A 45,852-nucleotide genomic window follows, 5' to 3' on the forward strand; every position below is an offset into this window, starting at 1 on the left:
ACTGCAAAAGAGAAAGAAAGAATTGCCTATCCGAATCCTTTTGCTGATGTTCTTTATCTTGAAAAACCTGAAAATGTGAAAAAAGCAGTAATTACGGATGCTTCAGGAGTAGTGGTACAAACTGTTGAAAATCCTTCTTCATCCCTATTCCTTGGAGGAATAAAATCCGGAATGTATATTCTGACTTTAACCATGAAAGACGGTTCTGTAAAAAGTATGAAAACCATGAAAAAATAAATAACCATTGGTAACGAAAATCGCGGGCAGAAATAAATTTCTGCCCGCAATTTGTTTTTAATATTGTAAGTAAAGATTATGCTTCTGCGATCTCTCCGTTTACAAATACTTCATATCCTATTTCTACATTCGGTTCCAGTGTTTTGGAAACCGAACAGTATTTTTCGAAAGACAACTGGGCTGCTTTCTGCGCTTTTTTAGGATCAATATTCCCTTCCAGAAGAAACTTAACTTTTATCGATTTGAAAGGTTTTGCATCATCTACAGGAATTCTTTCGCCTTCTACTTCTGCTTTAAAATCTGTGATTTCCTGTCTCTGTTTTTTCAGAATAGAAACAACATCTATTCCGCTGCATCCCGCAACTGCCATCAGAACACTTTCCATCGGAGAAACGCCTTTCGCTCCGGGCTGTGTTGTATTATCTAAAAGAATTGAATTTCCCTGAGAATTGGTACATTCAAATAAAAAATCGTCGTTGATTCGGTTAAGTGATATTTTCATTTTTAAATTTATTTTTTAGATGTGGTAACCCCGATCATAACTCCGAAGTTTCCGTCTTCCTGAGTCCATTTCTGTTCGGGGCAATAGGTTCTGCCATCGAGATACAAAGCTTTTGTACAGCCTGATTCTTTAAATACGGAAGCAAAATTATAAAAATTAACCTCTGTTTTAGACATTATAAAAACGATATTTCCATTTTTTAGGATTCCGACTCCGTTTCTGATGTTGAGGTTCTTTGAATCTTTTTTAAATATTGGATTTATTTCCCCATCAATCAGCAATATGGGTCCGGATTGTGTTGCGTATTTTATTTCAGAATTATTTCTGAAAGCTTTTGTTTCAACAATTTCAGCTTCATTATTCTTTGTGAGGTAAAATATTCCGTTAGGATTAAGATAAAAATTTCCTTTGCCGGATAAAGTATCTGTTTTATTCAGGATTTTAAAATTTTCAATATACAATCCTTTGGGAAAGTTATTGGGTTCAAACATTCCGCCATTCATGGCAAATATTAATTCTTTATTTTCCTGCTCTGTTTTATTCTTTAAATGAGCAATGCTTTTAAGAATTGTTCCGTTATCATCTTTCCAGTAAAAAGCGACATTTTGTATTTTAGGATTTACTTTAAAAATGACAAAATCTTCATCATGTTCCACCTTTTTATCACAGGATAAAAAACAGCAGAGACATAAAATGAACAATGCAATTTTTCCCATTTATAAATTTGCTTAAATCATTTGTGAATTTTGGGGTTCATTTTGAAATGAAATCCCTGTTTAAAAATTACAAAATCCCTCTCGCTTTAATTTCCAGATATTTATTGATGACATCAATATTCAGATTTTCCGGTAAAGTATAGACTGTGTAAATTCCATATTTGCGGAGTTCCTGAATGATCAGTTTCTTTTCAAACTCAAATTTTTCGGCGATGATTTCGTCATATACTTCCTGCATACTTTCAGGATTTTTATGAATCAACGTCTGCAATTCTGAATTTTTGAAGAAAACCACAACCAGTAAATGGTTTTTAGCGATTCCGCGAAGGTATTTTAACTGACGGTTTAAGCCATCCAACGTTTCAAAATTCGTAAAAAGTAAAATCAAACTTCTCTGGTTCAGCGAATATTTAACATCCTGATACAACCTGTTGAAATCACTTTCAAAGAAATCTGTTTTGATGTTGTAAAGGGCTTCCGAAATTTTTCTCAGTTGTCCCGATTTATTTTCTGCCGCAATTTTATTTTCTGTTTTTTTCGAAAAAGTCATCATTCCGGCGCGGTCGCCTTTTTTCAGAATAATATGCGATAAAGCCATCGTTGCATTAATGGAATAATCCAAAAGACTCAGTCCTTTGAAAGGCATCTTCATCGTTCGTCCTTTATCAATCAGCATAAAAATACGCTGTGATTTTTCGTCCTGAAACTGATTGACCATCAATCGGTTTGTTTTGGACGTCGCTTTCCAGTTGATTGTTCTGATGTCATCTCCCGGAACATATTCTTTAATCTGCTCAAACTCCATCGTATGTCCCAGTTTTCGGATTTTCTTGATTCCGCCCAACAGAAATTCACTCTGCAAAGCCATCAGTTCATATTTTCTCAAATGAATAAATGACGGATAAGCCGGTAAATTCGCATCTTTCTGAAAATTAAACCGTTTTGCTACAAAACCTAAAGGTGAAGAAACATACACATTTAAACTGCCGAAATTATACTCTCCTCTTTCCTTTGGCTCTAAAATGTATTGAAAAAATGTATTTCTTCCCGGTTCAATCTGTTTTTCGATTAAAAAATCTCTCTTCTGAAACTGAAACGGAATTTCGTCAATTACTTTCACATTAATTTTGAAAGCATAGTTGTTTTTAATATCAACTTTTACGGGATTTTCATCACCATTGGATAATTTTTCGGGCAATATTCTCTGTGCAGAAATCCCTTCTTTCCTGTTGAAAACAAAAAGATAATCTACCATTGCTGCCAAAAAAATCAGAAGCAAAACGATGTGCGCTACCCACATGAGTAACGGAAAGAAAAAAGCGAGAACATAGAGAATCCCCACTCCGATGAGCGTGAAGAAAAAGCGTGTATTGAGGTATAAGTTTTTCATTTTGCAGATTGCAGGTTGCAGATCTTAGGTTACAGTTTAGTAACCCTACATTTTAATATTATTTCAAAGAGTTAATGAGCCCATTCAGCATTTTAGAAATTTCAATAATATCATCATTTAATTTTAAATAATTTTCTTCACTTAAAAAATGAAGATTTCTGGAAATAATCAATTGAGTTTCAACTTCAGCACAACTTCCTCTCGAAATTTTCAGAAATTGCAGATAATCCGGTTTGCTTCTTCTGGAGTTTCCTTCTGCAATATTAGACGGAATAGAAACTGAAGCTCTTCTGATCTGAGATTTTAATCCAAATGTCTCCTCTTTTGGAAAAGCATCGGTTGTTCGGTAGATTTCAGTTACAAAATCAATGGCTTTCTGCCAAACCAGAAGCTCTTTAAAATTAGCCATATATAAAATTTAACGTTGAATTAAAAACTACAATCTGCAACCTTCTACCTATAACCTACCTCGGAATCTCTATTCCTTCTAAAATCTGTCTGATGATTTCATCCGCGGTAAGGCCTTCCATTTCTCTTTCCGGCGATACAATAACTCTGTGTCTCAGAACGGCATAACTGGCTTCTTTAATGTCTTCCGGCGTTACAAAATCTCTTCCTCTTAAAGCCGCAAATGCTTTTGATGCGGTTAACAAAGCCAGACTCGCTCTCGGAGAAGCTCCCAAATACAGGAACTGGTTTTCTCTGGTGTTGATAATAATTTTAGCAATGTACTCCATCAACTGAGATTCAACGATGATTTCTTTTACCAGATGCTGATAATTTTTCAGTTGCTGTGCAGTAATCACTTTGTTAACAACCTCCGTTTTATCTTCCTGCTTGCTTTCGTGCTGGTTTCTGATGATGGCAATTTCCTGCTCCAGATTCGGATAACCCACATTTATTTTAAACAGAAAACGGTCAAGCTGGGCTTCCGGAAGTCTGTATGTTCCTTCATGCTCAATCGGGTTCTGGGTTGCCACCACAAGGAAAGGTTCTTCCATCGGATAGCGGGTTCCGTCCATTGTGATCTGCCTTTCTTCCATCACTTCAAACAAAGCTGCCTGAGTTTTTGCCGGAGATCGGTTGATCTCGTCAATCAGGATGAAATTAGAAAAGATAGGTCCTTTTTTAAATTCAAATTCAGAATTTTTTACGCTGAAAACAGAGGTTCCCAAAATATCGGAAGGCATGAGATCAGGCGTAAACTGAATTCTGCTGAATCCTACATCGATGGTTTTTGCCAGTAATTTTGCCGTGATGGTTTTGGCAACTCCCGGAACACCTTCAATAAGAACGTGACCGTTCGAAAGAAGTGCCGCCAAAAGATGCTCCACCATGTTTTCCTGACCGACGATTACTTTTGCAATTTCGGCTTTTACTTTTTCAAGACTTGTACGAAGTTCAATCATATCAATTCTCGACTGAAACTGATCTTCTTTTTTATCTAAGCTGATAGAAAATTCGTTTTCTATATTTGGGTTTTCAAAGTTTTCCATATCCTATAATTTATCAATAGAACAGTGCATCCAATTACCAAGTACCTTGAGAATTACAGCACTGTTATATTTTCAGATTGTTACATTTTTTTAAATAATTTCATCCAAAATTTTATTCATTCTCACAAGATCTTCCTTCATTACGTGCGCATAAGGATCCTGCCCTTTTTTAATCAGTCCAATGGCTTCATCAATTATTTCCATTGGTTTTCCTGTTTTCAGATGGAGTTTTTTTGCAAATTCTTCATCCAGTTTCTGGGTATCGATAAGGAGATCCATTCTTACTTTGTTCAGGAAGTACTGGGCTTTTTTCGACATCATATCATGGAAATCGCCTTCCTGAAGATAAAGATTTCCGATACTTTTCACAAAATCTACCGAGTTATTTTTCAGCGGTTCCACAATCGGGACAATACGCTGTTTTCTTTTGGCATTAAAGAAAATAAACAAAGCCAGACCGCCCAGAAGAACCCACCAAGCATATTTCAAAGCAGGGTTTGAGAGGATAAACCTCAGCAGAAACTGGGAAGATTTCGAATTGCTTTCCAGAAACCACAAGGTTTCTTTATCATCCAGATAAGAAAAAACGTCCTGTGCATATTTTACATTGCCGGGTTTCAGAAGATAGTAATTGGTAATAAAAAGCGGTTCGCAATGGACGTAAAAGTAACCTTCCCCGAATTTTATTTTAACAAAGTTTGCCTGATCGTCATTATTTTTTTCTACCGTTTTTCCTAAGACTTCAGAACCCGGTTTAATGAAAGTAAAACCTCTTCCCGATGGAAATTTATCCAGTTTAATGAAATCGTTCTGGTATTTCGTGTCGGTAAGTTTTAAAACATTTTCGTCCCGAAAAGAAATCATAGAATCATAATAACCGATGCTGTCGGAAATTTCTTTCGGCATTTCGCTGATAATCAACATCGCGTTGGAACCTTTGGAAACTTCTTCCAGAATTTTATTCCACGATTCTGTATCTACTTCATGCTCGATGACAAGGATATTATGACTGCCTTTTTCTTTATTCTGGGTATAATAATCGTAAGGAGTCTGATCTATTTTTTTAACTTTATTCTTAAAAAGATCTTTGATCTCGTTATTAAAAACATACAATCCGAACGGTGATTTCTGGTAAGTCTTGAAATTTTTCCTCCAATCCGTACTTTCTGTTTTGTTGACTTCAAACAACGCCAGAATAATCATCACCACGACGAAGATTACAGCATATATTTTGAAAGTTTTGTTCATGATAACAATTAATTACGGTTTAAAGGATTGATATTGGTTTTTAAATTTCAGGTAGTTTTCTTCATCAATAGAGAATTCTCCGTACCAGACATAATCGAAAATATAGGCAAGATCGTAAAAACTTTCTTTTAAGTGCGGTGCTTTCAGCTCTGCCGCATAATCTTTGTTGGTTTTTTCCGGATTCCAGACGATGAGTTTCTTATCACTTAATTTTTTTAAGACAAATAAAAACTGATAACGGACTGCCGAACGGAAATCGCCCGATTTTTCAAATTTCAGGATACTTTCCGGGAAATTAATTTCGTGAATATTTTCATGAAGCTCTTCTTCGCGGATATCCACTTTCCGGTTTTTCTTTCCGAAGAATGAAATTCCGCCGTTCCCGATGAGATATTTAATGATGAAATACAGCAGGAAACCGACAAGAACAATCACAAAAAGACGCACTAAAATCCCTGCGAAATTTCCGGATTTTGTAAATACGGTTTCCCCGAAAATACTGTCTAACAATTCTGCAATCTTCTTCATCAGCTTCTGCCCGAAAGACATTCTGGGTTTTACCGTAGTATAATCGAAATCTTTGTCTTTGTATCTTGAAGGGATGTTGTCTTTAAATTTTTTAGGATAAACAGTGTTTTCCGTTACCGGATTTTTATACAATACAGAATCTGCACGGTACATATTCCTGTAATGTCCCGTTTCTATCGAGTCCAGAAAAACTGCTTCTTCAGGAGGCAGATCGTCCTGCTGCTGAGAAAAAACAGTTCCGAAGCTGAAAAAAAGCAGTAAAAGAAGAAGCCTATTCATTATTTCCTATTGTTTCTATTTCTGCCAGTTCCATTTTCTGATGAAGATCGGTGCGGCTGTCGTAATACATCAATCCTGAATTTACATACAGAACATTCATTAATATGGTTGAAACCAACGTTGAAAGTCCGTAGATAAAGAATATAACAATCCCGAAATTTCCGGAGAAAGGATTCTGTTCAAAATTCCCATCCGGAGCGGTTGTTGAAAGTTTAAGAATGTATAAAACCATCGGAACTCCGGATAAAAATCCGCTTACAATATAAAAAAGCAGTCCCAAAATAATGGTTGCGCCCCAATATTTCCAGTAGGGAGATTTTTCTCTTCCGTTCGGATAAGAAAACTGAGATCTTACGGCATAACTTAGGCTTTCGAAAAAACCTTTATTTCCGTTAAAATAATCGTAGCAGAGAAAGGTAATGATGCTGAATAAATTCGGAAGGATAAAAAGCAGCAGAAAAATTCCAATGAAAAAAAACACCAGAAGATAAGAGAATCCGAAAATAGCCGTTGCAACCGGCATTACCAAAAAGGTAAGTCCGAAATAGGCAATGAAAACTTTTTTAGAATTCACTTTAAAATCACTGATGATATCGTCTGCTTTTATTTCTTTCTGTCCTTCCGCAGCTCTTTTCATATAAAATACAGGAAAAAGCAGATTAACCGTCATTAAAGCTGTGGAAAGCACAAAAAGTACAATTCCCGCGATGATAATCAGTCCTAAATTATCCTGAAAATACTGTTCAAAATAATAACTCTGTCCGCTCATATTCGATCCGAAAATGGCTCCGAAGAATTCTCTGAATCCTACCACCATCACAACAACGGTTAAAATAAGCAGCAAGCCGTTCAGCAGAATAAAATTTTTAAAATAATTCTTACCGTATAATTTGAAAAAAGCAAAAGTATCGCTGATGAAACTTCCGAAATCTCTTTTTTTATAAAACTGCATCCTGAATCTGGTTATTAATTTTTTTGCTGACAACAGACGGGTAAATACAGTAATAAAACCCGATGATTGCCAAAGACCCGAAAATAATAATTAAATTTAAAATTAAAGGCATTTTCAGGGCGTGTCTTGTTACATATCCTTCAATAATTCCTGCACAGATGGTGAAAGGAACGGTACTCAGGAATATTTTGAATGAATCTTTAAATCCGCTTTTGAAAGAATTAAATCTTGACAGTGTTTTCGGAAATAAAATAGAGGCTCCCAGAATAAGACCGCACATGGCTTCCACTACCATTGCAAAGATTTCAAAAACTCCGTGAAGCCAGATTCCTCTTGCGCTGTCCTTCAGTGCGCCGTAATCGTAAAAGAAATACTGGAAAGAACCGAGCATCACGCTGTTGTTCAGCAATGCCCACAAAGTTCCTACTCCGCCTGCAATTCCGTAGATGTACAGTCTTGCACCTACTTTTATATTGTTGAAAATAATCCCGATCGTACTTCCCCATGTAGAACCGCTCTGGTAAACTCCTACCGCATTTCCTGCCTTAATGTTTTCAATCGTCTGGTTCACATATTCTTCACCCAGAATAACTTTGGCGAAATCTTTATCGTAAATTCCGGAAAGCAGACCGATTAAGGTAAATAATGTAAAGAACAGAAAAGCATATCCCAAATATCTTCTGTACTGGTACACCAGCAAAGGAACTTCGGTTTTGAAAAAATGCAGAAACCTGTTTTCTTCTACCCTTTTGGTTTTATAAATTTTCTGGAAGATCTGTGCAGACAAATGGTTAAGATAAACCGTGGTATTACTTTTCGGGTAATACGTCTGTGCAAAAGAAAGGTCGTTAACGAGGTTGATGTACAGCGAAGAGAGATCATCAGGATTTTTTTTAATTTTCCCCTGAATAACCTGTTCTATTCCCAACCATTTTTCTTTATTTTGTTTAATGAAATAAACTTCTCTCATAATTGTAAGGCTAAAATAATAAAAATAATGTCTCAAATCGCGATAAATACTTCACAAAATGTAAATATTAATTTCAACATTGCGGGTGTTGGAGAAAGACTTCTTGCTTATATTATCGATCTTCTTATTCAAATTGCGTACACCATCGCTATTCTGTATCTTTTTTTCAATATTCTGAATCTGGGATATGTGATGGACGGGCTGGATCAGTGGTCGATTATTGCTATTTACAGCATTCTTCTTTTCCCGACTGCGATTTATCCGCTTGTTCTGGAAAGCCTGATGGAAGGGCAGACTCCGGGAAAGAAAGTCATGAAAATCCGTGTGGTTAAAATCGACGGTTATCAGGCGGGATTCGGAGATTATATGATTCGCTGGGTTTTCAGGATCATTGATATTTCTATTATCGGTCTTATCTCTGCCATTGTTTCCAAAAACAACCAGCGTTTGGGAGATATTGCATCGGGAACCGCCGTTATTTCCTTAAAAAACAACATCAATATTTCGCATACGATTCTGGAAAACATTAAAGAAGATTATGTTCCAACTTTTCCGCAGGTCATTGCTTTAAGCGATAATGATATGAGAATCATTAAAGATAATTATCTGAAAGCTTTACGAGTGGACGACCGACAAATCATCAGCAAACTTTCCGATAAAATTAAAGGAATTCTGAAGCTGGAAGTAGATCCTACCAAAATGACTGAAAGGCAGTTCATCGGGGTTGTTATTAAGGATTACAATTATTATACTGGGAAAGACAGTTAGAAAGGCGAATTTAAAATATTTTAAAACCACTCTTCTTATAAAAACTCCCGCAGATTTTAAAGATTTAGCAGATGATACTCCGTCGCAGACGGATGATGAAGCACGCTTCTTAGCAGATGAAATCTGCCCTCACTTTGCTCCCTAATATATTCTTTCTCAAAACAAAAACTTTGCGTTTATATAATCCGGAGCAAAGGTTGTCATGCAGAAAGCATCTTTAGGATTATATTTAATAGATTTCTCCTTCGTCGAAATGACAGAACAATGTATAAAAGCTCCCGCAGATTTTACGGATTTTGCAGATGATTCTTAAAAAAATATCAAATGCTTATACAAACATTTTTTTATTGATTTGATTTAAAACTGCAATCTAAACGCAAAGGAAAAGTTTTCACCTCATTAAAGAGAAGCAAAGATACTCCGTCGCAGACGGATGATAAAGCGCGCTTCTTAGAAGATGAAATCTGCCTTCAGTTTGCTGCCTAAATATATTCATTCTCAAAACAAAAACTTTGCGTTTAGATAATCTTGAGCAAATTTTGTCATGCTGAAAGCATCTTTAGGATTATATTTAATAGATTTCTCCTGCGTCGAAATGACAGACCTGTGTATAAAGCTCCCGCAGATTTGGCGGATTTTGCAGATGATTCTGTAAAAAACATCAAATGCTTATACAAACATTTTTTATTGATTTGATTTAAAACTGCAATCTAAACGCAAAGAAAAAGTTTTCACCTCATTAAAGAAAAGCAAAGATACTCCGTCGCAGACGGATGATGAAGCGCGCTTCTTAGCAGATGAAATCTGCCTTCACTTTGCTGCCTAAATGTATTCATTATCAAAACAAAAACTTTGCGTTTAGATAATCCTGAGCAAAGTTTGTCATGCTGAAAGCATCTCTACAATTATATTTAATAGATTTCTCCTTCGTCGAAATGACAGAGCTGTTTATGAAAGCTCCCGCAGATCTGGCGGATTTAGCAGATGATTCTGAAAAATTTGTCAAATGCTTTTTATTGATTTGATTTAAAAACTGCAATCTAAACGCAAAGAAAAAAGTTTTCACCTCATTAAAGAGAAGCAAAGATACTCCGTCGCAGACGGATGATGAAGCGCGCTTCTTAGCAGATGAAATCTGCCTTCACTTTGCTGCCTAAATATATTCATTCTTAAAACAAAAACTTTGCGTTTAGATAATCTGGAGCAAAGTTTGTATTGCTGAAAAGCATCTTTAGGATTATATTTGATAGATTTCTCCTTCGTCGAAATGACATAATATTCAAACTATATCATTCTAAAACTACGTGTATAAAAGAACTGAGCAACCATCGCCAAAATCAACAGGACAAAATGCAATACTCTAATTTTGAGTTTATATCTACGGATGATGCAAAGAAAAATAATGTTGATAACGGATGTAAAAAGGATCGCCACATCATGCATATTTTTCACTTCTGAAATATCAATATCTAAAGCGCAACGCCTTACCGTTCCAAAATTGAACCTGCAAAAGTGAGTGAAAAAAGACAACATACACGAGAGGTATAAAATGATAACGTATTCTGAAAAATCTTTTACAAACTGGCTTCTTTCTTTACCAATCAGCGCAAAACCTAAATTTATAAACGACAAAAGCAACAGGATGTTATGGTAAAAAGAATATCATAATGCCCAAAATTCAGAAGATGGTACACCACGAAATACTGAATAGAAATATACAGCGCTCCCACCGTTACAGGAAGCCAAAAGAAATGATAAGCGAAATAATTTAAATTTGATCTTTCCGGCATTTTAGTTTTTAAAGGTATTTTTTGAACGTTTGTGTTTTTTAGCTAACTTGTCAAAAGTAAAAATTAGAAATCAACAAAAAGACTTTTCTTTTTGCGATTTTATTGCGATTTTTCGCAAAAAAATTATCTTTACACTAAACTTTACAGAAATGGAAAAAACAAAACTCATCGAAGCCCGCAAAAGAAGAAACATCAGCCAGGAAAGAATGGCAGACATCCTTTCTATGGATGTTTCCAACTACAACCGAAGAGAGAAAGGAACGGCAAAAATTTCTTTATCGGAATGGCAGAAAATCGCTGAAGTATTGGACGTTCCAATTGAAGACATTTTTGAAAATGAAGAAAGTTTAGTTTTTATATTTAATGATAATTCTACAGGTAACGGAAATGGTATTGGAAATACCAATAATTACAACATTCCGCTTTCTTTGTGGGAATCTCAGAAAAAATACATCGATAAACTGGAAGCAGAAATTGAAGCACTAAAAGCAGAAATCGCAAAATACAAATAACCTTTCGCGGTGCAGTTTTTGTATTTTATACTTCATAAAAGTTTAAGTTATGAGATTTGAAAATAATAAATCGGGAAATGGCGGAGTAATTACTCTAAATAATGAAGTAAAAGAAATCGGAAGATTAACGTACACTATTTTCCCCGAAGACAGCAAATTCATTATTTCCTTCGTTTTGGTTCACCCAGAATTTGAAGGTCGCGGAATGGGAAAATATCTGGTGGAAGAAGCCATAAAGTTTGCCCGCGAAAACAACTGGAAAGTTTACCCGCATTGTTCTTACGCGCGATCTGTGATGATGAGAATGAAGGACGTGGAAGATATTTTTTTACAGCGTTAACACTTCGTTCACCAAGATTTCTTCAATATCATCGGGATAATCTACTTTCAGATGCTGATCGGAATTTACCCAATTCTGTATTTCTTCAAGCTTCAAAACTTTAGAATTCGGAATTCCCATCTTGTCTAAAGCGCAGGCGTTGCATTCCTGTTCATATTGATTATGAATAGGGATTACGAACAGTTTTTTATCCATAAAAAGTGCTTCTGCGGGACTTTCGAAACCTGCATTGCAGAGAATACCATCGCAGTTTTCAAAGGCTTTTAAATACTGAATTTCATCAATTGGAAAAATTTCAACATTATTTTCCTTAAACTGCAATTTGGAATATTTAGAAAAAACTTTCCATTCTACCGGAATCTGCTTTAAAACTTTAATGATATTTTCATCCGAAAAACTCGGAAGATACACCAGATAAAAACCTTTTTTGTCGGGATTCAGATTTCGGATTTTCCTTCTGATGACCGGTTTTTTTATCTGAGGATGATAATTTTCGAAGTGGAAACCAATTCTTCTTTCGCTCGGAACATAATATTTCAGCACCATTTCGCCGAAAAAATCTTTTTTATCCGGTTTCGGCGTTTCTTTAAACAACATGGAAGCCTGATGACTGAGTTCTATCATCGGATGTTTTCTAAATTTACAAGCCCATCCCGTTAAAGGTTCATAATCGTTGATGACTAAATCGTACTGAGAAAGCTCGATTTCGCGGATCGCTTTGAATGCTTCTAAAAAACTATTGTCTGTAAACGTTTTCCGATAGGATAAACCGCCTGTTTTATCGTAAAGAAGGGAAACGCCTTTGTGTTTAAAATTAATATCAAAATCTGCCTTTAACTGCGACTGATGTCCGCTGATAAGTGTATCGACAGAAGCATATTTTTTCAGGATCGGAACGATTTCCTGCGCACGTGCGACGTGTCCGTTTCCGGTTCCCTGAAAGGCGTATAAAATTCTCATTGGCTGAAGTTGGTTACTATTTTTAAAAGTTCATCACTATCGATTTCCTGAATTTCCTCTGCGGTATCATCTTTTAAAGAATCTTTATGTTCGTCATAATAAAAAATCTTCCACTCGTTATTATTATACTCCAGTGCGGAAAGATTTTCGATCCAGTCGCCGGAATTAAGATACGTGCAGGAACCTTTTTTATTAATCACCTCCCGAATCTGCGGCTGATGAATGTGTCCGCAAACTACGTAATCGTAATGATTGTCGATGGCAAGTTCGGAAGCAGTCAGCTCAAAATCCCCGATGTATTTTACCGCTTTCTTCACATTGTTTTTAATTTTTTTTGAAAATGAATATTTTTCTTTTCCCATTTTCTCCAAAAACCAATTCACAACATTATTAATCACAATTAATAAATCGTAGCCTTTTCCTCCGAGTTTTGCAATCCATTTCGAATGCTGAACGGAAGCATCAAACACATCTCCGTGAAAGATCCATGTTTTTTTATTGTCTATGTCTAAACAGATTTTATTACAGACTTTAAGTTTACCCAGTTGGAAGTCGGTAAACTTCCGGAACATCTCGTCATGATTTCCGGTAATGTAGAAAACATCTGTGTTTTTTGTGGCAAAGGACAATATCTTTTTGATGACCTTTAAATGGGGTTTAGGGAAGTAAGACTTTTTGAATTGCCAGATATCGATAATATCTCCGTTCAAAACTAAAGTTTTAGGCTGAATAGAATTAAGATATCGCAGTAATTCTTTAGCCTTACATCCGTAAGTTCCCAGATGAACATCCGATATAACAACTAATTCGACGTTTCTTTTCATAGTTTTATGCAAAGAAACTACTTGAAAGTTAACTGTATATGAATGTTATATTATTTTTTTCACTTATCCTTAATTTATCATAATGCTTAATTTTAACGCAAAGTTCGCAAAAGTTTTTAAATATTAACCGCTTTTAAGCTCACAAAGGCGTTTCACTCAGCAAAGAACCCAAAGTTTTTTATTGATGATAAATTCCGGACAACTACTATTTTTTAGAGAGTTTCCATCAACTCTTCTGTAATTTCCATATTATGATATACGTTTTGCACGTCATCATCGTCCTCGAAACGCTCAAGCATTTTCATATTTGCCTTGAACTGCTCTTCGTTTACTTCTTTTGTATTGTTCGGAATTCTCTGAAGTTCTGCGCTTTTTGCTTCAATTCCCAGTTCGTCTAATTTGTGAGATAAAGAACCGAAATCTTCGAAAGCTGTTGTAATCATTACTTCTTCTTCGTCTTTTTCTACGTCTTCTGCTCCGCCGTCAATCATTTCCATTTCAAAATCGTCCCAATCCATTTTAATCTGAGTTAAATCGATCGTGAAAATCCCTTTTCTGTCGAAGATGAAAGCTAACTCGCCATTTTTACCAAGGTTTCCATCAAACTTATTGAAAATAGCTCTTACATTGGCAACAGTTCTTGTTGTATTGTTTGTCGTACATTCTACGAAAAAAGCAACACCACCTTGTCCGTAACCTTCGTAAGTAATTTCTTCATAGTTTTCTGCATCTGCACCACTTGCCTTTTTAATCGCTCTTTCTACGTTATCTTTTGGCATGTTTGCTCCTTTAGCATTCTGTATGCATCTTCTTAGTGCAGGATTAGATTCCGGATCTGCACCTCCTGCTTTTACTGCCAATGCAATATCTTTACCTATTTTAGAAAAAGTCTTAGCCATCTTGTCCCATCTGGCCATTTTAGATGCTTTTCTATATTCAAACGCTCTTCCCATTTTATATTTTTAATTTTCAACAAAATTACTCAAAAGTGAACGAAAAAAAAATACCCCCAGAGAACTGGAGGTATTTATATTTAGAAAAATTTAATTATTTTCTTTTTTTAGCTGGAGCTTTTTTCTTAGCTGGAGCTTTTTTCTTAACTACTTTTACCGGAGTTGGATCTTCGTAGTCTCTTTTCTTAAGAGATTCCCACTGAGCAGCATCTTCGATAGCAGTTACAACTACTTTTCTGTCTACTTGTCTTTCAGCATCAGAAGCAGTAGCAGGTACAGTAGCTTTAGCTTTACCTACACCGATTGATTTAAGAGCATTAGCATCTACACCTCTTGCATCTAAAGCAGCAACTACAGCAGCAGCTCTTTCTCTAGATAATTTTAAGTTGTAAGCTTCAGATCCCTTAGCATCAGTTCTACCTTCTAATAGATAGTTACCACCGTCTTTTTTGATTAGATCAGCAGCAGAATCAAGAGCACCTTTAGACTCAGCCTTGATAGTAGCTTTATTGAAGTCAAAGAATACACTTCCGAATTGTTTTTCTAATTCAATAGCAGTTTGCTTTTTAGGCTTAGGACATCCGTTGTATTCTGGAAGACCTGGAACAGTAGGACAAGCATCATCTTTATCTAAGATTCCGTCTCCGTCTGTATCTGGCCAAGGACAACCATTGTTTTCAGCAGGACCTGCAACTGTAGGACAAGCATCATCTTTGTCGATTACACCGTCACCATCAGTATCTGGCCAAGGGCATCCGTTGTTTTCAACCGGACCAGCCACATCTGGACATTGATCGTCTTTATCTGGAACTCCATCACCATCAGTATCAGGACATCCTTGGAATTCTGGTAAACCTGGTGTATCTGGACATAAATCGTCTTTATCCAAGATACCATCTTTATCTCTATCTCTGTTACCAAATCTAAAGTTCAAAGAAGCTGAAGCTTGCCAGAAATTAGCAACGTTAGATTTGTCTCCCGGAGTTGATACGTAATCTCCCTGAACACCTAAACCGAAGTTTTTAGTTAACCAAAAGTTAACACCTGCACCAGTAGCAACTGTAAAGAAGTTAGCTTTACCGTTTTCGTTACCGTTGTCACCATTTGTAACATATTCTCCGTTAGCATCCGTTCTAGGGAAAGTAAGAGAAGTATAATCATGTCTCAAATAGTTAGCACCAACTCTTAAATATGGATCAAACCAAGATTCTTCGTCCCAAAGAAGACCTGCAGCCTTCGCCTGGAAACCTAAACCTGTCATCAACATAAACTCTTTACCCATGTTGAATCTTTTGTTTTCAACATTACCTACAGTTGTCTGCCAGTCGATTACCAAACCTTTACCGATGTTCCTAGCTACAGTAAGTTTTGATAATGGCGGAGTAATAGAGAAGTTGTTCATATTGAACATTGTCTTCGTCAAATTATTAGCAGAGAACGTATTACTGAAATTGGTTCTCTGTGCCAAATGGTTTTCCGCGTGAGCACCAACCCCGATTAACCACGGATTGTTGGTAGTCTGAGCGAACACAGTAGAAGCAACAGTAAGTGCCAATGCTGAAATTCCTAATTTTAGATTTTTCATAGAATTAAATGATTAAATAATTGATAATGCAAAATAAATATAATTTTTCTTTATATACAAAGTTTTTCAGATGATTTTTAACTTTTCTTTAATATTCTGTCGAGGTTTCGTTTATTTTCTCTATCTTTTATGCTCTCCCTTTTATCGAAGAGTTTTTTCCCTCTACCCAGCGCTATGAGAACCTTTGCTTTTCCCCGGTCATTGATATATAATTTAAGAGGTATAACGGTGTTCCCTGCATCCTTTAACTTTTTTCCTAATTTCTGTAACTCTTTTTTGTGCAAGAGCAATTTCCGTTCCCTTTTTGTTTTATGATTGTAAAAAGTTCCTAATTTGTACTCGTCAATCATCATATTAATGATGTACAATTCCCCATCAATAAACTGACAGAACGATTCTGCGATGGATGCTTTTGAAGAACGCAAAGATTTTATTTCCGTACCTGTTAAAACCATTCCCGCTTCGTATTCTTCCAGAATTTCATATTCAAATCTGGCTCTTCGGTTTAATATATTGACTGTTTTTTCAATCTTCATTTTAAAATCCTTTTGTATTTGTAAGATGTAAAAATTTAATAAGGTTGCAGAAGAATTTATATTTTTTATGATATTTATTTTCTGCGTTTTATTAATTTAATGAATGAAATATATAAAAAATACCCCACATTTAAAAACCTGACTATTACAATATTGCGAAATACCCAAATTCTTTTCGTATTTTTGCGCCAAATTTACAAAACTATATGTTAACAGTATCTAACTTATCTTTACAATTCGGGAAAAGAGTTCTTTTTGACGAGGTAAACATTATGTTTACGAAAGGAAACTGCTACGGAATTATCGGAGCAAATGGTGCAGGAAAGTCTACATTCCTTAAAATATTAACAGGAAAGCAGGACCCGACAACAGGACACGTATCTTTGGAACCTGGAAAAAGAATGTCTGTTCTGGAGCAGGATCACTTTGCTTATGATCAATTTACTGTGCTTGAAGCGGTTTTGAGAGGTAACAAGAAATTATTCGAGATAAAAGAAGAGATGGACGCGCTTTATGCGAAAGAAGACTTCTCTGATGAAGACGGAATTAAAGCCGGAGAATTAGGCGTCATCTACGACGAAATGGGAGGATGGACTGCAGAATCTGATGCACAGACCATGCTTTCCAACGTAGGTATTAAAGATGATATGCATTGGCAAATGATGAGCGAACTTGAGAACAAAGACAAAGTAAAGGTTCTTTTGGCTCAGGCGCTTTTCGGAAATCCGGATGTACTTATTCTGGATGAGCCTACGAACGACCTTGATATCGATACGATCTCTTGGCTGGAAGATTTCTTAGCAGATTATGAAAACACCGTAATCGTTGTATCTCACGACCGTCACTTCTTAGACACGGTTTGTACGCACATCGGTGACTTGGATTATGCTAAACTTAACCTTTACACAGGTAACTACTCTTTCTGGTATCAGGCTTCTCAGTTAGCAACGAGACAAAGAGCTCAGGCGAACAAAAAAGCGGAGGAAAAGAAGAAAGAACTTCAGGACTTCATTGCAAGATTCAGCTCAAACGTTGCGAAAGCGAAACAGGCAACCGCAAGAAAGAAAATGATCGATAAATTAAACATTGATGATATTAAACCGTCTTCAAGAAGATACCCTGCCATTATTTTCGAAATGGAAAGAGAAGCGGGAGATCAGATTTTGGATGTAAAAGGTCTTGAAAAAACAAAAGACGGAGAATTATTGTTCTCAAACATCGATTTAAATCTTAAAAAAGGAGATAAAGTTGCTGTTTTGTCTAAAAATTCATTGGCAATCACAGAATTTTTCGAAATTTTAGCAGGAAACGTAGAAGCAGACAAAGGAACTGTTGCTTGGGGAGTTACTACAAACCAGTCTCATATGCCTTTAGACAATACCAATTTCTTTCAGGAAGATTTAAGTTTGGTTGATTGGCTAAGACAATTTACGAAAAATGATGAAGAGCGTCATGAAGAATTCGTAAGAGGATTTTTAGGAAGAATGCTTTTCTCCGGAGATGAAGCTTTAAAATCCTGTAAAGTACTTTCAGGAGGTGAAAAAATGAGATGTATGTTCAGTAGAATGATGCTTCAGAAAGCCAACGTTCTTTTACTGGATGAACCTACAAACCACTTAGACCTTGAAAGTATCACGACATTGAATAACTCACTGTCTAACTTCAAAGGAAATATTCTATTGGCTTCTCATGACCACGAAATGCTTTCCACAGTCTGTAACCGAATCATCGAGCTGACCCCAACTGGAATTATCGATAGAGAAATGACTTACGATGAATATCTTGCTGATAAGAAAGTAAAAGAATTAAGAGAGAAAATGTATTCTTAAAATATTTAAAAACCGTTCAACTGCTGAACGGTTTTTTTTAACACTTCCCCTTCAACAATAAACTTTTCTTTTAAATTATAATTCCCTATTTTTGTGAAATGAGTCAAAAATGGATTTACAAGCCCGAACCCGATGAGGAAATTGTGGATGGATTAAGTTCGTCTCTTGGTTTTGGAACTTTTGAATCTAAACTCCTCGTTCTCAGAGGAATTGACAATTATCAAAAGGCAAGAGAATTTTTTAAACCCAACCTTAACGACATTCACAGTCCGTTTTTAATGGCAGATATGCAAAAAGCTGTAGAGCGGATTGCCACTGCAATTGAGAATGGAGAAAAAATATTGGTGTACGGAGATTATGACGTGGACGGAACAACTGCCGTTGCACTGATGTATCTGTACCTCAGCAAAATTGTTCAGAAAAAATATTTAGATTACTATATTCCCGACAGAAATTCTGAAGGGTACGGAATTTCTACCGAAGGAATCGACTTTGCCAAAGAAAACGGCTTTTCTCTGATTATCGCTTTAGACTGCGGAATCAAAGCACTGGATATGATCAGCTATGCCAAAAGTCTGGATATCGATTTTATCATCTGCGATCACCATTTACCCGGAGAAGAAATTCCTGACGCCGTTGCCGTTCTGGATCCGAAAAGAAGTGACTGCCGCTATCCTTTCAAAGAACTTTCAGGATGCGGAGTAGGTTTTAAACTTTGTCAGGGTCTCAACACCATTTATAAACTTCCTGAAGCTGAACTGTTTGAATTAACAGATCTTCTCGCGATTTCCATTGCTGCAGATATCGTTTCGATGACAGGCGAAAACAGGGTTTTGGCTAAAATGGGACTGAAAACTCTTCGAAAAACGAGAAATTTAGGATTAAGATTATTAATTCCCGAAGACAAACTTTCTCATTTTGAAATTTCAAATATTGTGTTTGAAATTGCGCCTAAAATTAACGCTGCCGGAAGAATTTCTCACGGAAAAGCAGCCGTTGAGCTTATGGTTTCGGATAACCTGAAACACGCCCATCAGATTGTGAGTGACATCATGAATCTTAATGATGAAAGGCGTGAACTGGATATGAACTCTACTCTTTCTGCTTTGAATCAGGTTATTGAATCTCAGCAGGAAACAAAATATACCACCATCGTTTATCATCCGGAATGGAATAAAGGAGTAATAGGAATTGTAGCTTCAAGATTAATTGAAACCTACTACAAACCTACCCTTGTTTTCACCGATGGAAATAACGGGGAAATGGTGGCTTCGGCGAGATCCGTTTCGGATTTTGATGTTCACGAAGCACTGGATATGTGTTCGGAATATTTTTTAAAATTCGGAGGACATCATGCCGCTGCAGGACTTTCTATGGAGAAAGAAAAATTTGCCGCTTTTAAAGAAAAATTTGAACGAGTTGTCTCTGAAAAAATCAAAGAACATCAGAAAGAGCCATCCATTACGATTGACTCGGAAATTCAGATTGATGAAATTAACAGAGAATTTATCAATTTCCACAGAAAACTGGCTCCTTTCGGACCTCACAATATGAAACCGATTCTTACCTTAACGAATCAGAAAATTTCGGGGTATATTAAAACAATGGGGAAAGATAATAATCATCTTAAATTTTACATTAAGCAGGAGTCCACCGGAAGAAATATAGAATGTGTAGGCTTCAAATTAGGTCAGTTTGCCGATGATTTCAGAAATAAATATTTTGATCTTGCCTTTACACTGGAAGAAAATCACTGGAAAGGCAATGTAACGCATTATCTGAATATTAAAGATGTTCAATTCAGGGATTAGAAGTTTTTTATGAAAAAAATTGGTTTATTTTTCGGTTCGTTTAACCCGATTCATATTGGTCATTTAATTTTAGCCAATTACATCCTGGAAAATTCCGATATGGATGAACTTTGGTTTGTAGTAAGTCCGCAAAATCCTTTCAAAGAAAAGAAATCTTTGTTAAAAGATCATAACCGACTGGATATGGTGCAGCTTGCGGTAAAAAATTATCCGAGAATGCGTGCTTCAAATGTGGAGTTTTCGCTTCCACAGCCAAGTTACACGATTGATACGCTGACTTATCTTCATGAGAAATATCCCGACTATTCTTTTAGTTTAATCATGGGAGAAGATAATCTGGAAAGCCTTCATAAATGGAAGAATGCTGAAACTTTAATTAAGAATCATCACATCATTGTTTATCCGAGAGTTTTTGAAGGTGAAAAGAAAGACTCCGAATATCTTCAGCACGAAAATATTTCTCTAATCAACGCGCCGGTTATTGAGCTTTCCGCAACAGAAATCCGTAACATGATTAAAAGCGGAAAAAATGTAAGACCGATGCTTCCTCCCGAAGTTTTTGATTATTTGGATGGAAGCAGTTTTTATAAGTAATTTAGCATTGATAAGCCGATGCAGGAAGATGGAAGCTGGAGGTTTCTTATTAGTCCTGAATTAATGATATGTAAAATTTATGAATTTCTTAGAAAAATTATTTTTAAAATATCCTCAGGAAAAAGTCATCAGATGGTTTAAAAATATCTGTCTTGCAGAAGCCGTTTCGTGGTTTTTTCTTTTCACGGCAATGATCTGGATCCGCACCAATCCCGATGAAATTCTTCCTATTGTTTACATCAGTACCATCGGAAGCATTCACGGTTTCTTTTTTTCTCTTTATCTGATCTTTTTACCCGCGATAAGGAAAATTTACGTGTGGGATGATGAAGACAGCGTTTTTGCTTTAATTGCCGCCTTCTTCCCGTTTGCCACGATCTGGATCGATAAAAAATTGGCCCGTTTAGACAGAGAATAAATTCAATAGAAAGAACCATTTCGGTTCTTTTTTCTTTTTATTACACCATGACATTTCAGAAATTTTATCCCGAAATGTAATACAATCATGCTCAAAATTGTCTTATTGACAGCAAAGGAACAAAAACAAAAAATTTAATCTTAAATTTTATTTACTGAAAACCAATAAGTTAAATTTAATTTAAAAACTTTTTAAGTACTTTGTATTGCAAGATACTTAATTTATTATATATCTTTGCAATGTTAAATAATAACAAATACAAGCTATTAAAAACTCTCTAAAATTATAAAACATGAAAACGCCCATTCTTATCGCAGCTATATTCTTCAGTGGATTATCTTTCGCTCAGCAAACTAAAAAGGATACTGTAAAAACAAAAAGTATAGAAGGAGTTACTTTAACCAAGCTGGTTTTCAAAAAACAAAGCGACCGTTTTGTATATGATGTTGCTGCATCTCCCATTGCAAAAGGAAATACGACGTTCGATATTCTGAAGCAGACTCCCCTTTTGTCTACAACAGATGATAAAACGTTAAAGATTGCAGGAAAGAACAATGCGCTGATCTACATTAACGGCAGAAAAAGCAATATGGATGCAGAATCTCTGGTTCAGTTTCTGAAAAATACACCCGCAGAAAATATCCAGAAAATTGAAGTGATTACAGTTCCGGGAAGTGAATATCAGGTAGAATCTTCCGATGGGATCATCAATATCGTGCTGAAGAAAAAAATGAGCGACGGAACCAGCGGAAACATGAGAATGTCTAATACCCAGAGTAAATACAATGCAAGCAACGCCAGTTTCTCTGTCAATTACAGAAAAGACAAACTGGGAATTAATGCGAATCTTAGTGGTGGCGAAAATATCAATCCGCAAGCATATGTTCTTAGAAACCGATCTGAAAATGTACAGAATGAATCTGTAGGGAATATTGATGATCCGAACAAAAATTTAGGAGGATATCTGAATATTGATTATCAGTTGAATGACAAAAGTAATCTGGCTTTATCATGGAATACATGGGCGAACAAAAGCTACAATTCTACGATCGATCTGATGAACACGATTACAAAATATGATACTAACGGCAATATACTTTCAACCGCTTATACTAAAACCAAAAATAAAGAGGACGCAAGAAGCTATAACAATTCTGTAAATTTAAACTATGAAGTAAAGCTTGATTCTTTAGGAAGCAAACTGAATGTGAATGCAGCATATCTTAATTATAAAAGATTTCAGTACACGAATAACAACACGCTGATTCAGGATGCGGCAGGAAATTTCACCCAAAACAGCAGCAAAATAATTCAGGACCTTCCGCAGGTTATCAATAATTTTTCCGGGACGGTGGATTATATTCAAAAATTTAAAAACGATTTTACGTTCTCTGCCGGAGGAAATTACAATAAAACAAAAACTGACAACGACACCAAAAACTATTCATATCCATACGATCTTTCCGGTAACCAGTTAGCTTCTCAAAATGATTTTAACCATTTTATTTACAATGAAAATATTTATGGTCTGTATGTAACTTTTGAAAAGAAGTTTTCGGATAAGTTCTCAGGAAAAATCGGAGCCAGATACGAAATCACGAATAGCTTAGGAACCGCAGATAGTTGGAAAAACAATGTAGAAACCAATCAACAGATCGAAAGAAATTATAATAATCTTTTACCTTATTTAAGTTTCAATTATGCCATTAATGATAAGAACAATATTTCCTATTCCTTTTCAAGCAGAATGAGAAGACCCAGCTTTTGGGAACTGAACCCTGTAAAAAATCTTATTACGGAAGATAATTATACTCAAAATAATCCTTTCGTAAAGGCGTCTTCCACTTACAATCAGGAGTTAACGTATATGTACAAAAATTCTTATTTCCTGATTTTGAATCATACCTATGAAAAAGACCAGATCACGCAGGTTCCGTTGCAGAGAAGCTATATCGATCCGAAAACCAATCAGAAAAGAGTTCAGTTGGCGTACATCAGAACCAATTTCGGAGACAAGCAGGAAATGTCTGCGATGCTGGGAATTCAGAAATCTTTATTCAAGCAATATCTTACATTAAACTTCAATGCGGGGGTACAGTATAACATCAACAACGGAACATTAGATACAGATCCTACAACAGGACAGGTTTTTGATACTTATGTAAACAACAGAAAATCTGCAAGTATGTTGATTACCAGTAACAATACCATCCGTTTAGACAAAAAGAAAACATGGTTCTTAGGCGTAAATTTCTTCTATGTGGATAAACAGCAGATAGAACTTGGTATGCTGAAAAACTTAGCAAGTTTAGATCTGAACATTAAGAAAAACTGGAACGACTGGACGTTTGCGGTGAATCTGAATGATGTTTTAAGAACCAATGTCGTGGAAATTGAAGATTTACAGGCTTCCGGAAACTATAACTACATTAGAAACGACCAGTACAGAAGAAGCATTAATGTAAGCATTACTTACAATTTCGGAAACCAGAAAGTGAAAAAGGTAAGAAACATCGAAAGTGCTTCAGACGAAATTAAAAACAGAACAAGATAACAATCATTTCTTCATATAAATCATTTTTTGTGGTAAACTCGCTGAGAAATCGGCGAGTTTTTTTATTTTTAATTAAAATTCAATGATGAAGAGTCGTTTAATTGTTTTAACAGGTTTATTTCTTCTTACACTTTTAGGCTGTAAACAAAACACCATTGATTTCGGAAATGGAAAAGCTTTTACCATAGAAAAAAATGTTTCCTACGGAAAATACAAGGAACAGAAAATGGACGTTTATATTCCTAAGGCTTCTTTAAAAGATAAAGACGTTTTCGTCGTTATTCACGGTGGCGGTTGGCGTGGCGGAAGGAGATCTCAGCTTACGGATTTCACTTATGATCTGATGAAAAAATTTCCTGAACATATTTTTATCAATCTGGATTATAGGCTTGCTTCATCCAAGCATTTTGCTCTTCCGAATCAAACAGATGATATTGCCAGTGTCATGAATGGTTTAGAAAAAAACTTAAAAATTCATCCCAAATATATTCTTCTCGGAAACAGCGCGGGCGGACATTTAGCAATGTTGTATGCTTATAAATTTGATCCGGACAGAAAGGTAAAAGCGGTTATCAATATCGTCGGTCCCACTGATCTGAACGATTCAGGATTTAAAAATTATGAAGATTATGCTTTCGTAGAAAAACATTTGATTGATCCTAAAATCGTTGACAGCAAAACAACGCTAATGGACTTTGGAAGTCCGGTTCACTGGATTACTCCAACTTCCGCTCCTACCCTTTCTTATTACGGAATTAATGACCATGTGGTTCCACTGTCTCAAAAGAAAACGCTGGACTCGGTTCTATCAGAAAATAAAGTGTATCATGAATCTTATGAATTTACCGGAGATCATCTCGGCTGGGATCAGTCTTCCAATGCAGATTTTCTGGTCAATAAAATTGAGGGATTTATGAAGAATATAAATCCTTAAAATTCTTTAGATGTACAGAATAGTATTTTTTCTTTTAATAACAGCTCAGTTATATAAATCTCAAAATAAACGTTTTGTTTACGAATACAGTTTCGCAGAAGATTCCACACAGCTTGACATCAAGAAACGAGAATTTCTGAATCTTGATATTCATAAAAACAGTTCCCGATTTTATTCTTCCGATATTCCCGAACAGGACTCTTTAGTAAGAATTAAAGAGAAACCGAAAGATAAATTTCCTTATCAGGGAATTCAGTATTTAGACGTTATTGTAAAAAATTATCCAGATTTTAATATGACATTGTATACAAGCTGTCAGAATTATTATCAGGTAAAGATGCAGAAAAAACCTAAATGGAAAATCTTTCCTGAAAAAGAAAAGATTTTAAATTTTTTAGCTCAAAAAGCAACAACTACATTATATAACAGAAAATGGACAGTTTGGTTTACAACTGATATTCCCATTCAGGACGGTCCTTATTTGCTCCATGGCTTACCTGGGTTAATTGTAAAAGCAGAAGACGAGAAGAAAGGAATTTCATTTCAGCTCGTAGAGATAAGATCACTTCGAAATTCAGATCCGGAAGAACTTCCATATTATTTCAGACATAAGCTTATTTTAGTAACAGAAAATTCTTTCAAAACTATTTTAAAAAATTATTTCGAAAATCCTTCTCCGCAGCGGAACAATGATAACAATGATCTGAAACAAATCTTTTTTGACGGTAACGGAAAAGAAATATCAGATTCCGAATTTTATAGAATGGTGGAAAGAAACAATAAAAAAGCTTTAGAGAAAAGGAATAATCTTTTAAGGTGGGATATTATAAAAAATTAATATTCTCTCTATTACTAAAAAAATAAACGCTCTGAAAATTCAAAGCGTTTATTAATATTTTATTCAGACTTAAAAATCTCCGATCTTTCTGAAACTCCATTCGCATTGAAAGCTTCGATCTGGAAATAATATGCATCCGTTCTGTCGGCTCCGGTGAAGAAATATTCGTTTTTTCCGTACACCATAATGCTTCCGTACAATTTTTCAGGAGATTTTCCCCAATAAATAACATATCCGTCTGCATCGGAATTCTGCTGCCATTTCATCCAGATGCTTCTTCTTTCGCCGTATTTCTTGGGATCTGATCTCAACGGAACAAAATTCTGAACTTTTGGAGGAACTGCTCCTGCGCCTTTTCCAAATACCCTGAATCCGCTTAATGCAAATTTTCCGGTGGGCATTTTAAGATTTTCCATTTTCAGAAATCTCGCTTTTGTAGGTTTTTCCAATTCTACATAATCATGAGGAACATCTTTAGTGTTTTTGCTTTTATCCACAATCACATTCCATTTTTTACCGTCATCGGAACCATAAATTTTATACTGATGCATTTTGCCAAGCGTTTTCCCCATAAACTCAACATCCTGATCGGCATAATTGATCTGAATCGCATTAATGGTAGAAACCTCTCCTAAATCCGTCTGAAACCACTCTCCGGAATTTCCTGTTTTGGCACTCCAGTACGTTTTAATATCTTCATCCACCGCATAATTGGAATTATAACCACCTAAAGTGGATGAAACCTGAACCGGCTTATTATAATTCAGCAGCATCCATCCTGCAAAAAGTCCTTTAGAGAAATCTTTTCCCTGTGCGTATTGCGGAAGATACGTTGGATAATCTCCATAAGCCGTGTTGCAATACATTACATCATCTTTATCAAATCCGGCAGGCCAGATTCCCAAACGTCTTTCAAAATTATTTTTTGTTGAAATAAAAATGGTAGAAATGTGCCACCAGTTTTTGTAATTGTCTTCAAACGTTGCACCGTGTCCTGCTCCTCTCGCAAAACCTCCCGGTTTGTAAGAAAACGGATTATGCTGTTGATATTCAAAACCTTCCAAAGGCTTATTACTCACATACACTCCGTCCGAATATCCGCTAAACTCCGTTGCAGGAGCTCCATATTGCAAATAATATTTTCCGTTATGCTTCGTCATCCACGCTCCTTCTACGAATGGCTGTAAGAAAACATTGTCATTATATTCCCCGAATCTTTCCCAACCATGATCTTCCGGTTTTAGCCTGATGATCGGCTTTACAAAACCTTCGGACTGAAGGGTATTTACTTTTACTTCGGTTCCCAACAATGGCCATTCATTGCTTGATCCCCAATACAAGTACAGCTTGTTTTTATCTTCATCGTAATGAAATGCAGGATCCCAAGCTCCGACTTTTAAAGTATCAACGGCAATTTTCCAGTCATCTTTGGTGGGATTGGTACTTTTCCAAATCGGGAAATCCTGTTCCCACGTAGATCCGAAAACGTATAACGTATCTTTCATTGCCCAAACTGCAGGAGCGTTCAGATCGTGGGTATATTTATTGTCTCTTAAAAATTTTCGGTGGACAAACTTCCAGTCGAGCATATCGTCGCTGTACCAGTATCCTTCCTGATTGGTGGAAAAAAGAAAGAGCTTGTTTTTAAAATTAACAATCACCGGATCGGCTGTTGCACGGTGTTTTCCCTGTTTTGAAAAAACTTCGAACGGAGTATACCCGTAATCGATATTAATCGGGTTACAAAATGTCTTCTGCTGAGCATTTAAACTGAAAAATCCCAACAAAAGCATGAATGAAAGGAGGCACTTCTGCATTTTCATATTTTTAACTTTGAAGACAAAATTAGTTAACTTTTTTCGGTTTTCTCCAAATAAAGCCGTCCAATAAGTAATGCGTAAGCTGAGGAACGACTAATAAAGGAACCAAAAACTGAAACCAATTTACTGAAACGTTCAGATTTAATGAAAAATGTTCGTTCCAAACCAAAATTTCCCATAAAAACTCCTCGAAAAATGCAAAAGCAAGAATAACGAGAATAAACAAAAATATCCCGAAAGCAGATTTGAATAAAGAAAGACGGTTTAGATTGTGATCCTCTTTTTGTTGAATTTCTCTGATGTAAATTAAAGCAATGTAAGGAATTCCGTGCGAAATCACATTCAGGAAAGTGAAAACCAAATCGTTGTTGAAATAAACAATTCCGAAATACCACGAAAGATAAGTCCCTGAAATTAAGGCAATTTTCGGAATATTAAATTGTCTGGTTTTGAAAATTTTATACACCGTTTTTACGATCCAAATCATTAAAATCCCGAAATATAAAATCTTAATGACTGGAATATAATCCGGAAGATTCTGAAACCAATTGAATTCATTTTGTACAAACCACGTAAAAGCTCTTGGTGTTTTAAACCAATACAACATCGGAAAAATTGTGGCAGAATACACCGCAATTTCATCAATTCTTTTACTCCAGTTATTAGGTTCAAATCTAGCATAAATTCTCATGAAACCATATTGCTGCCTGATAAAATGAAAAACAGCAATCAAAGCCAACACCGACCAAAAGGTAAGACTTCCGAACTGGTATAAAATCAGCCCTAAAATCCAGCTCAATGCAGGAATTCCGTAATATAAAAGTTTTCTTTTGCTGACTTCTTCTTTAACGAAATACGTTTTAAATAACGTTGAATAAACGTGCGCAACATCTACGAAAACTATGAGAAAAAGCCATGTGTAAAAGGAATAATGATTTTCCAGTCCCTGAATCTGTTTCTGAAATAAGAAAACAATCAGCAAAATAATGAAAGGCGGCGACAGGATAAACCAGCCGTCTGTTTTTGCGTTATGGATCCAGGGTTGTTTCATTTTTATTTTTGGGAAACCTAACAGATTTTAAAAACCTGTTAGGTTTGAATTCTTATTTTAATATTAATCAAATTGTTGCATCTCTTTCGCGGTTCTCCATCCCTGATAAAAAGCTTCCTCGAAAATTGAAATTCCTGAAAGATCAGAATGGGCAAAGAAAACTTTTCCGTCAACCGGCTGTTTTGCCATTTCGGAATTTCCAAAAATCTGGTTCGGAACCGGCGCAATCATCGCATGACCGATTTTTTGAAACTGCATTTCGAGGATAAAATCTTCGATCATAGGATGGGCTTTTTTTAAATCTTCCAAAACAAGGTTTTTCAACTGATCTTCTTTCAGACCGTATAATTTTTTTCTTGCTTTTTTACAGTCATTGGTGGAAAAACTTCTGTAGTAGGTAATCACTTTTTCACCCATAATCTGGTTTACATTCTGATGCTGATCGTAAATATAGCCTAAACCATCAGAACCGTAGATTACGTTATCCCAAGCCAATTCTTCATCTCCTCCGAAATCGTTTTGTAAAGTAATCGTTGTTAAAAGCCACGGAACATAGTTAAAATGTTCAGCCCTTTTATTGTTGAAAATTCTTTCGTTGACGAATTGCGGAGTCGCGAACAGAACTTTTTCAGCCATGATCTTTTTTGTCTTTTTCTGAATATTGTCGAAACTTAAAACCTCAACATCGTTATCATTGATCTTCACATCAAAAACCAGATGATTCTGTAAAGATTTTTCTTCTGTATATTTTGAAAAATGTTTTGCCAAACGAGCATTTCCTTCCGGCCATGTGAAAACCTGATCTTTGTATTTTTTGCTCCAGTTATTTTTTCTTCCGGCGAAATAATGAATTCCAGCCCAAGCTGAAACATAATTGATTCCCAAACCGTAATCATCGCGACAGGAATAATCCAACAGCCAGAGTAATTCTTCAGATGTAAAATTTTCTTGTTTCAGCCAGTCTCTGAAAATAATTTTCTCTAGTTGTAAAACCTCATCTTCCCGGGTGGAATCGTGAACCGGAATGGCAAACCAATATTTTCCTTCCGCATCTTTTTTATGCTGAAAGTGATCCATCATTTTAAAAAAACGGTCGAATTCCGCTTTTGCTTCTGAGGAAATTCCGTTTTGCGGAACGATATCATTTTGCCATGAATTTTTGAAAAACAACCGTTCCTGTTGCGGGAAAGTCATCTGATATTCATCTAAAATCGGATCACCGTTTTCATCGTCTCCCTGATACATTTTGCAATCTTTCAGAAATTGGATGATTTCAGTATTTTCTTTATTCGGCAATGGCAAATAGTGTGCTCCTAAAGGAAATTTTGAAAATTTGTTCTGTCCGTTGGAAGAGTTTCCGCCTAAATGGTTTTCCATTTCGAGCAACAGATAATTGTTTTCCTGATCCTGACTGAAAAATCTACACGCCGAAAGTCCTGAAATTCCTCCGCCGACAACGAGGTATTTTGTGCGAATTTCTTCCGTAGGTTGAGGAAAATCTTTTGCCCAGAGTTTGTGCCCTAAAATATGATTGGTTCCGGTGATTTTTAGCAATAATGATTTGCCTTTTTTACTGCAATAGTGTAAAAAAGGAATCATGAGACTGCCTAAAAACAGGGTTTTAAGGAAATCTTTACGTGAAAATTGAGTGGGCTGAGTTGGCAAGATTTAATGGTTATTTTGAGATGCTTTCATAGTTGTCATCGGGATTCTGAAAATTGTTGATAACTCTGTGGATTCTCAACATATCATCCTGATAATCATAAATAATGTAGTTGTGTTTCGTTACCAAATATTTCATAAACCCTGTATCTCTATATTTTTCAAAGTATACATTTTTTGAAAGTAGCATTTGGATAGCCTGATCATATTTATCCAAAAAATTTTCTAAAACCAGAACGCCCCATTGATCAAAAAGATAATCCTGAAGATTTTCAAAATCTTTCTTGGAAAGATCACTATATTCTACCCTCATTCTTACGCTGTTCTAATCTTGCACGAGCCTGCTTCATTAATTCCTGGTGAGATATTGTTCTTCCCATTCTGAAATCTTCTTCGGATCTTTTCAACGATTCTAAAATCTCTTCATGGGTTTCGTTTCTATAAACCGGTTCCATTACTTTGGCAATAGAAAGCAGTTCTTCGGAAGTAAATCTTTTTTCTTTCATTTTTTTGAAAAAGGTGGGTTTTTTAATTCCTGTTTTTTCAATAATGTAAGAAATTTTAAATGGTGAATCTTTCAGAATCTGATCGATGTTGTTCTGGATTTCTATATATTTCTCAATTTCAGCTATCATATTTTTATAATTTAAGTATCAATTTATGATACAAATATAATAAATAATTGACACTTTTCTATTGAACTTTACCCCATTCTTCATCAAAATATCTTACTAAAATCTGGTTATCCAATCGATTGACTTCAATATCTTTGGTTTTCATATCTTTCGTAAAGTAAGAAAGCTGTGAGAAATTGTAATCATAAAATTTCAGATTCGGAATTTTACGGTAAATTTTATTGTTGATCGGTTCAAAAGAAGCCATTGAAAATCCCCATTCTCCGAATGATGGAACATACGTATGATACGCGGAAGTAAACGGAAAAATCTGATTAATTGTTTTCTCAATACACCAGAAAGATTTCGGGGCAAAGTAAGGAGAAGTTGTCTGAACCACAATCTTTGTGTCTAATGTAGTCAGTCTTTCCAGCTCTTTGTAAAACTGTAAAGAATATAATTTTCCTAAACTGTAATTAGACGGATCCGGAAAATCGATAATGATGACATCGTACTTTTTAGAGTTTTCTTTTACCCAAATGTAAGCGTCTTTATTTATCACTTTTAACTTTGGATTGGATAAAGAACTTTGATTCAATTGGCGCATTGTTTCATTATTCCTGAAAAAATTTGTCATTTCTCCGTCTAAATCCACCAAAGTGATGTCTTTTACTTCTTTGTATTTTAAAACTTCACGAACTGCGAAACCGTCTCCGCCGCCGAGAATTAAAATATGATCGATCTTTTTAGCCATCGACATCGCAGGATGAACCAGCGCTTCGTGATAACGGTATTCGTCTACTGAAGAAAACTGCAGATTATTGTTCAAATATAATCTGAATTCGCGACTGTTTCGGGTTAAAACGATTCTCTGGTAAGGTGAACTTTTGGTGTAAACAACATTTTCGCCGTATAATTTCTCTTCCGAAAATGATAAAATTCTGTCTGAAAAGATAAAGAGAATAACAAGCAAAAGAAAGGCTCCGATTGATTTAACTCTTAATGAAACTGGTTTTGAAAGTTCATTCTTCAGGTAAAAGCACAAAAATATGGCAATGGAAATATTAACCAAGCCAAAAAACAAAGGGGTTTTTACGATTCCTAATTGCGGAATCAGTACCAAAGGAAACAGAATAGAAGCCAATAATGCTCCAATATAGTCAAAGGCGAAAACATTGGATACCAAATCTTTAAACTGAACCCTGTCTTTTAAGATATTCATTAAAAGCGGAATTTCTACTCCAACCAGACAGCCTGTAAAAAATACAAAAAGGTATAAAACGGCTTCAAAATGAGCCAACGTATTAAACAGAATAAATAAAACCACAGAGCTTATTCCGCCGATGATCCCGACCAGAATTTCAATTTCTATGAATTTATCAATTAAATTTCCTTTGATGAATTTGGCAAAATACGATCCGACTCCCATCGAAAAAAGATAGACTCCGATGATGAAGGAAAACTGTTTTACGGAATCGCCCAAAAGATAGCTCGCCAAAGCTCCCGCCACCAATTCGTAGATCAGTCCGCAGGTTGCGATGACAAATACCGAAAACATCAAAAGCAGTTCAAGAGGAATCCTCTTTTTATCCATGAATCGCTGCACTTATGATAATTGAAATCCCGATGATAAATGCTCCGAAAATAATCGCCAAAGCAGTATTTTTATTGTGAGCGATTTCGTGCCATGTTTTTTCCGGTGTTAATTTTTCAATAATTAGATAGCAAACCAGCAGGATTGCAATTCCCAAGAAGGAATAAATGACTGAATTGATGACCGGTAAAAAGTTGATCTGATCCATAATTTTAGATTTTATTTGTGATAGTATCTGTAATATCCCACTCCGGAAGAGTGGTGTCTTCTTGTGGTTCCGTCTCTGTAGGTTTCTGTTTTTTCGCAGTCGCAGAACTGGTTGCCGTCAAAAGTGAGATAAGTAAACCAGCCGACAAAAAAAACTCCAATGAGACAGAGAATCCAGTGTTCTTTTATGTAATTAATAATTGTTTCCATCATTTATGAATAGGTGTAAGGTGAATTTGAACTGTTGAACCATTTTGATCTTTCGAAAGATTTTCTTCCGAACCAGACTGCTGCGACAAACCCGATGATAAACAAAAGAACAAACACAAAATTCCTGAAGGAAACAGGAAGCCATTCTGCCTTAATTTTAACCGATTTATTTTCGCTGACTGCAGATGTAGTGGTTCCGGCTGCAAGATTGGTATTCAAAAGAGAGTCGATATCCGCTTTTCCCAAAGTCTGATGAACAAATTGTCCGAGGCTGCTTGTTGTGTCTTCCTTAATCATTTTTGAGCTACCGAAAGCCGTTGTTTCCATCGTACTGTTGTTGGTAACGTTAATGGTTCCGTTGTTATCTCGTGATAAGGTTAAACTTCCGTCCTGAGTTGCATAATAAGAAGGTGGAGTTTCCTTTGGAGTTTCCTGTTTTTCTGCTGAAATCGTGAAATGGTATTTTCCGGGAGATACTCCACAGAAATTAAAACTTTCATCCCGCCTTCCTTCGCTCCAGTTTTCACCGTCTTCATACCCATGATATTCTTCAATATCTTTAGAAGCATAGACTATTTCGTTGGTTTTCTCATTGACCAGACCTAAGCCGACATTTGCCCAGGAATTATCCACATTGGAATATACCTCAACTTTCAACGGGGCAGAACCGCCTGATAATTCAAAGCTTTTACTGACCATTTCTTTATTGCGGACATCTGCAAAATTAATTTCCTGCTCGAAAACCGATTTATTGGTTCTCGTCCCAACGACATATAACTGAATCAGGCTGATTAATAAAGCTGAAACCGCCATAATATTAATGGTGTGTTTTACATTAACATAAAATGGCTGAACAATTCCTATTCCTGAATAATTGGGAAGATTTGAGATCCCGAACGCTTTTTTTACTTTGTATTTTGAGATGTGTTTGCCGAAGAAGAATTCAATTTTTCCCTTCGACTGCTCTTGGGAAATCATCTGAGTTGCATTCACATATTCCTTGTATGTTGCCAGTCCTAAATTCAGTTTATCTTCAAAAAAACCTGCAGCAGAATGAATGGTGCATTCTGTAGTTTCGTACCAGCGGTAATTTCTTCCGTGCAGTTCCACTGCTTTTCCGTTCATCTTTTTCTTTACATCCATTGCATTAATGATATGAAGAAAAGTCCAGTGTCCATCACTCTCACTTAAGAAAGCATCTTCTCCTTTTGTATCTTTTAAATAATATTCTCTCCAAAAGATACTGGTTCCGTATTTTCGGATGATAATTCCGGTAACGGTATATTCTGTATTGTCGAGGATTCCTTTCTGCCCGATATCCAATACAACATTTTCTGTAGGAACTTTGATGTGTTTCTGATGTTTATTATTTTCGACATCAATAAGATAAGAACAGGTCTTACAGACGTATTCTTTTATATCGAAAGTAAGATCCAGCTTATTTCCGGATTCGCAGGCGGGACAAACGTAAAACATTTTTTATCTGTAAATTTTGTGTTTCTGAATGGTTTTAGCTTTAAAATATTCTATTACTTCATCTGCAATTTTTTCAACTTTTTCTGTGTTATCCTGCAGATAATTGCAGAGAAAAACATCAAAAGTAAGTTGTTTAAATTCCGGCCACGTATGAATACAGAGGTGAGATTCTTTGAGACAAACCGCGGAAGTAAAGCTGTTATTTTCAAAAATATGACTGGTAATTCCTACAATTTCCACGTCTTTTGTTGCGAGCATATCTCTGGTAAATGCCAAGAAACCGTCACCGTCTATTAACAAAGCTTCTGACTCCGTTTCCAAAGTCAGAAGAATATGTAAACCTTTGCTGGTTAATGATTCCAATTCAATGTATTTTCAGCAAATATATTATTTTTTTGGTAAGAAAACCTCCGCAAGCATACAACGTGCGCTTCCGCCTCCGTTTACTTCAATCGTATTAAGATCAGAATAGATGATTTCACAGTGTTTTTCAATCGTCGCAACCTGATCCTGATGTAAAGATTTATAAGCGGTTTCACTCATCACCAAAAATTTCTGTCCGTCTTTATTATTTACCTGAAGCATATTTCCTGCAAACTGCTGCATCTGCTCTTCAGAAATTTCAATGATTTCTTTTCCTGAATTTTTAATGGTTTCAATGACTTTGCTTCTTTCGAGTTCATCATCTATACAATCCAGACAGATTACCACAAATTTATCTGCTACACACATCATCACGTTGGTGTGGTAAATCGGAAGTCTTTCTTCTCCAACGGTTTGGAATGAATGGAAGACAACCGGCGTAAAACCATACTTCTCACAAAATTCTCTGAACAGGTTTTCATCCAGTCTTAAAGAAACCGAACCGTAAGCAATTTTGTTATCGTGATCGAAGATCATGCTTCCTGTTCCTTCCAAAAAATGTCCCTGTGTTTCAGGAAAAGACCAGTCGTCGATTTCAGCGACTTCAAATCCCTGTTCTTTAATGATTTCGATGATATCGTCCCTTCTTTCCACTCTTCTGTTGGAAGCAAACATCGGATATAAAACCACTTTTCCGTCTTTGTGAAAACTTACCCAGTTGTTCGGGAAAATTGAATCCGGAGTGTGTGGATCTAATGTATCTTTTACCGTGATGACGTTAATTCCTTTGCTTCTCAATCTTTCAACAAAAGCTTTAAATTCTGACAAAGCTTTAAACTGGGTATCGAAACCTTTCTGCTCTACCTGAAAATAATTGTTCTTTGCCGTTTCTGCATTAAATCCGAATGCAATCGGCTCTATCATTAGTACTGTATCTGTTGTCTGCATACTTTGGGTTTGAGGGTGTTTTAGTGTTTTAGTGAAAGCTACTTTTTATTTTTTATCTGTTGAAGAAAATGTACACCAATTCTGTGACTGACTCATCATATTCACTAACATTCCGATTATATGGTTGTATTGATTATTTAAAATTTTAAATTGTTCTTCATTTATATATTTGCATTTCCATGCGTACAAGAGCCATGTTTGGGTTTCTCTTGCTTCTCCTTCAGAATCTGTAAGCTTTGCGACGAAAGATTTTTCATACTTTCTTTTTCCCCAAGCCTCGCTTATATTTGCCGAAACGGATCGTGATGAACGCCTTATTTGATCTGTAAGAGAGTAGAGTTCTTCTTTAGGAAAAGATTTTGTGAGTTCAAAAATTATCATCGCAAATTCTACTGACTTTTGAAACACCTTTAAATCTTGGTGAAATTTAATTGTTGACATCTTTGTATTTTAAGCTAAAATAGAAAAAATAACAACAACTCAGCCCCAAAACTCTCTAACTCTAAAACACTCAGACTCTCAAACTCAGCTACTCTCTTACTAATGGCATTGTCGAGCAACGTAAAAGTCCTCCCATTTTGGAAATCTCACGGTAAGGAATTTCTTCAACGGTCATTCCCCATGCGTTTCTGAGGTGATTGTTCATTCTGGTGAATGCTTTGTCGGAAACTACGATTTCAGGAGAGATTGAAAAAATATTCGGGAACATTTCAAACATTTCCTCCGCCGTAACGTGGAAACAGTTTTCTTCCCCGAAAATATCAATAATCAGGCGGTAATCGCTTTCGTCTACAAACCCGTCTTTGTAAATAATACATTTATCTTTTCCGATAGGATTGAATGTGCAGTCCAAGTGTAAAATTCCTTCGTACGGTATTCTGTCGTTCTTTTTCAGTTCCAGATCAATGATTCTTTTTTTAGGAAAGTATTCTTTCAGAATTTCGATGGCATATTCATTGGTTCTTGCCGTTTTATAACTTCTGTAATCTTCACTGAAACATGTTCCGATAAACAGAAAATCGTCCCAGACAATAACATCTCCACCTTCAATGTGTGCTGTTTCCGGAAGATTAATTATTTTTCTCCACGCCACTTTTTCAAAAACCGTTTTATAAGCTTCCTGTTCGTCTGCACGGTCTGCAATAACATTGGAAATGATCATTTTATCATCGATTACAAAGGCAACATCTCTTGCAAAAACCTGATTGTAATCTGCAATGATGTCCGGACGAAGAACTTCTACGTCATATTTTTTTAAAACTGCTTCAAAAGCGTTCATTTCATGAATGATATCCGATTCTTTCGGATAAATATTATTTTCGATTGAATGATACGATTTTGCATCATAACTTTCCTCTAATGTAGGAACTGCTCCCATTGAATTGGGTTGTCCTAAAACCACTGATTTCAGCCTGCCCGTTTCGTTTTTTATATTTAGCTTCATAAAGATTTATGCAATGCTACAAATATAAGTAAAGGACTGAATCTGGGAAACTTTTGTCCTGTTTTTAGGCGATCTGCGCAATATAAATCTATGAAATAATCTTCTTACAGTTTTTTACTTCAGCAGATTGATAGACTAAAGCATTTATTCACTTAAATAAGCGATTTTATCAGATAATTTTATTCACAATAATTGGTTATGAATTATTTTTTGATAAAATGTAAAAAGTTTTAATTAAAATTCCTACCTTAGTGATATAATTTCTGTAGAAATTAAAACATAAAACATTAACAATCAAACACCAAAAACATCATGAACACAAAAAAAGCCGTGCTTTTAAAAGCACACAAACTTGGCAGAGAAGAACAAAAATCAATTATCGGAGGAGCATCTGCTGCAAGACGCTGCTGCGAATATGATTATGAAACAGGCGCATGCACACTCTGGACTTGTGACAGATGTCAATGTCCTTAAGAAAAACCAGAACCTGCTTTATGCAGGTTTTTTATATTGTATTTTTGTAACATACGAATACAAAATGGAAAAATCAGATAAATTAATTCATAACATCTGCATCGCAAAAATTAAACGAAGTACAATACAGCCTTATGATTTTAAGTGGACTCAATTCTATGAAGATGATTCAAAAGAATTGTTTAGAGATTATCCAATTGAATTACTTGACGAAGAACGAATCATCTGCTCCACAATTATAAATGAAGATAATTTCAGTATTTTAAATACCAGGAAACTCATCACTTTAAAAAACGGTAGACTTTCTTTGGGAAGTTGTATTAATGCAACAGATAAATTGTATGGAAAATTCAAAAGTAAAACAGAGGACTTCTCCTTAGGCTCTGTAGAACTGGAAAATGGCGAAATTTTAGAATATTTTATTGAAACCTGCAAAGCATCGATGATAATGATCCAAGGTGTAAAGACGATGATACAAATACAGCCGTAAAAAAATAAAAAAGTTTCCAAAGTTGAGAAACAAAAAATCCCAAAGCAAGCTTCAGGATTTTTGTTTATAGTAAGATATTGATTATCTGTTAACCATATCGATATAGTCTCTTTTTGGAGCCCCTTGGTAAACCTGTCTTGGTCTTCCGATCGGATCTCCTTTCAGTCTCATTTCTTTCCACTGAGAAATCCATCCCGGTAATCTTCCTAATGCAAACATTACGGTGAACATTTCTGTAGGAATTCCCAATGCTCTGTAAATAATTCCTGAATAGAAATCTACGTTTGGATATAGTTTTCTTTCTACGAAATACTCATCTTCAAGAGCTACTCTCTCCAACTGCATTGCAATATCAAGCGCTTTATCCTGAATTCCTAATGCATTAAGAATATCATCAGCAGCTTTCTTGATGATTTTTGCTCTCGGATCGAAGTTTTTGTACACTCTGTGTCCGAATCCCATTAAACGGAAGTTATCGTTTTTGTCTTTTGCTTTTGCAATGTATTTAGATACATCTCCTCCATCTTTTTCGATCAGTTCAAGCATTTCGATAACTGCCTGATTTGCTCCACCGTGAAGTGGTCCCCAAAGTGCAGAAACCCCTGCAGAAACTGAAGCGAAAAGACCTGTATGCGCAGAACCTACCATTCTTACTGTAGAAGTAGAACAGTTTTGCTCGTGATCTGCGTGAAGAATTAATAGTTTATCTAAAGCACCTACTACGACAGGATCGATTTCAAATTCCTGATTTGGCATTCTGAAAGCCATTTTGTAGAAGTTTTCTACATAGTTCAGGCTGTTGTCTCCGTGATTAAGAGGCAATCCCTGAGTTTTTCTGTACGTCCATGCGCAAAGGTGAGAGAATTTTGCAATTAACAATTCTGCCGCATGATCCATTTCTTCTTTAGAATTTACGTTAACTGCTTTTGGATTAAACGCCGTTAACGCAGAAGTTAAAGAAGATAAAACTCCCATTGGGTGAGCAGAACGAGGGAAAGCATCCATGATCTTTTTCATCTCCTCTGCTACGAAATTATATTTTTTAATGTTTGATTCGAAAGAATTGTACTGATCCTGAGAAGGCAATTCACCGTGTAATAAAAGATACATTACTTCCGTGAAGTTGGATTTCTCAGCGATCTGCTCGATAGGATAACCTCTGTAGAATAATTCTCCTTTGTCTCCGTCTAAGTAAGTGATGTCACTAAGTGTAGCTCCGGTGTTCTTATACCCTAAATCAAGAGTGATTAGACCTGTCTGGTCTCTTAATTTTGAAATATCGATTCCTCTGTCTCCGATAGTACTATCCACAATTGGATATTCATATGAATTACCGTCGTAATTCAATATTACCTTGTTGTCTGACATTATTTAATTTATTTTTTTCTAAATATACTACTTATTACAAAATACGGCAAACTAAAAATTTCGCTTGCCGTTATTTATAAATTCGATTAATTATCTTTTGATTTTAAAAGCATCTAAGCCTGGGAAAACTGCGGTTTCACCAAGAGCTTCTTCAATTCTCAACAATTGGTTGTATTTCGCCATTCTGTCTGATCTTGAAGCCGATCCTGTTTTAATCTGTCCGCAGTTCATTGCTACTGCCAAATCTGCGATTGTAGAGTCTTCAGTTTCTCCTGATCTGTGAGACATTACAGAAGTGAATCTGTTGTTCTGTGCCATTTGTACCGCTGCCATTGTTTCAGAAAGCGATCCGATCTGGTTTACTTTTACCAAGATTGAGTTTGCAATTCCTTCTTTTACTCCTCTTGACAGTCTTTCAACATTGGTTACGAATAAATCGTCTCCTACCAACTGTACTCTGTCTCCGATTTTATCGGTTAACATTTTCCAGCCTTCCCAGTCGTTTTCCTGCATTCCGTCTTCAATTGAAATGATCGGATATTTCGCTGCCAATTCAGCAAGGTAAGAAACCTGCTCGCTGCTTGAGAACTGAGCGGCATCCGGCGTCTGGAATTTTCTGTAATCGTAGATTCCGTCTTTGTAGAATTCGGAAGCAGCACAGTCAAGAGCCAACATAATATCGTCACCCGGCTTGTACCCTGCTTTTTCAATAGCCTGAAGTAAAGTATCCAAAGCATCTTCTGTTCCTTTGAAAGTTGGTGCAAAACCTCCTTCATCGCCTACCGCAGTAGATAAACCTCTTGAGTGAAGAATCGATTTAAGGTTGTGGAAAATTTCCGTTCCTTTTCTCAATGCGTGAGAGAAAGAATCTGCTTTTACCGGCATGATCATAAATTCCTGAAATGCAATCGGCGCATCGGAGTGAGAACCTCCGTTGATCACGTTCATCATCGGAACAGGAAGTGTGTTTGCATTGACACCGCCAACATATTTGTACAAAGGCATTTTCAATTCTGCTGCTGCTGCTTTAGCCGCTGCCAAAGAAACACCAAGAATTGCATTTGCTCCAAGATTTCCTTTATTATTGGTTCCATCAAGATCGATCATAATCTGGTCAATAAGATTCTGATCGTATACAGGAAGACCTACCAACTCTGGCGCAATCACTTCTCTTACATTCTCAACCGCTTTAAGAACTCCTTTCCCCATATATTCTGAACCGCCGTCGCGCAATTCCACCGCTTCATGTTCTCCAGTAGAAGCTCCGGAAGGTACCGCAGCACGTCCCATCGCACCACTTTCCGTGAATACATCTACTTCAACTGTAGGATTTCCTCTTGAATCCAAAATTTGTCTCGCTTCTATGTAAGAAATGTAACTCATTGTTCGTTTTTTTATAGTTCAGACAAATTTAATCAATTTTTAACTTTTTAAAGCAAATGAATGGGAATTTATGGGGTTATTGTGAGTTAAATTTTAGTTAATTTTAAAGATTCTTCAGATAATCAATTGATGGAGCAAAAAAATATTCTCCACCTTTTAAGGTTACGAAACTCCGGAAGTTTACTTTTTCAGTTTCTTCATTTTCCGGTTTTTCTCCAAAACATGAAGCATCGGCGACGAAGACAGCATTTTGTCCGATAATTGGATCTTTCATATTATTGGCTCTCAACTGGGATGCTTCAAACTGATTCTGAATATTACTCTGAAAGCTCATAAACAAAAGTCCCTTTTTCTCTTTTGTGTCTTCAATGTCGGTAACGCGTCCATAAGGTATTCCTCTTCTTGCCATAATCATGGTACGGGAATCTTTATCACGTTCGTTTGTAGTCCGGATATGGTTAAGAAAAGGACATTTTCCTTCGGAACCAGTCGGATAATTGAAGTTATTGGTAAGATTATCTATAATTCCATCTTTTTTTGATAAAATATGAGGTGTTCCATCTTCAAATCTTCCTACCATTACTGCTCCCACAATTTCATCATCCTCCAAATTCATCATTTCAGCAATATGCCTTTCCTGTTTTTTAAAACCTTTTACATCCTGTTCCAGTTTTCTGAAGACAAGAAAACTACCGTATGCATTATCATTATCTGTAAAGGGATCTTTATACAATACCTGTGATAATGAAAATTCCGGATTAAACACTAGATTTCCAGAATATTTTTCTTTGTACTCTTCTATCTCTTCCTTGAAAAAGAGAGGCTGGCTAATTCCATCCGCATATCCGAAATGCTCAATACCATCTCCATCGCTATTTCTAATGACATTTCCATTCTCTATTTTCAGAATTTGTGAAAAATGATTTAACTCTTCTATAAAAACCTGTTTTTGTTTCTGAAGAGTGTCGTAATCATCATCACCAATCAGAAGCATTGCATGAATATTTTCCTGATATCCTTCTTCCCAGTCTTTAACATCAGGATCATTCAGTTTAGCATCCTTCATACTGGATAAAAAATTAGCATTCGCTCCCAGATAATCATATCCCTCACGCGTAAGATAAAGCCCGAGAAATACACCACCGGAAACACCATTTTTTTTGAATTGCATAGTTTCTTTCAACTGCTTTTTACAGGAGGTGATCTTTTCTGAAAAATTTTTAAGCCATTGCTTTGCGTCAGTTCTGTTATTTCTATAAAATCTTACAAAGATGTGTGCTGTAAAATTTCTGCCGTGTCCTTTTAGGATAATTCCCTGTAGATTTTCAAATAATTCATCATAAGATAGATCATTTATATCTACAGGCTTTTTGTTTTTTAAAGTAATCATGATATTTTTATTTTAGAGATACTGCGTTAACTTTTGAGAGGTTATAGGTGATTCCGATGAAATGACCGAATTTGAATTGCTTAACCATGGGAATCTGTCCACTGGCTCCAAGATCATAAGCTTGTCCTTTCTCGAATCCTCCCGCTAAACGATCAACAACCCCCATGCTTAATCCTCCTGAAAGAATCCATCTTTCCTGTCTTCCCATAATAAGTCCTCCTCCGAGAATTACCTGGAATTTCTGATTTTGGGTGAATATAAATCCAAAATTTATTTGGGGCTGTATCCATGAGTTCCATCTGAAATTTGTATTTACTGTCGATCCGAAGGCAAAGTCATAACTTCCTTGTTTCTTTAAGGAAATCTGCTTTTGATCCGCATTTCCCGGCACATCTCTTTTTTCAAATTCTTCATCATACAAGCTGGTAAGGAAAACACCTGCACTGATATCTATTTTAAGACCTCCTTTTATCCAGACATTGTATTTCCCATAATTTCCGTCTTCCTTTTTTGTTTTTTTATCTAACCTTTTTATGGTAAACTCTACCGCATCTATATTTTTTCCCTGAATATCTCTTGGAAGCGTATACATGATATTTGAAAAGAAAAATTTACTTTCAAATGTTTTTAGCATCTGCTCGGATTTTTCAATGCTGTATTTGATCAATTCTTCGGAAGCTTGTTTTTGGGCTTCTGTTATTGCATTTGCATATTCCTCACCCTTTCCCTGTTCCAGACAGGCTTTGTATTTTTCGGCTTCATAATAATCCTTTTTCAAAGCAGTAAATAAAGAATCTCTTGTTTGGAAAAATTCTTTTCCGAGACTTTCTTTAGACATATTTTCGAGTTCGAATTTATCTATAAAAATCTCCAGATCATCTATCTTCTCACTCAGCTCTTTACTTTTCGAAGGAATTGTAATGTAAGTTTCAACACCATACTTTAACTTAGGCTCCTCTCCTGTACTTTTACTTAATAAGGCAATATTTTGATTGATGGTAGTGGTATCCATAAAGTAGGTAATGTTGTTATCATTTATTGTGTATTCATACTTCAACGGATTGATATTTTTCAATTCTACTGCGATTAATTCCCGCGGTTTTATTGAAAGCCATTTGCTTTCACATTCTGAAGTATCTTTCTCTTTATTTCTATAATTTAAATCTAATATTACAGGACATTTCTCAGGAGCGGAAACATCGATAGTTAGGACTTTAGTTTGTTGCGCATCCCATAATTGATTCGCAATAAAACACATAATCAGTAAATAAAAAGTTTTCATGGCTATTTGTTTTAAAGGTTATTAAATTTTTATCGAAAGGATTTTGAATTTCAACAATATCCTGTCTGGACATTTTTATTTTTTATTATTCGCTACATTAAGCTCACCTATTCCTTTCACGAACGTATTAATGAGGGTTTCAATAATTTTTTTAGAAAACAAGGCACAAAGCAAACAGTAGCACGCAAACACAAAGTAATCCAGATAGGTATTAAATTCTAAGACTTTACTATCTCCCGCTTTTAAGATTAAAACTGCAAAAAATGATGAAATTACTCCGAAAAGTATTCTTGAGACAGACTTATTCTTTTCCTCTTCAATCTTATCTAATAACACCTCCATTTTATTTTCTACATTTTGTATCGCTTCTGTCATGGGTTTTACTTCAGAAGCAGCAATGCCTTGATTTTCAAATCTTTCACATAACTCCTTCATTTCTAATGCTTCCTTTTTAACTTCATTATTAGCTTGCAGCATATCTTCTAAATACCGGTAATATCCACTCGCTAAACCTCCCAAAATACCGCATACAATAATAATGATGCATAATTTTAGCGGCGCATTGTGTGATGATTTTTTTTCCGGAAAGATTAGGGTATTTTTTTCTTTTTGTATTTCCTTGAATTTATTAATGTTTACTTTTAAATTCTGTTCCAGGACAGGTTTTACTTTCGGTTGGTCAGTAACCGCAATTAGTTTCAAAATATCATTATTTTGATTCTGAAGGGTAATTTCTATTTTTTCTACCTGAGCAGAGTCATCTTTTAAAACTTTATTTTTATATAAAGTATTATCATTTGGCTCTCCAATAAAATAGAGTGTCACTCCTCCCAAAACACAGATTAAGATCAGCAGTAAAGCAGTCCAGTTATACTTTTTCTGATTTAAAGTTTTCATGGCTATTAATTTTTAAGTTGTTCATCAAAGTTCCTTTAAAAACAAACCTCTGTCAATTACACAAAAGGGTGATTTAAAATAAAAACAGCACCATAAAATGATGCTGCTTGTATTCAATATTGAAATTTCTTATAAATCGATTCTGAAAAACAGATGTGTTCCGTTTTCTGTGGTGACTTCGCAGTGTCCGTTTTGTTCCTGCATTCTCCGTTTCATATTTCGGAGTCCGTTTCCTTCTGATTTTTCGTGGTTAATTCCTATTCCGTTGTCGGAGATTTTCATCATGAATTCTTTGTCTTTCTGGATGAATGACAATTTAATCTGATTGGACTGGCTGTGTTTGTAAGCATTGTTCAGGGCTTCTTTTAAACATAGAAATAAATTTCGTCTCTGTTCTGTGGTGATTACTGTTTCCAAAACAACGTTTTCGCTTTCCGTGAGCAGGAGAATTTTTGTTTTTTTCAAAAAATTTTGTGCATACATTTTTGAATAATCGATGAAGCTTCCCAAAGTATCGTTTCCGGAGTTGAGACTCCAAAGCATTTCCCGCATGGAAAGATTCATTTCTTCGGAGGTTTTCAGGAGTTCATCGATGTCATTTTTAAGATCATCATTTTCGGCTCGTTGTTTTAAAAATTCTGCCTGCAATTTTAAAGCTGAAATTCCTGCACCGAGATCATCGTGCATATCGTGGGAAATTCTTTCACGCTCTGCTTCTATAGATTTTTGTTTTTCTAGTTCTTTTTGGAGGAGCTGGTTTTGGTGTTCGGATTCTTTGAGTTGTTTTTCTTTGAGATAGAGAAGTTGTCTTCTATTGTACATTAAGACAACAAAAATTATAAATACCACAAAGAAAAGTATTATAACTAAAGCTAAAATATAAGTACTTTTAATTATTTGAGGTAGTTCCTCTTTTAAAATTATGCTCATACTTAGATAAAGAAATAAAAATTGATAAATACAGAATTATATTCACTACATCAAAATTACTTTTAATAAAGTTTGAAAACTCTTTATCATTGTTGTAAAAATAATACATAGGTAAACATCTAAAAATACCAAAACAACTCCATAAAAGTAAACCTGAACTGATCCAAAAATTGGGATCATTAAAAATTTCATCATCATTCACTGAAAAAAGTTTATTATAATACCAGATTATTGAATGTATTATTAAAAATAACATAACTGCAATCGCAATTTTTTCATCAAAATCTAATCCTAAGAATTTGGTAAAAAATATTATAAATAATAGACAAATCAATAATAATATTTTAGATAAAGCTTTTGAGATTTTAGAATAAAAATTTTTAGAATAAAAAAAATAAAAGAATACAGTAACAAAAATCAAATATAAATTATACTGTAATCCTATCAATATACTTTCATCAATCTTATCAACAACAAATGAATAGCCTTCAACCAAAACTGTTATAAAAAGAAAAAAAAATAAATTATTCTGGGCAGAAAAACCATTTTTTTCACCCAGAATAAAAGATTTAATCAATACTATGATTAAAAGAATATTGTATAAATAATGGTAGTGTCCTACTAACTGTGTAAGTAGAAAAGTTATTCTGAAAAATTTTGAGCCCTCAAAGCTCAAAAAATTTTT

The 45,852-nt window shown here is 35.5% G+C and carries 46 protein-coding genes (1 of these 46 running past the window's edge); 12 read left to right on the forward strand and 34 right to left on the reverse strand.

The window, feature by feature from the left end; translation table 11 throughout:
- Positions 1 to 237: the 3' end of a T9SS type A sorting domain-containing protein gene (locus H6W52_RS04915; RefSeq protein ID WP_116095886.1), read on the forward strand. 1,440 nt of this gene lie to the left of the window's left edge; 237 of the gene's 1,677 nt are visible here — the last part of the coding sequence; the start codon falls outside the window, past its left edge; it ends in the stop codon at positions 235 to 237.
- Between the two features lie 76 nt (positions 238 to 313).
- Here the strand turns inward: H6W52_RS04915 and H6W52_RS04920 are convergent, their stop codons facing one another.
- From H6W52_RS04920 to H6W52_RS04960, 9 genes are all read right to left on the reverse strand, one after another.
- Positions 314 to 739 (reverse strand): OsmC family protein, encoded by a 426-nt coding sequence (locus H6W52_RS04920; RefSeq protein ID WP_108410847.1) that lies wholly within the window; start codon positions 737 to 739, stop codon positions 314 to 316.
- Positions 740 to 747: 8 nt separating this feature from the next.
- Positions 748 to 1,455: a phosphodiester glycosidase family protein gene (locus H6W52_RS04925; protein ID WP_116095884.1), complete on the reverse strand. Its 708-nt coding sequence runs from the start codon at positions 1,453 to 1,455 to the stop codon at positions 748 to 750.
- Between the two features lie 67 nt (positions 1,456 to 1,522).
- The gene (locus tag H6W52_RS04930) at positions 1,523 to 2,845 is read right to left on the reverse strand and encodes a DUF58 domain-containing protein (protein WP_116095882.1); all 1,323 of its coding nucleotides are present in this window, start codon (positions 2,843 to 2,845) and stop codon (positions 1,523 to 1,525) included.
- 58 nt (positions 2,846 to 2,903) lie between these two features.
- Positions 2,904 to 3,254: a four helix bundle protein gene (locus H6W52_RS04935; protein ID WP_116095880.1), complete on the reverse strand. Its 351-nt coding sequence runs from the start codon at positions 3,252 to 3,254 to the stop codon at positions 2,904 to 2,906.
- A gap of 55 nt (positions 3,255 to 3,309) precedes the next feature.
- A complete protein-coding gene (locus tag H6W52_RS04940; protein ID WP_076395014.1) occupies positions 3,310 to 4,341 on the reverse strand; it encodes an AAA family ATPase in 1,032 nt (343 codons plus the stop codon).
- A 90-nt stretch (positions 4,342 to 4,431) separates the two neighbouring features.
- Positions 4,432 to 5,589 (reverse strand): hypothetical protein, encoded by a 1,158-nt coding sequence (locus tag H6W52_RS04945; RefSeq protein ID WP_076395012.1) that lies wholly within the window; start codon positions 5,587 to 5,589, stop codon positions 4,432 to 4,434.
- A 12-nt stretch (positions 5,590 to 5,601) separates the two neighbouring features.
- Positions 5,602 to 6,396 carry a DUF4129 domain-containing protein gene (locus H6W52_RS04950; RefSeq protein ID WP_116095878.1) on the reverse strand — a complete coding sequence of 265 codons (795 nt, stop codon included), beginning with the start codon at positions 6,394 to 6,396 and terminating at the stop codon, positions 5,602 to 5,604.
- Positions 6,389 to 7,348, reverse strand: a complete 960-nt coding sequence (locus H6W52_RS04955) for a DUF4013 domain-containing protein (RefSeq protein WP_116095876.1) — start codon at positions 7,346 to 7,348, stop codon at positions 6,389 to 6,391. Before H6W52_RS04955 ends, H6W52_RS04950 begins: the two co-directional genes overlap by 8 nt.
- Positions 7,335 to 8,318 (reverse strand): stage II sporulation protein M, encoded by a 984-nt coding sequence (locus H6W52_RS04960; protein ID WP_076395006.1) that lies wholly within the window; start codon positions 8,316 to 8,318, stop codon positions 7,335 to 7,337. Before H6W52_RS04960 ends, H6W52_RS04955 begins: the two co-directional genes overlap by 14 nt.
- Positions 8,319 to 8,345: 27 nt before the next feature.
- On the opposite strand from H6W52_RS04960, the gene H6W52_RS04965 reads away from it, so the two are divergent.
- The 3 genes from H6W52_RS04965 (at position 8,346) to H6W52_RS04975 (ending at position 11,728) form a co-directional block, all read left to right on the forward strand.
- Positions 8,346 to 9,086 (forward strand): RDD family protein, encoded by a 741-nt coding sequence (locus tag H6W52_RS04965; protein WP_108410658.1) that lies wholly within the window; start codon positions 8,346 to 8,348, stop codon positions 9,084 to 9,086.
- Between the two features lie 1,939 nt (positions 9,087 to 11,025).
- Positions 11,026 to 11,388, forward strand: a complete 363-nt coding sequence (locus H6W52_RS04970; RefSeq protein WP_116096010.1) for a helix-turn-helix transcriptional regulator — start codon at positions 11,026 to 11,028, stop codon at positions 11,386 to 11,388.
- Positions 11,389 to 11,437: 49 nt separating this feature from the next.
- Entirely contained in the window at positions 11,438 to 11,728 is a 291-nt protein-coding gene (locus tag H6W52_RS04975; RefSeq protein ID WP_076394996.1) for a GNAT family N-acetyltransferase, read from the forward strand.
- Here the strand turns inward: H6W52_RS04975 and H6W52_RS04980 are convergent.
- The 5 genes from H6W52_RS04980 to smpB form a co-directional block, all read right to left on the reverse strand.
- On the reverse strand, positions 11,717 to 12,688 hold the full coding sequence (locus H6W52_RS04980) for a glycosyltransferase family protein (protein ID WP_116095874.1): 972 nt from the start codon (positions 12,686 to 12,688) through the stop codon (positions 11,717 to 11,719). The genes H6W52_RS04975 and H6W52_RS04980 overlap by 12 nt on opposite strands.
- A complete protein-coding gene (locus H6W52_RS04985) occupies positions 12,685 to 13,512 on the reverse strand; it encodes a UDP-2,3-diacylglucosamine diphosphatase (protein WP_108411045.1) in 828 nt (275 codons plus the stop codon). Before H6W52_RS04985 ends, H6W52_RS04980 begins: the two co-directional genes overlap by 4 nt.
- Before the next feature lie 212 nt (positions 13,513 to 13,724).
- Positions 13,725 to 14,465, reverse strand: coding sequence for a YebC/PmpR family DNA-binding transcriptional regulator (locus H6W52_RS04990; protein WP_116095872.1), 741 nt, complete (start codon positions 14,463 to 14,465; stop codon positions 13,725 to 13,727).
- 94 nt (positions 14,466 to 14,559) lie between these two features.
- Complete coding sequence (locus H6W52_RS04995; protein WP_116095870.1) at positions 14,560 to 16,050, reverse strand: OmpA family protein; 1,491 nt, start codon at positions 16,048 to 16,050, stop codon at positions 14,560 to 14,562.
- A 77-nt stretch (positions 16,051 to 16,127) separates the two neighbouring features.
- Positions 16,128 to 16,586, reverse strand: a complete 459-nt coding sequence (smpB, locus tag H6W52_RS05000) for an SsrA-binding protein SmpB (RefSeq protein ID WP_116095868.1) — start codon at positions 16,584 to 16,586, stop codon at positions 16,128 to 16,130.
- A 206-nt stretch (positions 16,587 to 16,792) separates the two neighbouring features.
- On the opposite strand from smpB, the gene H6W52_RS05005 reads away from it, so the two are divergent.
- The 7 genes from H6W52_RS05005 to H6W52_RS05035 all read left to right on the forward strand — a co-directional run bounded on the left by H6W52_RS05005 (position 16,793) and on the right by H6W52_RS05035 (position 25,564).
- On the forward strand, positions 16,793 to 18,415 hold the full coding sequence (locus tag H6W52_RS05005; protein WP_087707950.1) for an ABC-F family ATP-binding cassette domain-containing protein: 1,623 nt from the start codon (positions 16,793 to 16,795) through the stop codon (positions 18,413 to 18,415).
- A gap of 98 nt (positions 18,416 to 18,513) precedes the next feature.
- Complete coding sequence (gene recJ / locus H6W52_RS05010; RefSeq protein ID WP_076391922.1) at positions 18,514 to 20,226, forward strand: single-stranded-DNA-specific exonuclease RecJ; 1,713 nt, start codon at positions 18,514 to 18,516, stop codon at positions 20,224 to 20,226.
- A gap of 9 nt (positions 20,227 to 20,235) precedes the next feature.
- Positions 20,236 to 20,820: a nicotinate (nicotinamide) nucleotide adenylyltransferase gene (gene nadD / locus H6W52_RS05015; RefSeq protein ID WP_087707954.1), complete on the forward strand. Its 585-nt coding sequence runs from the start codon at positions 20,236 to 20,238 to the stop codon at positions 20,818 to 20,820.
- Between the two features lie 79 nt (positions 20,821 to 20,899).
- Entirely contained in the window at positions 20,900 to 21,238 is a 339-nt protein-coding gene (locus tag H6W52_RS05020) for a DUF3817 domain-containing protein (RefSeq protein ID WP_116095866.1), read from the forward strand.
- 292 nt (positions 21,239 to 21,530) lie between these two features.
- A complete protein-coding gene (locus H6W52_RS05025) occupies positions 21,531 to 23,792 on the forward strand; it encodes a TonB-dependent receptor domain-containing protein (protein ID WP_116095864.1) in 2,262 nt (753 codons plus the stop codon).
- Positions 23,793 to 23,874: 82 nt separating this feature from the next.
- A complete protein-coding gene (locus H6W52_RS05030) occupies positions 23,875 to 24,726 on the forward strand; it encodes an alpha/beta fold hydrolase (protein WP_116095862.1) in 852 nt (283 codons plus the stop codon).
- Between the two features lie 10 nt (positions 24,727 to 24,736).
- Positions 24,737 to 25,564, forward strand: a complete 828-nt coding sequence (locus H6W52_RS05035; protein ID WP_116095860.1) for a GLPGLI family protein — start codon at positions 24,737 to 24,739, stop codon at positions 25,562 to 25,564.
- Positions 25,565 to 25,623: 59 nt separating this feature from the next.
- Here the strand turns inward: H6W52_RS05035 and H6W52_RS05040 are convergent, their stop codons facing one another.
- The 13 genes from H6W52_RS05040 to H6W52_RS05100 form a co-directional block, all read right to left on the reverse strand.
- Positions 25,624 to 27,381, reverse strand: coding sequence for a discoidin domain-containing protein (locus tag H6W52_RS05040; protein ID WP_116096009.1), 1,758 nt, complete (start codon positions 27,379 to 27,381; stop codon positions 25,624 to 25,626).
- A gap of 28 nt (positions 27,382 to 27,409) precedes the next feature.
- On the reverse strand, positions 27,410 to 28,435 hold the full coding sequence (locus H6W52_RS05045; RefSeq protein WP_116095858.1) for a hypothetical protein: 1,026 nt from the start codon (positions 28,433 to 28,435) through the stop codon (positions 27,410 to 27,412).
- A gap of 63 nt (positions 28,436 to 28,498) precedes the next feature.
- Positions 28,499 to 29,989 (reverse strand): NAD(P)-binding protein, encoded by a 1,491-nt coding sequence (locus tag H6W52_RS05050; protein ID WP_228457524.1) that lies wholly within the window; start codon positions 29,987 to 29,989, stop codon positions 28,499 to 28,501.
- A 121-nt stretch (positions 29,990 to 30,110) separates the two neighbouring features.
- Positions 30,111 to 30,410: a type II toxin-antitoxin system RelE/ParE family toxin gene (locus H6W52_RS05055; protein ID WP_116095854.1), complete on the reverse strand. Its 300-nt coding sequence runs from the start codon at positions 30,408 to 30,410 to the stop codon at positions 30,111 to 30,113.
- Positions 30,394 to 30,732, reverse strand: a complete 339-nt coding sequence (locus H6W52_RS05060; RefSeq protein ID WP_029297707.1) for a hypothetical protein — start codon at positions 30,730 to 30,732, stop codon at positions 30,394 to 30,396. The genes H6W52_RS05055 and H6W52_RS05060 overlap by 17 nt, the downstream gene beginning before the upstream one ends.
- A 58-nt stretch (positions 30,733 to 30,790) precedes the next feature.
- Complete coding sequence (locus H6W52_RS05065; RefSeq protein ID WP_116095852.1) at positions 30,791 to 32,305, reverse strand: polyamine aminopropyltransferase; 1,515 nt, start codon at positions 32,303 to 32,305, stop codon at positions 30,791 to 30,793.
- On the reverse strand, positions 32,298 to 32,513 hold the full coding sequence (locus H6W52_RS05070) for a DUF350 domain-containing protein (protein ID WP_076391900.1): 216 nt from the start codon (positions 32,511 to 32,513) through the stop codon (positions 32,298 to 32,300). The genes H6W52_RS05065 and H6W52_RS05070 overlap by 8 nt, the downstream gene beginning before the upstream one ends.
- 11 nt (positions 32,514 to 32,524) lie before the next feature.
- Positions 32,525 to 32,722, reverse strand: a complete 198-nt coding sequence (locus tag H6W52_RS05075; RefSeq protein WP_228423024.1) for a hypothetical protein — start codon at positions 32,720 to 32,722, stop codon at positions 32,525 to 32,527.
- A gap of 3 nt (positions 32,723 to 32,725) precedes the next feature.
- Complete coding sequence (locus H6W52_RS05080) at positions 32,726 to 34,198, reverse strand: DUF4178 domain-containing protein (RefSeq protein WP_116095850.1); 1,473 nt, start codon at positions 34,196 to 34,198, stop codon at positions 32,726 to 32,728.
- Between the two features lie 3 nt (positions 34,199 to 34,201).
- Entirely contained in the window at positions 34,202 to 34,561 is a 360-nt protein-coding gene (locus H6W52_RS05085; RefSeq protein WP_087707972.1) for an S-adenosylmethionine decarboxylase family protein, read from the reverse strand.
- 24 nt (positions 34,562 to 34,585) lie between these two features.
- Positions 34,586 to 35,509: a citrulline utilization hydrolase CtlX gene (ctlX, locus tag H6W52_RS05090; protein ID WP_116095848.1), complete on the reverse strand. Its 924-nt coding sequence runs from the start codon at positions 35,507 to 35,509 to the stop codon at positions 34,586 to 34,588.
- A gap of 45 nt (positions 35,510 to 35,554) precedes the next feature.
- Positions 35,555 to 35,950, reverse strand: a complete 396-nt coding sequence (locus H6W52_RS05095; RefSeq protein WP_116095846.1) for a four helix bundle protein — start codon at positions 35,948 to 35,950, stop codon at positions 35,555 to 35,557.
- Between the two features lie 88 nt (positions 35,951 to 36,038).
- The gene (locus tag H6W52_RS05100) at positions 36,039 to 36,953 is read right to left on the reverse strand and encodes a dimethylarginine dimethylaminohydrolase family protein (RefSeq protein ID WP_087707978.1); all 915 of its coding nucleotides are present in this window, start codon (positions 36,951 to 36,953) and stop codon (positions 36,039 to 36,041) included.
- Positions 36,954 to 37,305: 352 nt separating this feature from the next.
- Between H6W52_RS05100 and H6W52_RS05105 the strand changes: the two genes are divergently transcribed.
- Positions 37,306 to 37,917, forward strand: coding sequence for a hypothetical protein (locus H6W52_RS05105; protein ID WP_116095844.1), 612 nt, complete (start codon positions 37,306 to 37,308; stop codon positions 37,915 to 37,917).
- Between the two features lie 81 nt (positions 37,918 to 37,998).
- On the opposite strand, the gene H6W52_RS05110 is transcribed toward H6W52_RS05105, so the two are convergent.
- From H6W52_RS05110 to H6W52_RS05140, 7 genes are all read right to left on the reverse strand, one after another.
- A complete protein-coding gene (locus H6W52_RS05110) occupies positions 37,999 to 39,285 on the reverse strand; it encodes a citrate synthase (protein ID WP_076391888.1) in 1,287 nt (428 codons plus the stop codon).
- 90 nt (positions 39,286 to 39,375) lie between these two features.
- A complete protein-coding gene (gene eno, locus H6W52_RS05115) occupies positions 39,376 to 40,668 on the reverse strand; it encodes a phosphopyruvate hydratase (protein WP_076391886.1) in 1,293 nt (430 codons plus the stop codon).
- 103 nt (positions 40,669 to 40,771) lie between these two features.
- The gene (locus H6W52_RS05120) at positions 40,772 to 42,058 is read right to left on the reverse strand and encodes a Dyp-type peroxidase (RefSeq protein WP_116095842.1); all 1,287 of its coding nucleotides are present in this window, start codon (positions 42,056 to 42,058) and stop codon (positions 40,772 to 40,774) included.
- A gap of 7 nt (positions 42,059 to 42,065) precedes the next feature.
- Positions 42,066 to 43,340, reverse strand: a complete 1,275-nt coding sequence (locus tag H6W52_RS05125) for a hypothetical protein (protein ID WP_185216489.1) — start codon at positions 43,338 to 43,340, stop codon at positions 42,066 to 42,068.
- Between the two features lie 75 nt (positions 43,341 to 43,415).
- Positions 43,416 to 44,165 (reverse strand): YEATS-associated helix-containing protein, encoded by a 750-nt coding sequence (locus H6W52_RS05130; protein ID WP_308196688.1) that lies wholly within the window; start codon positions 44,163 to 44,165, stop codon positions 43,416 to 43,418.
- Between the two features lie 201 nt (positions 44,166 to 44,366).
- Entirely contained in the window at positions 44,367 to 45,059 is a 693-nt protein-coding gene (locus H6W52_RS05135; protein WP_228423025.1) for a sensor histidine kinase, read from the reverse strand.
- 67 nt (positions 45,060 to 45,126) lie between these two features.
- Positions 45,127 to 45,852 (reverse strand): hypothetical protein (locus H6W52_RS05140; RefSeq protein WP_185681282.1); only part of this gene is annotated, 726 nt, incomplete at its 5' end.

This window comes from Chryseobacterium sp. C2(2020) (genome assembly GCF_014218915.1).
Lineage (GTDB): Bacteria > Bacteroidota > Bacteroidia > Flavobacteriales > Weeksellaceae > Chryseobacterium > Chryseobacterium mucoviscidosis.

Excerpts from the sequence above, each read along its gene's own strand:
- H6W52_RS05065 (WP_116095852.1), bottom strand. The coding sequence starts at position 32,305 with ATGGATAAAAAGAGGATTCCTCTTGAACTGCTTTTGATGTTTTCGGTA.
- H6W52_RS04920 (WP_108410847.1), bottom strand. The coding sequence starts at position 739 with ATGAAAATATCACTTAACCGAATCAACGACGATTTTTTATTTGAATGT.
- H6W52_RS05080 (WP_116095850.1), bottom strand. The coding sequence starts at position 34,198 with ATGTTTTACGTTTGTCCCGCCTGCGAATCCGGAAATAAGCTGGATCTT.
- H6W52_RS04945 (WP_076395012.1), bottom strand. The coding sequence starts at position 5,589 with ATGAACAAAACTTTCAAAATATATGCTGTAATCTTCGTCGTGGTGATG.
- H6W52_RS04935 (WP_116095880.1), bottom strand. The coding sequence starts at position 3,254 with ATGGCTAATTTTAAAGAGCTTCTGGTTTGGCAGAAAGCCATTGATTTT.
- H6W52_RS05135 (WP_228423025.1), bottom strand. The coding sequence starts at position 45,059 with ATGTACAATAGAAGACAACTTCTCTATCTCAAAGAAAAACAACTCAAA.
- H6W52_RS05125 (WP_185216489.1), bottom strand. The coding sequence starts at position 43,340 with ATGAAAACTTTTTATTTACTGATTATGTGTTTTATTGCGAATCAATTA.
- H6W52_RS05045 (WP_116095858.1), bottom strand. The coding sequence starts at position 28,435 with ATGAAACAACCCTGGATCCATAACGCAAAAACAGACGGCTGGTTTATC.
- H6W52_RS05020 (WP_116095866.1), top strand. The coding sequence starts at position 20,900 with ATGAATTTCTTAGAAAAATTATTTTTAAAATATCCTCAGGAAAAAGTC.
- H6W52_RS05060 (WP_029297707.1), bottom strand. The coding sequence starts at position 30,732 with ATGATAGCTGAAATTGAGAAATATATAGAAATCCAGAACAACATCGAT.
- H6W52_RS04995 (WP_116095870.1), bottom strand. The coding sequence starts at position 16,050 with ATGAAAAATCTAAAATTAGGAATTTCAGCATTGGCACTTACTGTTGCT.
- H6W52_RS05120 (WP_116095842.1), bottom strand. The coding sequence starts at position 42,058 with ATGATTACTTTAAAAAACAAAAAGCCTGTAGATATAAATGATCTATCT.
- nadD (WP_087707954.1), top strand. The coding sequence starts at position 20,236 with ATGAAAAAAATTGGTTTATTTTTCGGTTCGTTTAACCCGATTCATATT.
- H6W52_RS04930 (WP_116095882.1), bottom strand. The coding sequence starts at position 2,845 with ATGAAAAACTTATACCTCAATACACGCTTTTTCTTCACGCTCATCGGA.
- eno (WP_076391886.1), bottom strand. The coding sequence starts at position 40,668 with ATGAGTTACATTTCTTACATAGAAGCGAGACAAATTTTGGATTCAAGA.
- H6W52_RS04925 (WP_116095884.1), bottom strand. The coding sequence starts at position 1,455 with ATGGGAAAAATTGCATTGTTCATTTTATGTCTCTGCTGTTTTTTATCC.
- H6W52_RS04950 (WP_116095878.1), bottom strand. The coding sequence starts at position 6,396 with ATGAATAGGCTTCTTCTTTTACTGCTTTTTTTCAGCTTCGGAACTGTT.
- H6W52_RS05095 (WP_116095846.1), bottom strand. The coding sequence starts at position 35,950 with ATGTCAACAATTAAATTTCACCAAGATTTAAAGGTGTTTCAAAAGTCA.
- H6W52_RS04980 (WP_116095874.1), bottom strand. The coding sequence starts at position 12,688 with ATGAGAATTTTATACGCCTTTCAGGGAACCGGAAACGGACACGTCGCA.
- H6W52_RS04955 (WP_116095876.1), bottom strand. The coding sequence starts at position 7,348 with ATGCAGTTTTATAAAAAAAGAGATTTCGGAAGTTTCATCAGCGATACT.
- recJ (WP_076391922.1), top strand. The coding sequence starts at position 18,514 with ATGAGTCAAAAATGGATTTACAAGCCCGAACCCGATGAGGAAATTGTG.
- H6W52_RS05040 (WP_116096009.1), bottom strand. The coding sequence starts at position 27,381 with ATGCAGAAGTGCCTCCTTTCATTCATGCTTTTGTTGGGATTTTTCAGT.
- H6W52_RS04970 (WP_116096010.1), top strand. The coding sequence starts at position 11,026 with ATGGAAAAAACAAAACTCATCGAAGCCCGCAAAAGAAGAAACATCAGC.
- H6W52_RS05005 (WP_087707950.1), top strand. The coding sequence starts at position 16,793 with ATGTTAACAGTATCTAACTTATCTTTACAATTCGGGAAAAGAGTTCTT.
- H6W52_RS05100 (WP_087707978.1), bottom strand. The coding sequence starts at position 36,953 with ATGAAGCTAAATATAAAAAACGAAACGGGCAGGCTGAAATCAGTGGTT.
- H6W52_RS05075 (WP_228423024.1), bottom strand. The coding sequence starts at position 32,722 with ATGGAAACAATTATTAATTACATAAAAGAACACTGGATTCTCTGTCTC.
- H6W52_RS05055 (WP_116095854.1), bottom strand. The coding sequence starts at position 30,410 with ATGAGGGTAGAATATAGTGATCTTTCCAAGAAAGATTTTGAAAATCTT.
- H6W52_RS05110 (WP_076391888.1), bottom strand. The coding sequence starts at position 39,285 with ATGTCAGACAACAAGGTAATATTGAATTACGACGGTAATTCATATGAA.
- H6W52_RS05025 (WP_116095864.1), top strand. The coding sequence starts at position 21,531 with ATGAAAACGCCCATTCTTATCGCAGCTATATTCTTCAGTGGATTATCT.
- ctlX (WP_116095848.1), bottom strand. The coding sequence starts at position 35,509 with ATGCAGACAACAGATACAGTACTAATGATAGAGCCGATTGCATTCGGA.
- H6W52_RS04990 (WP_116095872.1), bottom strand. The coding sequence starts at position 14,465 with ATGGGAAGAGCGTTTGAATATAGAAAAGCATCTAAAATGGCCAGATGG.
- H6W52_RS04975 (WP_076394996.1), top strand. The coding sequence starts at position 11,438 with ATGAGATTTGAAAATAATAAATCGGGAAATGGCGGAGTAATTACTCTA.
- H6W52_RS04940 (WP_076395014.1), bottom strand. The coding sequence starts at position 4,341 with ATGGAAAACTTTGAAAACCCAAATATAGAAAACGAATTTTCTATCAGC.
- H6W52_RS05035 (WP_116095860.1), top strand. The coding sequence starts at position 24,737 with ATGTACAGAATAGTATTTTTTCTTTTAATAACAGCTCAGTTATATAAA.
- H6W52_RS05030 (WP_116095862.1), top strand. The coding sequence starts at position 23,875 with ATGATGAAGAGTCGTTTAATTGTTTTAACAGGTTTATTTCTTCTTACA.
- H6W52_RS05070 (WP_076391900.1), bottom strand. The coding sequence starts at position 32,513 with ATGGATCAGATCAACTTTTTACCGGTCATCAATTCAGTCATTTATTCC.
- H6W52_RS04965 (WP_108410658.1), top strand. The coding sequence starts at position 8,346 with ATGTCTCAAATCGCGATAAATACTTCACAAAATGTAAATATTAATTTC.
- H6W52_RS04960 (WP_076395006.1), bottom strand. The coding sequence starts at position 8,318 with ATGAGAGAAGTTTATTTCATTAAACAAAATAAAGAAAAATGGTTGGGA.
- smpB (WP_116095868.1), bottom strand. The coding sequence starts at position 16,586 with ATGAAGATTGAAAAAACAGTCAATATATTAAACCGAAGAGCCAGATTT.
- H6W52_RS04985 (WP_108411045.1), bottom strand. The coding sequence starts at position 13,512 with ATGAAAAGAAACGTCGAATTAGTTGTTATATCGGATGTTCATCTGGGA.